This window comes from Neisseria subflava (genome assembly GCF_003044645.1).
Classification (GTDB): Bacteria; Pseudomonadota; Gammaproteobacteria; order Burkholderiales; family Neisseriaceae; genus Neisseria; species Neisseria subflava_B.
Genome location: NZ_POXL01000009.1, coordinates 56,580 through 114,250 on the forward strand (window position 1 = coordinate 56,580; position 57,671 = coordinate 114,250).

Here is a 57,671-nt window from a genome sequence, read left to right on the forward strand (position 1 = left end):
CCTGCCGATTGTACGGTAACGAAAGTGGTCTATAACAAAGGTAAATTCGTGAATGCGGATTTGGACAAAGCCAGCACGGAAAATGAACGTAATGCGGTTTTGGCGACTACGGCTTCAGGTCGTGAAATTACTTTTGTTCAAGTGGCCGGTTTGGTGGCGCGCCGTATTTTGTGCTACACCCAAGCAGGTGCGAAACTGTCTCGTGGCGAACGCTATGGCTTTATCCGCTTTGGTTCGCGCGTGGATATGTATCTGCCTGTCGATGCGCAGGCGCAAGTGGCGATTGGCGATAAAGTTACCGGCGTCAGCACTGTATTGGCGCGTTTACCACTGACTGCGCCGCAAACTGAATCTGAGCCTAAAGCCGCAGCTCCACAAGCCGCGCCAGTTTCACAAGCAACTCCGGCTTCTCAAGCTGCTCCGGCTAAAACAGTGGCAAGCCAATCTACCGAACAGCAGCAAATCGAAGCAGCGGCGGCTAAAATTCAAGCGGCTGTGCAAGATGTATTGAAAGATTAATAGTCAGTTTTAAATGATTGGTTAAAACAAAAAAAAAGGTTTTCAGACGGCCGTCTGAAAACCTTTTTTGTTTGCCTATCCGATTTTAAAACTTCACATTTACGCCACCGGTAAAGCTGCGGCCCATTTGCGGCGTATCAGAGAGGAAGCTGCTGTGGGCGTAAACGGATTGGTTGAGCAGGTTGTCGGCTTTGACGTACCAATTCCACTCGCCATAGCGCGTATTGCGGCGGTAGTTTGCGCCGAGGTTGAGCATATGGTGTCCAGGTGTGCGTGTTTCGTAGCGGGCGAGTTTGTTTTGGGCGAACACGCGGTAGTAGTCCAAATTGGCATCGATGCGGTCGGTCAGCGAGGCTTTCAGGTGAACGCCAAGGCGTGCAGCCGGAACGCGAGGTGCGTTTTGGTCGTCTTGTGCGATGAAAGGACGGTTGCCGTAGGCATCTTCCCTGCCGGGTAGGGACGGCAGGTTTTTTAGACGGCCTCGAACATAGTCGCCGGAAACGCCGATGCGGTAGCGCGGTGTCGGTTTGAAGTAGATTTCGCCTTCTGCGCCGTAGAAGTCCGCGCCGGATTGGTTGTAGCGCACGAGCTTCATTTCGCTGTCGTCTTCGATGGATTTGGGGCCGCGTCCGTCGTTTAAGGTTTGGGCGTAAATGTAGTTGCCGAAGCGGTTGCGATAGAGTGCCAGATTGTATTGCCAGCGGTCGCCTTCATAGCCCAGCGCGAGTTCGATATTGTTGGAACGCTCTTTGTTGAGGTGTTTGTTGCCGACTTCAAAGGTGTTGGTGGCGACGTGTTTGCCGTGTGCGTATAGCTCTTGCGTTGACGGCAGGCGTTCCTGATGGGATGCGGTCAGGCTGAGTTTGTGGTGTGGCGTGAAATACCAGTTGCCCGAAAGTGCGAACGAGCGGGCGGTTTGGCGGTGCGCACCGAGGTCGGGTAGAGGTTGGTTGTAGTAGTTTTCTCGATCAATCAATGCTTTGTCGTACTGGATGGAGGCTTTTTGTTTTTCCACGCGTACGCCGCCTTCAAGCGTGAAGTTGTCCCAGTTTGCCTGTTCTACACCGAAAAAGCTGTAATGGCGGACATTATTGTCAATCAGCATCGGTTGTTGGACGGTTTCGGGAATGGCGGAAAGCGCGCTGGATTTTTGTCCCAAATATTGCACGCCCCAGCTGCCTTTCAGACGGCCTATGGGTTGGTGGCGCAACTCGATGCGGGCGTTGTGTGTTTTGTTGTTAAAGAAGTTTTCTACTGCATCGCCTGCTTTTTCGTCGTGGTGGTAGTCATTGCGGTTCAGGTGTACGCGCAGGGCTTCAAAACCGGGTAATGGCTGCTTCCATTCGGCGCGGAGTTCGTAGCGTTTGTTGCGCAGGTCTATCCAAGGTTTGCCGTTGTGGGCATGGGCGTGTGCATTATCGTCGTCGTGGAAGCCGCAGCTCAAGCCCGGATTGTCGTAATCGACGTCTTCTTCGGTCAGAAGGTGCGGATAAAGCTGCAAATAGCGTTTGTTAATCAAACTTTTCTGCCAGATGATGTCGGCGTGGCAGTCGTCGTAGAGATGGCTGTGGGCAGGCAGGCCGTAGCGGTCGCGACGGTCGCTGTACGCCACGCCGAGGAACCCTTTATCCCCAACCCAAGACAGGCCGATGCTGCCTGTTTTTGAATCGGCATGGCTGTCGGGCAGTCGTTTCAGACGGCCTTCTTCTTTTTGATAGCGCGGTACGGCGTAATCGCCCGATTTGCGGTACAAGCCTTCGGTATGCAGCACGAAGTTGTTGCCCAAACCGATATTGATGCCTGCGGATGTCAGTTTTTCCAAATTGCCGCTGCTCAAACGCAATCCGGCTTCGCTCGATACGCCGTTTTCAGGCATCTTTTCGGGAATTTTGCCATCGGCAACATCGACCAAACCGGCTACATTGCCCGAGCTGTACAAGAGCGTAACCGGGCCGCGCAGGATTTCGACCTGTTGCGACAAGGCACTGTCCACCATCAAGGCATGGTCGGGCGAGAAATCCGCCATGTCGCCGGTTTCGCCGTGATGGTTCAACACTTTAATCCGTCTGCCTGTTTGGCCGCGAATGACGGGGGCGGACGCGCCGCCGCCGTATTGCGAGGCATGAATGCCCGGTACGCCGTCTAAAGCATCGCCCAAGTTGACGGCTTTTTGGCGCAAGGTATCGCCGGAGATGATTTTGTCGGAGGCAGTCGAAGTGTGCAACAGCCCCGATGTGGCGCGCGGACGGCTTTTACCGACGACTGTAACCTCTTCCAAGTCAACAGACTGCTCGGTTTCATGCGCTTGGGAGAGGATGGGGGTGCTGATTAAAAGAATAGATAAAACAATGGGTTTGAGTGTGGTTTGTGTCATTTTAGTTTCTCATCATATTTCGAAAGGCTGTTATTATATAACATTTCATTGTTTATATGATAAGATTTTTGAGAAAAAAGGCCGTCTGAAAACGAAGCGTGGTTTTCAGACGGCCTTTAGCTTGTATGCAGGTTTAAATGAAAACGGAACAATCTCTCTGCTGCCTGGTTTGGGTAAGGCAGAAAGTCATGGCAGATTGTTTGCTTTCATTGAAAGTATTACTTGGTTTCGGCAGTTTTAGCACCAGCGGTCTCTGCAATCAGATCAAGGAATACCAAAGGCTTTTTGCCGATATTTTTGAGAGCATGGGACTAGCCGGGGCGGGCGATGGTAATGTCGCCGGCGCCGACTTCGGTTTGTTTGCCTTCGCTATCGGTAAACAGGCCTTTGCCGGATACGATGATGTAAATGTCTTCATTGCCGGTATGTTTGTGCTGACCGATGGAAGCACCCGGCGGTAATGTGAGCCAGCCGATTTCTTTGAATGCGTCTTGGTCGGCGGTTTGATGGCGCGTGAAGGCAAAGCTGCCGAGCAGCGGGCCTTGGCCTCCGGCTGCGTTTTCGCGGTTCCATTCAGCTAAGTCGGCTTTTTTGTACACTTGGATGCTGCGGTTGGTGGGGGTGGTTTGTTCGGCAGCTTGAGCGCTTATGGATGTGCCGAGCAGAAGGGCGACAGATAATGCGGCAAATAGTGGTTTCATGGTGGTTCTCCGTTTGTCAGGTTGAGTCAGATAATGCGGATTCCGTTTTCAGACGGCCTGCGGGGTTGAAATGTGTAACCCCGCAGGCTTCCCCCCAAGATTTATTTCACATTGCGCAAATAGTTCAACAATAAAGGAACAGGACGGCCGGTCGCGCCTTTTTCACCGCCGGATTTCCATGCAGTACCTGCGATATCAAGGTGTGCCCATGGATAGTCTTCGGTAAAGTAAGACAGGAATGTTGCGGCGGTAATCGTGCCTGCACCCGGCGTGCCGATGTTTGGAATGTCGGCAAAGTTGGATTTGAGTTGGTCTTTGTAGGTCTCAAAGAGCGGCAGTTGCCATGCTTTGTCGTCCACGTTGCGGGAAGCGGCCAGCAGGCTGTCGACCAAATCTTGATTGTTGCCCATCACGCCGCTGACGTCATGACCCAAGGCGATGATGCACGCGCCGGTCAGAGTGGCAACGTCGATAACGGCTTTGGGTTTGAATTGTTCGGCGTAAGTGAGCGCGTCACACAAAATCAGACGGCCTTCGGCATCGGTGTTCAACACTTCGATGGTCAAGCCTTTCATGCTTTTCACGACGTCGCCCGGTTTGTTGGCCGCGCCGGAAGGCATGTTTTCACAAGTGGCGACGACGGCGATGAGGTTGATCGGCAGTTGCAGTTTGACGGCGGCGCAGAAGGTACTGATGACGGTTGCCGCGCCGCACATGTCGAACTTCATTTCGTCCATGTTCAGGCCGGGTTTGAGGGAAATGCCGCCGGTGTCGAAGGTAATGCCTTTGCCGACCAATACCACAGGCGCGGCTTCTTTGTCGGCCGCACCAAAATAGCTCAGTTCGACCAAATATGGATCTTCGACGCTGCCTTTGGCGACAGACCAGAACGAACCCATGTTTTCTTTGATGTAGTCTTTTTCGATGATTTTAGCGTGTGCGCCCAATTTTTCGGCTTCGGCTTTGGCGGTACGCGCGAGGAATTCAGGCGTGCATTCGTTTGGTGCGGCATTGCCCAAGTCGCGGCAGAGGCTTTGTCCGTAAACTTGCGCTTCGGCAACGCGCAGGGCTTCTTTGACGGCGGCTTCGTGTGCGCTGTGGAACACGGCTTCTACAAATTTGGCCGGTTTGGCTTCTTTTTTGTAGCGGTCAAAACGGTAGGCGGCATTGCCGAACGCAATCGCAAACGCTTCGGCAACAGCTGCTGCTTGCGCTTCTTCAAAGGCATGAACGTCCACATTGACCGTTTCTTGATTTTGCGCCCATTTGGCGGCTTCGGCTGCGGCTTTGTTTAGCGCAGTGCGGTCGGTTTTTTCGAGGCGGGCAACGGCAATGGCTTGCAAACCGTTGTCCGTCGGGATTTTGGTGTCGGCGAAATTTTGACCTTCTTCAAGGGAGGCGAAGAGGGCGAGAGCAGTCGGGTTGCTCAGTTGCGATGCTTCGGCGCAGACAAATAATTGCGCACCTGTCTGTTGAGCCTGCAAAGTTTCGGCTTTTGTGCTAAATTTCACGTTTATTCTCCTGATTGGAACGGTTGTCGGTTGTTCAGACGGCTTGTGACCAACCGTCCGAACAGATGAAAATCATTGTACTCCATTTGTGTCATGCCGTCTGAAGCCTTATTAATAAATATAGGTTTCCCATAAACCGTATACCACGCTCAATCTTATGATTTACCAAAGAAACTTTATTAAAGAACTTTCCTTTACCGCCGTCGGCATCTTTGTCGTCCTCTTGGCGGTATTGGTGTCCACGCAGGCCATCAACCTGCTTGGCCGCGCAGCCGACGGGCGTGTCGCCATCGATGCCGTGTTGGCCTTAGTCGGCTTCTGGGTAATCGGCATGACACCGCTTTTGCTGGTGTTGACCGCATTTATCAGTACGTTGACCGTATTGACCCGCTACTGGCGCGACAGCGAGATGTCGGTTTGGCTTTCCTGCGGATTGGCATTGAAACAATGGATACGCCCGGTCATGCAGTTTGCCGTGCCGTTTGCCATCCTGATTGCCGTCATGCAGCTTTGGGTAATGCCGTGGGCAGAGTTGCGCAGCCGCGAATATGCCGAAATTTTGAAGCAGAAGCAGGAATTATCTTTGGTGGAAGCCGGAGAGTTCAATAATTTGGGCAAGCGCAACGGCAGGGTTTATTTTGTCGAAACCTTCGATACCGAATCAGGCATCATGAAAAACCTGTTCCTGCGCGAGCAGGACAAAAACGGCAACGACAATATCGTTTTTGCCAAAGAGGGCAATTTTTCGCTGACCGACAACAAACGTACGCTTGAATTGCGTGACGGCTACCGTTACAGCGGTACGCCCGGCAAAGCCGATTACAACCGCGTTTCTTTCCAACACCTCAGCCTGATTATCAGCACCACGCCCAAACTCATCGACCCTGTTTCACACCGCCGAACCATTCCGACCGCACAACTGATTGGCAGCAGCAATCCCCAACACCAAGCGGAATTGATGTGGCGTATTTCCTTGACCGTCAGCGTTTTGTTGCTGTGCCTGCTTGCCGTGCCGCTTTCCTATTTCAATCCGCGCAGCGGCCACACCTACAATATCTTGATTGCCATCGGTTTGTTTTTGGTTTACCAAAACGGGCTGACCTTCCTGCGCAATGCTGTAGAAGACGGCAAAATCCATTTTTGGCTCGGACTGCTGCCTATGCACATCATCATGTTTGTGATTGCCGTCGTCCTGCTGCGCGTACGCAGTATGCCTAGCCAACCCTTTTGGCAGGCGGTTGCCAAAAGTCTGACATTGAAAGGCGGAAAATGAACCTGATTTCACGTTACATCATCCGTCAAATGGCGGTTATGGCGGTTTACGCCCTCCTTGCCTTCCTCGCTTTGTACAGCTTTTTTGAAATCATCAACGAAGTCGGCGATCTTGGAAAAGGCAGCTATAACGGCGCAAAATTGGGGCAGTATGTTTTAATGCAGATGCCTGCGCGCGCCTATGAACTGATGCCGCTCGCCGTTTTGATCGGCGGCCTGATTTCTCTCAGCCAACTGGCTTCCGGCAGCGAGCTGACCGTTATCAAAGCCAGCGGCATGAGCACCAAAAAGCTGCTGTTGATTCTGTCGCAGTTCGGTTTGATTTTCGCCATTGCCACCGTCGCTCTTGGCGAATGGGTTGCCCCCACGCTGAGCCAAAAAGCCGAAAACATTAAAGCCGCTGCGATCAACGGCAAAATCAGTACCGGCAATACCGGCCTTTGGCTGAAAGAAAAAAACAGCATTATCAACGTGCGCGAAATGTTGCCCGACCATACGCTTTTGGGCATCAAAATTTGGCAGCGCAACGATAAAAACGAATTGACCCAAGCGGCGGAAGCCGAATCTGCCGTTTTGAATCCAGACGGCAGCTGGCAGCTGAAAAATATCCGCCGCAGCATATTGGGCGAAGATAAAGTCGAGGTTTCTACTGCCGCCGAAGAAAACTGGCCGATTTCCGTCAAGCGCAACCTGATGGATGTATTGCTCGTCAAGCCCGACCAAATGTCTGTCGGTGAATTGACTACCTATATCGACCATCTGGAAAAAAACAACCAAAATACCCAAGTCTATGCCATCGCATGGTGGCGCAAGCTGGTGTATCCCGTTGCCGCATGGGTGATGGCGCTTGTTGCCTTCGCCTTTACCCCGCAAACCACGCGCCACGGCAATATGGGCTTGAAACTTTTCGGCGGTATCTGTCTCGGTTTGCTGTTTCACTTTGCCGGACGGCTCTTCGGCTTTACCAGCCAGTTGTACGGCGTGCCGCCGTTTTTGGCAGGCGCATTGCCGACGGTTTTGTTTGCACTGTTGGCGGTGTATCTGATACGCCGTCAGGAAAAAAGATAAGGCAAAATAAACTTCAGGCCGTCTGAAAGGCAATCTTCAGACGGCCTGAGTATTTTGTGTGCAAAAAACAAAATGCTAAAGTAAAATAATACCTTTCCAAACCAATGCGGCTATTGAAAATGTCCCAAACCATCTGCTTGAATATGATTGTCAAAAACGAAGCGGCAATCATCGAAGAAACACTGGCCAACATCACCGACCACATCAAACTTGACTACTATGTCATCAGCGACACCGGCTCGACCGATGATACCGTCGGCGTGATCCGCCGCTTTTTCGATGCAAAGGGCATCGCGGGCGAGATTCATCATGATGGTTGGCAAAATTTTGCATACAACCGCAATCAAGCGTTGAAACACGCAAAAGACAAAACCGATTACGTGTTGATTTTTGATGCGGACGACCGCTTTGAAGGCAAATTGGAATTGCCCGAGCTGACAGCCGACCGTTACCGCCTCCGCATGAGAAATGCCATGGGCAGCGTGGTTTATTACCGTCCGCTGTTGTTGCGCAATGACGGTACATTCTACTGGCGCGGCGTGTTGCACGAGTTTATTGAAACCGACAAACAAGATACCAGCGAAGCCACGCTTCATGGCGACTATACGGTTCTCAGCGGCCGTTTCGGCGCACGCAGCAATATGGCGAACAAATACCTGCTTGACGCGGTTTCTTTGGAAAAAGCGTTTTACAGCCCTGAAGATGAAGACCTGAAACCGCGTTACGCCTTTTACGCGGCGCGCTCTTATTGGGATTCTGATATGCCCGAGCGTGCGAGCGAATGGTTTAAAAAACGCATCGAGTTGGGCGGTTGGATAGAGGAAGTGACGGTTTCTTACCAACAGCTGGGCGAGTGCTACAAATTAATGGGCAAACGCGATGAAGCCTTGGCAACTTGGTTGGCAGGCTACGATTACAACCCGCGCCGTGCCGAGTGTCTCTACCTTGCGCAAACCATGCTGCGTCAGGAAGGGAAATACCGCATTTCCCATGCAATCGGCCTGATGGCGAAACGTATCCCGTTCCCAAAAGACGATATTCTTTTTGTCCAAAGCAATGTTTATCAGTTGGACATCGATTATGAATTGTCGGTTACCGCCTATGCGGCCGGCGATTTGCGCCAAGGCTATGAGTCTTGCCGCCACTTGCTCTTGCTTAATGTACGCGAGGTATTGACCACAGTGACCATGCAAAATATGTGGCTCTACCGCGAACATGCGCAAACCGAAACGCGCGAAGTATTAGAGCAGCTGGTAGCCGTCATGCAGCCTTATGCCGAGCAGGGTGGACGTTTGGCAGAAGTGACCGAATATTTTGCCGATATTTTGAAAAACCGTTAATCAGGACTTTGCCCCGACCATAAGGCCGTCTGAAAGGAAATTTTTTGAGCAAGCGCAATCTGTTTTCCGTCGATAAATCTTTGGAAAAGCCCGAACGCGTCCTCTTGGTCGGCGTGATGTTGACGGCGGACTATTCCGGCGCAAACGAAACGCGCGAGCGCGGCTTTCAGACGGCCTTGACCGAAGCGGCAGAATTGGTGGGCGCGGCCGGCGGCGATTTGGTTTCTATCGAAACTTCACGCCGCGATAAACCGCATCCGGCTTTGTTTGTCGGTACGGGCAAGGCGGAAGAGTTGGCGGCAGTGGTCAAGCAGCATGATGTCGGGCTGGTCGTGTTCAATCACGAACTCACGCCGACACAAGAGCGTAATCTGGAAAAAGAGCTTCAATGCCGCGTACTCGACAGAGTGGGTTTGATTTTGGCGATTTTTGCTAAACGCGCCCAATCGCAGGAAGGTAAGTTGCAGGTGGAGCTGGCTCAGTTGAACCATTTGAGCGGACGGTTGGTACGCGGTTATGGACACCTGCAAAGTCAGAAGGGCGGCATCGGCTTGAAAGGGCCGGGCGAAACCCAGCTGGAAACCGACCGCCGTTTAATCGGACAAAAAATCACGGCATTGAAAAAACAGCTTGCCGATGTCCGCAAACAACGCGCCACGCGCCGCAAATCGCGCATGAGCGGCCGTCTGAAAACCTTTGCCATTGTCGGCTATACCAATGCCGGAAAATCCAGCCTGTTCAACCGCTTGACTAAAGCAGACGTATTGGCGAAAGACCAATTGTTCGCTACTTTAGATACCACTGCGCGCCGGCTTTTCCTGTCGCATGAGGCGAGCGTGATTTTGACCGATACCGTCGGCTTCGTCCGCGATTTGCCGCACAAGCTGGTGTCGGCGTTTTCCGCCACCTTGGAAGAGACGGCGATGGCGGATGTGCTACTGCACGTCGTTGATGCGTCCAATCCCGATTTTGAACGGCAGATGGACGATGTCAACGAAGTCTTGGAAGAAATCGGCGCGCATGAAATTCCGCAATTGGTGGTGTACAACAAAATTGATTTGCTGCCGTCGGGTGTGCGTGAAGCAGGCATTTTGCGCGACAATTCCGGGCATGCCGTCGGTGTGAATGTTTCCGTTGCAGAAAGTTTGGGCTTGGACGGTTTGCGCGAAGCAATGATTGAATTGGCCGTACAGCCGAATGCTTGATGTTTAAATGAAACAAGGCCGTCTGAATATTCAGACGGCCTTACCGTAAAATTCTAAATCTGAGGATTATGCCGACAGAGGGCTTTTCTTTTTGAACACGCTTTCGTAAAGCATCCAAGCGGCGAGGCTCAGGTATACGGTGCTGGACAAAATGCCGATAACGGCAAAGATAGGCATAAGGCGATCAATCATGGTGAGGTTTCCCAATAAGTTAGTTTTATAAGTAAATGTGTGTTTTTTTATTTCCGTCTTCGCGGAATGCCTAAAGTATGCTGCTTAAATGGATTAAGGTCAATAAAAAATGTATTGGAGTTTTTAAAAAAGTTCCATTTTTACATTAAAATAATTGGAGGTTTTTAAGGATAAACGGTATTTATATGTTACCGTTCATCATTTGATAAACGGTCAATACTTTGTTTTCCATATTTTTTATAAAATTCGACAGTCTATTAATTCAAAAGTAAATGAAATGAGGCGGAAAAACGCTTTTTGCTAAAATGTAACACCCTGAAACGATTGTTTCAGGCCGTCTGAAAAATAAATCGTACACATTATGACATCTTCCACACATCCCCAAAAAAACTGTTTCCATTGCGGACTTGAAGTCCCGGAGCATCTGCATCTGACGGTTCGTTTTGAAGACGAAGAACACGAAACCTGCTGCGCCGGTTGCCAAGCGGTGGCGCAGAGTATCATCGATGCAGGTTTGGGCAATTATTACAAACAGCGTACCGCAGACGCGGAAAAATCCGAATTGCCGCCACCGGAAGTGTTGTCGCAATTAAAACTTTATGATTTGCCCGAAGTGCAGGCAGATTTTGTCGAGGTCGGCGCAGGGGATGAGCGCGAGACGGTGTTGATGCTGGGCGGCATTACCTGCGCCGCATGTGTGTGGCTGATTGAGCAGCAGTTGTTGCGCATGAAGGGCGTAGTGCGCGTGGATTTGAATTACAGCACCCACCGCTGCCGCGTGGTGTGGGACAGCGCCCACATCGAATTGTCGGACATTTTGCTTAAAATCTGCCAAACCGGTTATACCGCCGCGCCTTATGATGCGCAAAAAATCGAAGTGCAGGCGCAGAAGGAGCGTAAGCAGTTTATCGTCAGATTGGCCGTGGCCGGACTGGGTATGATGCAGACGATGATGTTTGCCCTGCCGACTTATTTTTACGGCGGCGACATCGAGCCGCTTTATTTGGAAATCCTGCATTGGGGCGGCTTTTTGATGGTGTTGCCCGTTGTGTTTTACAGCGCGTTGCCGTTTTACCGCGGCGCGTGGCGCGACTGGAAAAACCGCCGTGTCGGCATGGATACGCCGATTGCCATTGCCATTGTGATGACCTTTATCGCCGGTATTTACAGCCTGGCTACCAACGCAGGGCAGGGCATGTATTTTGAATCCATCGCCATGCTGCTGTTTTTCCTGTTGGGCGGGCGTTTTATGGAACAGATTGCCCGACGCAAAGCAGGCGATGCGGCGGAGCGGTTGGTCAAACTGGTTCCGGCATTCTGCCACCGTTTGCCGTCTTATCCAGAAAGCGAAGCCATCGAGGAAGCCGCAGTCGTCCGCCTCAATATCGGCGATACGATTGTTGTGAAACCCGGCGAAGTCATTCCGGTGGACGGTACGGTTTTGTCCGGCGAGAGCGAAGTTAACGAAGCCATGTTGACCGGCGAAAGCCTTCCCATCGTGAAAAGGCAGTCTGAAAAAGTAACCGCCGGCACGCTCAACACCAGCAGCCCTTTAATCATCCGCACCGACCATACCGGCGGCAACACGCGCCTGTCCCATATCGTCAAACTACTCGACCGTGCGCTGGCGCAAAAACCGCGTGCCGCCGAGTTGGCCGAAAAATACGCGTCCAGTTTTGTGTTTGGCGAACTCTTGCTTGCCATTCCTGTTTTTATCGGCTGGGCTTGGTATGCCGACGCGCACACAGCCTTATGGATTACCGTTGCCCTGCTGGTCATTACCTGTCCGTGTGCCTTGTCGCTTGCCACGCCGACCGCGCTGGCTGCTTCTACCGGTGCGCTGGCCAAAGACGGCATTCTCATCAGCGGAAAACAAAGCCTGGAAACGCTTGCCCAAATTGACGATGTCGTATTCGATAAAACCGGTACGCTGACCAAAGGGCAGCTTTCCGTCAGCCGTATATTATCTGCAGGCCGTCTGAACGAGGCCCAGGCCCTTGCCATTGCCCAAACATTGGAACAGCAATCCGAACACCCCATCGCCCGTGCCATTTTGAATCATACGCTTTCAGACGGCCCTGTATCCGCGCTTGATGTGAAAGTGCAACAACGGGTTAACCGTATCGGACACGGCGTCAGCGCGCAAATCGAATTTGATGGCGAAACCCAAGTTTGGGCTTTGGGCAAAGCAGCGTTTGTCTCGGAAATTGCCGGTAATCTTCCCGAAGCATTTGCCCATATCGACCACACAGGCGGCATTATTTTCTTGGGCAATCAAAGCGGTTTTCAGACGGCCTTTTTACTGGAAGACCAAATCAAAGACGGCGCCGCTGAAATGTTGCAAAACCTGAAACAGCACGGTATCCGTCTGCACCTTTTAAGCGGCGACCGTCAAGCTGCCGTAGCCCAAGTTGCGCAAGAGCTGGGTTTGGATGCCTATCGTGCCGAAGCCACGCCGGAAGACAAGCTGGCTTATGTAGAAAATCTGCAAAAACAAGGATGTAAAGTCATGATGATCGGCGACGGGATCAACGATGCCCCCGTCCTTGCCCAAGCCGATGTGTCGGCTGCCGTGGCCACGAGTGCTGATGTGGTGCGAGATGGTGCGGATGTGGTTTTGCTCAATGATGATTTGAACGTTTTGCCCGTGATGATGAAACAGGCACGCCGCACCCATCAAATCATCCGCCAAAACCTGACTTGGGCGAGCGCATACAATCTGGTTGCCGTTCCGCTGGCCGTGTTTGGTTACGTTACCCCGTGGATCGCCGCGCTCGGCATGAGTTTCAGCTCGCTGCTGGTGTTGGGCAATGCCTTGAGATTGTTGAAAACCAAAAAGGCCGTCTGAAAACAGCAAATCCATTGCTCAAACGAAAGAATACGCCATGCCTAAAGCCACTTTTTATACACACGTCGCCCAGCCGGCCGCCTTTTCCTGCCGCTTGATTGCGCGCGCCATACGCGATGGTGGGCAGATTTTGGTGTGGTCGGATTCTGCTGCGGCCATGCAGCAACTAGACGTTGATTTATGGCAGCAGATTCCCGAAAGCTTTATTCCGCATGAAGTTTGGCTGCCTACCGACCCCATGCCGTCTGAAACGCCGGTATTGCTTGCGTTTGGAAATGTATTGCCGAATATTCCGCAGGATTGCACGGTTTTAAACCTGTCTGCCGATTTCTGGAGCCAAGCTCCGGCCATTCCAAACCGTATCCTTGAAATTGTGGGCAACAGCTTAGAAGATTTGGCCGAAGCCCGAGACCGTTTCCGAGCGTATCGTCAGAGTGGATTCGAGATTGAGCATTTTTCGAGAGAAGGGAAGGATTGAGTGTTGAAGATATTCAAGGCCGTCTGAATATAAACAAAGGGACATTTTGTTGATGTCCCTTTATTTTTTAGATTGATTATCGGAAGGCTTCGCGCCATATGCCATAAAATATGAGACAACAGCAGAAAGAGTAGAAATAGCGGAAAAAGCGTTCGAAAAGGGAAGTATTGGCAAGATACCATTGAACAGACTGATGGTGGTGTTGGGGATTTTTGAGGATTAAGTTGGGGAAACGGACAATCGAAGGTACGGCAAGCAAGTTAAACAGATTGAGGAAGACTGTAACCAATAATGAAAAACCGATTGTCTCATGAAATACGTCGAATGGCTGCAATAACAGGGTGTGTGCAAATAGGGAGGTCAGGGCAGATTTGTTGGACATCCATAAATAAAACAGCCCTCCGATAGACAGGTAAAGCGCAAACCGGGCCCATATGGATAGTTTGCGTGGCAAATAAAGGATGAAGAATAAGTTGAGCAGGATAAAGAAAATAGGAAAAACTGATTTCATGGGTTTGTTTGCTTACAGTTTGGTATTTAAAGCTGCTAAAGGAAACGCATTATTGCTTGTATGAAGGGCTGCCTTAGGAAAAGACAGTCTGAAAAGGCCATTCTATTTTAGGCCGTCTGAAAAAGATTTGCGTAAGGGCAAGGGTTTCAGACGGCCTTAAGTTTTTTGAAGTCAAAATCCGATGGTTCAGGATTCGGTTTTTGAGGCCGCATTGGCGAAATAGCGGTTGGATACCGGATTGAAGATGAGGAGCAGCAAAACAGGGTGGAGAATGGATTGAATAATGATTTGTTGAGAACTATAGCTCGCCATATCGCTATACGCCATGATTAGCGAAGCGGCCGCCAGCACAATAGCCAGCCAACGGGCAGAACGGTTGCCTGAAAGCAGACCGACGGCAATAAATACCGGTAAGGAAAGGAGGATGAAGTATAGGGGCATAGACAGCCACCAAGGCAGGAAAGGGAATGCCAAGGCTGCAACTTCTATCAGTAAATCGCCCGAATAAATCGCAAGAGCAACAGTGGTAAAGCAGACAAGGGCAGTTAGGATGAAATAGAGAGCTGCGGCGATGGTAACAGGGACTGGACGTTTCATGTAATAAAAGCCTTGGACAGAATATCGAGGATCAGGATTAAAATCTGTATCGGCCAAACCTTGTTATTGAAGGCGATGGCCGTCTGAAAGCAGGCTATTCGTCTTTCTCAAATGAAGAAAGCTTGATAATGGCAGGCTGGAAGACTGCAATCAAATAGAGCATGATAGGGAGGATGAGATACGCAAAAGGAATATCTGCGCGAAATAGTGCAATCAGAAAGGCAAGGTATAAGGTCAGCAGGGCAAGGAAAATAACGCTCTTTTTCCATGTCGCTTGGCGGATTTCTTTTGCAGTCGGCTGCTTATAGCGGACTTTTTTGTGGCAGGTCGGGCACTCTTTAATGCTTTTCAGTCCTTTGAATGCACTACCCCGAATCGGATTGGAACAATGAGGACAAGAAAATGGGGACGATTTCATTATTTTTTATTGGGCCGTATAAAGTATTGCCCATCCGGAAAAGCGGGTTGGATGGGCAAAGTATATGTTTATTCGTCTTTTTCAAAAGATGAAAGTTTGTTTTGAATCGGGATAATGTAGTAGACGAGAAAGCCTATAACTAATGCCGTACTGATATATGGGGGAAATGTACCAAACAGGCTGATCAGTATTGCCGCTACGATGCAGACAACTACTACAAAAATAGCAAAAGGCTTCAGTAAAGCTTTGAAATATTCGCCAACAGGCGGTTTTTTGAATTTGACTTTTTTATGGCAGGAAGGGCATTCTTTGACTGCGGCCAAACCTTTAACCAATCCGCCTTGGATCGGGGCATGGCAGTGTGGGCAGGGGAGTGAAGGATTAAGATTGTTCATTGTGTTCAACCTGACTTAGGGTTTGGAAAGGTGGTATCGATGTTGCCGATACCACCGCTATTTATCGGAAACAATAGGCTTATTGGGAGTATTTTTTGCCTAAAGCTTCGGCAGCTTTTTGTATTTCTTGATTGGCTGCACGCAGGGTTTCTTGCAATTTTTGAGATTTTTCTTGGAAATCATTGGCAAATTTGAGCGAATCTTTATCTTTGCCGTTGATAGTCAGCTCAGAAGCATGTTTGCCAGCATAAATCATCATGTTGTTGGCAGCACTGCTGACTTGTAATGCACGATCCAGAACTGCTTTGATTTCAGGATCTTTGATGTCGAGGGCAGCTGCGCTCTGATGGAATTGTTCCAGTGCGGCAGTCAGTTTGTTCATCTGCTCCAAAGCTTCTTTTTCTTTATTTTGGTTAGCCAAGTTTTGCAATTCTAGGCCTAGCTGAGTAATTTTTTGAGCTTCTTCACCGGTTGTGAAGTGAATGAATTTTTGCAATTCGGCAAGACCGTCTGGAGATTTTTTATCGGAAATGACGATAGGTTCGGCCAGTTTAGGATCTGCTTCCGGGAATTCACTCAGGGCTTTTTCGTATTTGTTGGCCGGGCTAGATTCGCTTTGGGCAACTTGTTCTGCCGGTTTGTCGCTGCTGCCTTTATTGCCGGAGTCGCCGCAGGCTGCCAGTAGGGAAGCGGACAAGATCAGCATACCGAATTTGTTTAATACGTTCATATTAGGATTCCTTCTTAAGTTAGGGGAAACGGGAAAATTTGTTTTTATTGATGAGTGTAGATAATTATTTGTACTTTTGTTCTATTTTATTACAAATTTGTTTATTTTTCATAAATTAGGTTAAGTGGTATGTTTTTGGAATTAAACGGCAAAGATGGATGGTTATAAATTTTTGAATGCATAATGAAATTAACAAGGGTAATAAGGTTGGCTATGCTGTTTTGAACTAAAGTAGATTTTTTTATTAAGATATTGTTGGTTGATGCGATAGGAATAAAAAGGCCATCTGAAACAATAAAGTTTCAGACGGCCTTTTGATTGGCTGGAATTAGTTGCCCAAGTCGAATGCTTTATGCAGAACGCGGGTGGCCAGTTCCATGTATTTTTCGTCAATCAGGACGGATACTTTGATTTCGGAAGTTGAAATCATTTGGATGTTGATGCCTTCTTCTGCGAGGGTGCGGAAGATTTTGGCGGCTACGCCGACGTGTGAACGCATGCCCAAGCCGACTGCGGAGACTTTGCATACGGTGTCGTCGCCGTCGATGTAAGCGGCGCCGATGCTGTCTTGGCGTTGTTGCAGGAGTTCGATGGTTTGTTTGTAGTCGCCGCGTGGAACGGTGAAGGAGAAGTCGGTTGTGCCTTCACTGCCGACATTTTGGATGATCATGTCGACTTCGATGTTGGCATCGGCAACTGCGCCGAGGATTTGGTAGGCAACGCCGGGTTTGTCAGGTACGCCGCGTACGTTGATGCGTGCTTGGTTTTTGTCGAATGCGATACCAGTTACGGCTGCTCTTTCCATGTTGTCGTCCTCTTCAAAGGTAATCAGGGTGCCGTTGCCGCCATCTTGCAGGCTGCTGAGTACGCGCAGGCGCACTTTGTATTTTCCGGCGAATTCTACGGAGCGGATTTGTAAAACTTTTGAGCCGAGACTGGCCAATTCGATCATTTCTTCAAAAGTGATCGTATCCATGCGGCGCGCTTCGGGTACGACGCGCGGGTCGGTGGTGTAAACGCCGTCCACGTCGGTGTAAATTTGGCATTCGTCGGCTTTGAGGGCTGCGGCGATGGCAACGGCGGAAGTGTCCGAACCGCCACGGCCGAGGGTTGAGATATTGCCTTCGCTGCTGATGCCTTGGAAACCGGCTACGATAACGACTTTACCGGCGGCCAAATCGGCACGCATTCTTTCGTCGTCGATATTTTCGATGCGGGCTTTGGTGTGGGAAGTGTCGGTTTGGAGGGCGACTTGCCAGCCGGTGTAGCTTTTGGCGTCAATGCCAATGTCTTTCAGGGCCATGGCCAGTAGGCCGATGGTTACTTGTTCGCCGGTGGCAAGGACGACGTCCAGCTCGCGCGGATCGGGATGCTCTTGCATTTCGTGCGCCAGTGCGACCAGTCGGTTGGTTTCGCCGCTCATGGCGGATACGACGACTACGATGTCGTGTCCTTCGGCGCGGGCTTTGGCGACACGTTTGGCTACGTTTTTGATGCGTTCGGGCGAGCCTACTGATGTGCCGCCGTATTTATGTACGATTAACGCCATGTTTCGTGCTTTCTTGTGGGGGTTGTCGGGCAGCTTGGTTTGCTGGAAAAAGGGTTATTATTACTATTTTTTACATGAAATTCAAGGATGGGACGCGCTTTTTTGAGTAAATACGCATAAAGGGGTTTGGTTAAAAAAGGCCGTCTGAAAGTTTTCAGACGGCCTTGCTGATTATCGGGCCAAAAGGGCGGCCTGCTGGTGTTGAACCAATTCGGCAATGCCTTTATGCGCCAAGGCAATCAGCTTGCCCAATTCTTCGATGCTAAACGGTGCGCCTTCGGCTGTGCCTTGGATTTCGATGATTTTGCCGTATGCGGTCATGATGATGTTAACGTCGCTGTCACATCCTGAATCTTCGGGATAGTCCAAGTCTAAAAGCGGTACACCACCCACCACACCGGCAGAAACGGCGGCAACGGCTTCACGGATCGGATTTTCGCTGATAAGGCCGTCTGAAAGGAGTTTGTCCACGGCGATTTGCAGGGCAACGTAGGCACCGGTAATGGAGGCGGTACGCGTGCCGCCGTCGGCTTGGATGACGTCGCAGTCAATCAGGATTTGGCGTTCGCCGAGTTTTTCCATATCGACGACGGCACGCAGCGAGCGGCCGATCAGGCGTTGGATTTCTTGTGTGCGACCGGACTGTTTGCCCGCGGCGGCCTCGCGGCGCATACGGGAGGCGGTGGAAGCCGGCAACATGCCGTATTCGGCAGTCACCCAGCCTTGTTCTTTACCGCGTAGGAAAGGGGGAACGTTTTCATCGATGGAGGCAGTGCAAATCACTTTGGTGTTGCCACACTCGATAAGGCAGGAGCCGTCGGCGTGTGGCAGGAAATTGGGGGTAATTTTGATGTTGCGCAGGCTGTCGGCGGCGCGGCCGGTGCGGGTGTAGTCGCTCATGATGGTCCTTTGGGGGAATAAAAAATAGGCTGCCTTGAATTATAGAGGAATTTGGCACCAAAGGCCGTCTGAAAATCGTCGGTCGGGTGTGTTATAGTATCCGTACTTTCACTCGTATTTGGAAACGGAGTAAAACCATGGCTACAAGACGAATTATTCAAATCCACAGCATGACCGGCTTTGCCAATGCCGCAGGCGAATGCGGCGGCAAGCGGATTAATTTGGAAATCCGCGCGGTCAACCATCGTTATTTGGATGTCCAATTCCGTATGCCGGAAGAGTTGCGTTATTTGGAAGGCGCATTGCGCGAACAGATTGCCGCGGCTGTGGCACGCGGTAAATTGGAGTGCCGCGTCCAGCTGCAAGATGCGGCTTCGGGCGGGCAGACTTTGGAAGTCAATCAGGATTTGGTCTCACAGCTGGCGCATTTGAACAAAGAATGGCGCAAGGAACACAATTTCGGCAAGCTGAGCGTGGCCGACGTTTTGCGTTTCCCCGGCGTTTTGGCAGGCCAGAGCGAAGACTCCGAGGCTTTGGCGAAAGGTGTCAAAGATTTATTGACCGGCGCTTTGAAAGAGTTCACAGCCGCCCGCAAACGCGAAGGCAAAAAACTGGGCGAACACCTGCTGCAACGTCTGGACGGCATGGAAGAGATTGTGGACGCTTTGAACGAATTGTTCCCAAGCCTTCTGCAAGCGCATATGGACAAAGTCAAAACCCGTTTGGCCGAAGCCGTCGGCAATATCGACAACGACCGCTTGCAACAAGAATTTGCTTTGTTTATCCAGAAATCCGATGTAGATGAGGAATTCAGCCGTTTGCGCACCCATATCGCCGAAGTGCGCCGCATTGTTACCGAAGGCAAGGGCAGCGTAGGCAAACGTTTGGATTTCCTGATGCAGGAGCTCAACCGCGAAGCCAATACTTTGGGCAGTAAGGCCATCGCCGCCGAATGCACGCAAGCGTCGGTTGAACTGAAAGTCTTAATCGAACAAATGCGCGAACAGGTTCAAAATATCGAATAAATCGATAACGAACAGATAAAACAAGGCCGTCTGAAAAGTTTCAGACGGCCTTTTATCAATCAATTTCAAGTAAACAAAGAGATTCAGGCATGATCATTAAAGGCAAGCTGGTTATTACGATGGATTATAAAGCGGAGGAATGAAATCTGCTTACTGGTAAAAAAGCGAAATTCTTAACCAATATGGTTAATACCGGTGCTGTTGTTGGTGACCAAAACTAGATAATTAGTTTGAATACGATTGAACTGTTATGGAAAAAGCCGTAAAGCATTTTGCCTGATTCGAACAGGATCACACGGGGGCTTGTGCCACCGCTCCCTTTCCATTTGGTAACCCATGCTTTACGGCTTTGTTAAAGACAATATACTGATGGTCAAGATAAAAATCAACACAGATGCTCTGCAAAAAGCTTAAATGCTATTGCACAGCGTACAAGTAATACCCAGCCATTGATGACGCAACTTGCCCGTATCATGCGCAATGCGGTACTGGACAACTTCGAGACGAGTGGCCACTATGCTATCAAGGTAAAGAAGTTTTTTCTGCTACTGTTGAGCGTGACGATGGGCATGTCATAGATTTCACCATTATCGCCTGTTCGGGAAACATGACCGATGAGGAAAAAAATGAGTCCTGAAGAATGGTATCGTTGGCGGAATGAAAGATTGAAAAAGGAGCGAGAAAAATAGTTTATTCACCCTTCAGTTTTATGACTATAAAGGGCGGGGTAGGTCATTCATGTTTGAAATATCAAACGCGGTTATTGCCAGAGCTGTATATAAAAGTTAATATCCGTTAAATTATGGCAATTATTGTCATGATAAAAACATACACAGGAGAAAAATAATGAACTTTCTGACCGCTATCAGTCGGCAAATGACCCGCTTCACCGCTCTGATCATCGTCCTTGCTTCCATCATCGCCTTTATCGAACCTGCCACTTTTTCGTGGGTAAAAGGCGATACGCAAGTCGTCGTACTCGGCATCATCATGCTGGGTATGGGCATGACTTTGGGCAAAGAAGATTATCAAATTTTGGCGCAACGTCCGCTCGATATTTTCATCGGTGCCATCGCCCAATATACGATTATGCCCTTGCTTGCCATCGGTATTGCCAGAGCCTTCGACTTGTCGCCAGGATTGACGCTGGGTTTGGTTTTGGTCGGTACTTGTCCGGGCGGCGTTTCATCCAATATCATGAGTTTTTTGGCTAAAGGCGATGTCGCCTTTTCAGTCGGTATGACCACCGTCTCCACCGTCCTCGCGCCTGTGATGACGCCGCTGTGGATGACTTATTTGGTCGGACAAACCGTCGAAATGGACGGCTGGGGTATGTTCAAATTTATGCTGCTCGTTACCCTGTTGCCTGTCGTTATCGGTTCTGTCGCCAATATCTTGCTGCATAAAAAACATTGGTTTGAAGACGTGCGCGCGATTATGCCTGCCGTTGCCGTTGTTGCGTTTGCCTGCATCGTCGGCGGCGTTGCTGCCGTTCATGGGCACCGATTTGCCGAATCCGCCTTCGTGATGGTACTTGCCATCGCTGCCCACAACATCGGCGGCTACATCCTCGGCTATTACAGCGGCGCGCTGACCGGTATGAACACCGCCAAAAAACGCACCCTTGCCATCGAAGTTGGCGTACAAAATGCCGGACTTGCCACCGGTTTGAGCGCTAAATTCTTCCCCGGTAATGCCGAGTCTGCCGTTGCCGCCGCCGTTGCCTGCGTTTGGCACTCTGTGTCAGGAACGGTTTTGGGTAACTTGTTTGCCTGGTGGGACAAGCGTAAGCAATAAGCTGTAAACATTGCCAGATAATAAAAGGCCGTCTGAAACACTTCAGACGGCCTTTTGATTGTTTTTTATCAATGCGCTTTATGTGTCGTGCTGTACACGATTTTGTCCGTTAAAGCCATGGCGAGGGCGGAAATCAGGAAGCAGATGTGGGTAATACATTGCCACATGATTTGTTTTTCCGACAGATTGGCGGCGTTGAGAAAGGCTTGCAGCAGATGGATGGAGGAAATGCTGATGATGGACATCGACAGCTTAACCTTTAAAACCGAAGCATTGACATGGCTGAGCCATTCGGGCTGGTCGGGATGTTCGTCAACGTGGAGGCGGGAAACGAAGGTTTCGTAGCCGCCGACAATGACCATGGTCAACAGGTTGGCAATCATCACGACATCAATCAGGTTCAATACGGCGATCATAATGGTGTTTTCATCCATGATGCTGAAATTGGATACCAAGTGCCACAGGGATTTGAGGAACTTACAGGCATAAATGACTTGGGCGATAATCAAGCCTATATAAATCGGCAGTTGCAGCCAGCGGCTGGCGAAAATGAAATGCGCGAAGATACCCATTCGTTCGTGGGCTGTGCGTTTGGTCGGGGTGGAATGTTCCATAAAATGTGTTGTGTGTAGGAAAGATAAGGGGCGGCATTTTAATGGAAAAGTTTTTAAGCTGCAATTTGAGTGGCTGAATTTAAAAAGAAAGGCCGTCTGAAAACAGGATATGGCTCCTTGTTTTTCAGACGGCCTTGTAGGTTGTCAGGACAGGCAAATACGCGCAAAATCGCTTTGCTTTTTAGAGATGGACATTATGCTTGCAGATTCGTTTTTTTATTATCTGGTGTTGGTCGGCTTTGCCGCAGGGCTGATGGATGCGGCGGTTGGCGGCGGAGGGCTGTTGCAGATTCCCGGATTGTTCAACCTATTGCCAAACGCTACGCCTGTGGCCTCGGTGATGGGTGTCAATAAATTTGCTTCCTGCTGCGGCACGTTGACCGCGACGGGGCAATATCTGCGCCGAATTCCCGTGCCGTGGAAAATGCTGTTGCCTGCCGCGGCGTTGGCGTTTGCCGCTTCATATTTGGGCGCGAAAACGGTGGTGTATTTCCCCGTGCAATACATGAAACCGGCAATGCTGGTCATCATGATTGCCATGTGTTTGTACACTTTTTTGAAAAAAGACTTGGGGCAGACGGTGCGCACTGAAAAGCTGACGCGCCGTGAAACCTTATGGGGCTTATTTTTCGGTGCATTAATCGGGTTTTATGACGGCGTGTTCGGGCCGGGAACGGGCAGCTTGTTGGCTTTTGTATTCGTCCGCTTTTACGGCTATGATTTTTTAGCGGCGAACGCTTCGGCAAAGGTCATCAATTCGACCACCAATCTTGCCGCGCTGACGTTTTTTATCCCGCAAGGCCATGTCGCGTGGGCATGGGCGATACCGTTGGCGGTAGCGAATTTATGCGGCGGCGTGGTCGGCGCGCGCTTGGCAATGCGCGGCGGAACCAAGCTGCTACGTTACGGATTTATGTTGCTGCTGTGCCTGACCATTGGGAAGTTTGCTTGGGATTTATTGGGTTGATATTGAATGAAAAAAAGGCCGTCTGAAAGTTTCAGACGGCCTTTGCATTTTACAGTTTAACCGAATGCTCGCGTGTTTCGTGGAATACGATATCCGGCCAGCGTTCTTGTGTCAGATTTAAGTTTACGCGGTTAGGCGCGAGGTAGGCGAGGTTGCCGCCTGCGTCTATCGACAGATTGCCTGCATTGGCTTTTTCAAATTCCGCCAGCTTTTTCTTATCTTCGCAAGATACCCAGCGTGCCGACCAGATGGATGCGCTGTCGAACACGGCTTCTACGCCGTATTCGTTGGCCAGTCGCGAGGTAACGACTTCAAACTGCAACACACCGACCGCGCCCAAAATCAAATCTGCGCCGCTCATCGGTTTGAAAACCTGTACCGCGCCTTCTTCGCCAAGCTGTTGCAAGCCTTTTTGCAGTTGCTTGATTTTCAGCGGGTTTTTGATGCGGACGCTGCGGAACAGTTCGGGCGCGAAGAATGGGATGCCGGTAAACGCCAGTTGTTCGCCTTCAGAAAAGCTGTCGCCGATTTGGATGTTGCCGTGGTTCGGGATGCCGATGATGTCGCCGGCGTAGGCTTCTTCCACCAGCTCGCGGTCGTGTGACATGAACGTAACCACGCTGGAGGCGGCGATTTCGCGGTTGATGCGCAGGTGTTTCATCTTCATGCCGCGCTCGAATTTGCCGGAGCAGACGCGCAAGAAGGCAATGCGGTCGCGGTGTTTTGGGTCCATATTGGCTTGGATTTTGAAGATAAATCCGGAGAATTTCGGCTCGTCCGGCTCGACCATGCGTACGGTCGCATCGCGCGGTTTCGGCGCAGGCGCCCATTCAATCAATGAATTGAGGATTTCCTGAATACCGAAGTTGTTAATCGCAGAGCCGAAGAACACGGGTGTGAGTTCGCCGGCGAGGAATTCGTCAAGATTAAATTCATTGGAAGCCGCCTGTACCAATTCGATTTCGTCGCGCAACTGTTGGATTTCCAATGGAAAGCGTTGTTCCAATTCAGGATTGTCGATACCTTTGATGATGTCGAACTCGTGTGGCAGACGCTCGCCACCTGCGTCGAAGAGATAGATTTCATCGTTCAGGATGTGGTACACGCCTTTGAAGTTTTTGCCCATGCCGATTGGCCAGGTTACGGGCGCGCAGCGGATTTGCAGGATGTTTTCCACTTCGTCCAGCAACTCCAACGAATCGCGTACTTCGCGGTCGTATTTGTTCATGAACGTGACAATCGGCGTATTGCGCAGGCGGCAGACGTTCAAGAGTTTGATGGTTTGCGCTTCCACACCTTTTGCCGCGTCGATGACCATCAAGGCGCTGTCCACGGCGGTCAATACGCGGTAGGTATCTTCGGAGAAGTCTTGGTGTCCCGGCGTGTCCAAGAGGTTGACGGTATGGTCTTTATAGTCGAACTGCATTACGGACGAGGCCACGGAAATGCCGCGCTGCTTCTCGATGTCCATCCAGTCGGAGGTGGCGAATTTGCCGGTTTTCTTACCTTTTACCGTACCCGCGCTTTGAATCGCACCTGAAAACAGCAGCAGTTTTTCGGTCAGCGTGGTTTTACCCGCGTCAGGATGGGAGATGATGGCAAACGTGCGGCGGCGGCGCACTTGGTCGAGGATTTCTTGGGACATGGTTTTCTTTGTAAAAGGTTTCAGGCCGCTTTTTCAGACGGCCTGAAGGATATGGGTGTTGGAAAACAGGCTAAAATAAGGGCGTGTGCAACACGCCCTGCAATAGATTGAAAGATGCGGAATTGTACAAAAAAATGCTTGATAATTCAATGTTTGCACCAAAACAAAGGCCGTCTGAAAAGTTTCAGACGGCCTTTTGCTATGAATCGATGATTAAATATCCATCGGTTTCTATTCCGCACCTTTTACCGGCGGCAGCCATGATTGCGTACCGCTGGAGGCAAATCCCCACAAGGTGTCTGGGAGGCCGTAATGGTCGGCGCGTGTCGGATCGAGTTGTGTTTCGATTTCATCTTCGCAGCCTTCACGGATTTGCGTGGCGATGTGCGGATTGAGCATAACGGTTTTGCCCAATGCGATAAATTCCGCCCAGCCGGTTTCATAAGCGGCCAGAATTTGATCGGCAGTAAACAGGTTGCCTACGCCGATAAGCGGCAGTTTGCCGTTGATGCGTTCGTGGATGAACTGCATACGGGTTTGCGCGGTATCGCCGCCGCGACGGATTTTTTTATTAAATTCCCACAAGGAAACGTGCAGATATTGCAGCGGTTTTTGCACCAATGCGTCAATCAGTGCGCCGGTTTCGATCATGGTTAAGCCGTCATCGCCCGGTTCTTCAGGGGAGAAGCGGTAGCCGATAATGAAGTCGTCGCGCTGGTGTTTTTCACGGACGGCAACCACGGCATCGACAACGGCCAGTGGGAAGCGCATTCTGTTTTCCAAGCTGCCGCCCCATTGGTCGTTGCGGCGGTTGCTTTGGGCGGAGTAAAACTGTTGGATTAAATAGCCGTTCGCGCCGTGGATTTCCACGCCGTCAAAACCGGCACGAAGCGCCAAATCGGCGGCTTGCGCATAAGAGGCGATGAGTGCCTCGACTTCTTCTGCGGTCGCTTCGCGTGCGTGTTCGGCTTCGCTGGCGGAAGCGCTGATTTTGTCGAGACCGTCCAAAAGGTCATCAATGGCTTTGGAACCGCCGTGATGGATTTGCAAAATCGCTTTTGCGCCTTGCTGTTGCAGGATTTGTGCAGTTTCTTTCAGGCTGTCGAGGCAGTGTTCGCCTGTGGCTTCAGGTTGGCCGTGAAAGGCTTTGCCGTCTTTTTGAACCAAAGTGGCGGCAGTGATAAACAGGCCCATATCGCCTGCGCGGTTGCTGAGGAAGGTACGCTCTTGGTCGCTGATCAAACCGTCGGCGTGTGAGCCGAAATGGGTCATAGGGGCGACGACAAGGCGGTTTTTGATGGTTACGCCGTTATTGAGGGTGTATGTTTGGAAGAGTGGGGCGTATTTTGGATTCATGAGATTTTGCTCTTGATAAGTGAATGGTTGGCAGAGGATTGGGCCATTCGGGAATTTATCAAGTACACAGGCCGTCTGAAAAGTTTCAGACGGCCTGTTTATTCTTTAAACCTTAGGATTAAAGATTGGGATTAACAATGATTTTTACTGCGGATTCATTGTTGTGGATCAAGCGCTCGAAGCCTTCGGAAATCAATTCGTCCAGTTTGATGCGTTGGGTGATGAAAGGCTCAAGGTTGATTTTGCCTTCTTCAACCAATTTGATGGTTTCGGCGTGGTCGTTGCAGTAGGCGATGGTGCCGCGCACGTCCAGCTCTTTCATCACAACGCTGTGGACGTTGATGGTGGCGGGGTGGCTCCAAATAGATACGATAACGACTTTTGCAGTCGGACGGCATGCTTCGACCATGGTGTCCAGCACTTTGTTAACGCTGGTGCATTCGAATGCGACGTCCACGCCTTCGCCGTTGGTCAGTTTTTTCACTTCTTCGACGACATCGACTTCGGATGGGTCGAGGATGTAGTCGGCAACGCCGGCTTCGCGTGCTTTGTCTTTACGCGCTTTACTTAATTCGGTGATGATGACTTTGATGCCTTTGGCTTTCAATACGGCAGCCAACAGCAAACCGATTGGGCCTGCGCCGCCAACTAAGGCAACATCGCCTTCTTTCGCGCCACTGCGTACATAAGCATGGTGGCCGACAGACAGAGGCTCAATCAAAGCAGCTTGGTCCAATGGAATTTTGTTGGAAATAGGGTGTACCCAACGGCGTTTAACGGCGATTTTTTCAGACAAGCCGCCACCGCAGCCGCCCAAGCCGATGAAGTTCATGTCTTTGGAGAGGTGGTAGTTGCTGCCTTCGCCGGTCGGTACGTCGTCGCGGATGATGTAGGGTTCAACGACAACGTGTTGGCCGACTTTGATGTCGTCCACGCCTTCGCCTACGGCATAAACCACGCCGGAGAACTCGTGACCCATGGTTACAGGGGCTGACTCGCCGGAGATTGGGTGCGGATGGCCGCAAGGCGGAATGAAAATCGGACCTTCCATGAATTCATGCAGGTCGGTACCGCAGATACCGCACCACGCAACATTAATGCCGACCGTACCCGGAGCTACGGTTGGCTCGGGAATGTCTTCGATGCGGATGTCGCCTTTGTTGTAAAAACGTGCTGCTTTCATTGTAACGCTCCTTTTTTAAAGTGGAGGCCGTCTGAAAAAGACGGTCAATTGGGGAAAGGGAAGCAGTGTGGCGTGTGAAATGTTTTTATTGATATGTTTTATGTTTGTTATTTTACTACTGATAATATGGAAATGGTTTGTCTTTGCTCAAATTAAAGTTTGTAAATGAAAAAAAAGGCCGTCTGAAATGGATAATCTGTTTTCAGACGGCCTGGGGCAATAGTTTGAATGCGTTATGGTGTAGGATTGTTACTTTTGCCGCGCTTCAGATGCTTTTGGTAGGCGATGACGTAGTCGGCCTTGCTTAAGCCCGCCAATACGCGGATGTGGGCGGCGGCGGATTTAGACATGGATTCCAAGGTATATCCGCCCTCCAGTACGGAAACGACACGTCCTTGACAGCTTGCCGTTGCTTGGACGATTTTGTGCGTCAGCCAGGCAAAGTCGGCTTCATGCAGGTTCAGACGGCCTGTTTCGTCTTGTTTATGCCCGTCAAAACCTGCCGAAAGCAACACCAACTCGGGGCGGAAGGCCGTGAGCTTGGGCAGCCATTGTTCGCGGATGGTCGTGCGGAAGATACGGCTGCCTGTGCCCGGTTTGAGGGGCGTATGCAGCATATTCTTATTGCCGGCGTATTGTTCCGCCTGAGGGAAGGGAAAGATGTCGGTTTCAAACAGGTTGAAAAACATCACGCGCGGATCGTCTTGGAGAATCTCCGCCGTACCGTCGCCGAAGTGGACGTCGAAATCGATGACGGCGATGCGTTGCAAGCGGTATTGGGCAATGGCGTACATCACGCCGGCGGCGGTGTTGTTAACGAGGCAGAATCCGCCGGCGCTGTTGCTGTGGGCATGGTGGCCTGGCGGGCGGATGGCGCAAAAAGCATGCCAGGCCTTTTTGTTCATCACCATATCGACTGCCTTGACGACGGCGCCGGCCGCAAAACGGGCGGCTTGAAGGGAGTCGTGGCAGATGACCGTATCGTCATCGATGCGGTGGATTTTGCCGGGGAGCGGCTGGGCGGCCTCCAATTCGTGCAGATAGTTGCGCGAGTGGACCAATGCCAGTTGCGCATCTTTGATTTCGGGTGCTTCAGCGGTTTGCAGATGGCGCCAAATGCCTTCCTTTTTTAAGGCGGCTTGAATGGCGCTGATGCGTTCGGGCTTGTCGGGGTGGTTGGTGCCCGGCTGGTGCTGCAGAAATATCGGATGGGAAATCCATACGGTGCGGGCATTTTTGCCGAGTAGTCGACGCAGCAGGGTACGCACGCGCCAAATGATTTTTTTAAGCATGGAAAGTGTGTATCGAACGAGTCGCACGGACTGCTAAATATGGTTAATAAATACGGAAATGCTTGGAAATTTTTCAGACGGCCTTTAGAATAGCTCAATTTTGCAGTCCAACCAATGTGTTTGATTGCAGTGTGCAGTTTTTTACTTAATCTAAAACTTGAAAGAACGGATATATTATGAATCAAGCAGTGGCTCAATTTGCCCCTTTAGTGCTGATCATGGTGGTGTTCTACTTCCTGATTATGCGTCCTCAACAAAAGAAATTCAAAGCGCACCAAGCGATGTTGGCCGCTTTGAAAGTCGGCGATAAAGTCGTTTTGGCGGCAGGTTTCAAAGGCCGTGTGACCAAAGTCGGCGAGCAATTCTACACTGTCGACATCGGTCAAGGTGCGAAAATCGAAGTGGAAGTTGAGCGCAACGCGATTGCCGCGAAAGCCGAATAATCCGTTTTTTTGCAAAAAGCCGCCTCATTTTCCGAGCGCGGCTGTTTGCCTTTATAAATAAAGCAAAGGTTTACCATGAACCGTTATCCTTTATGGAAATACCTGCTGATTGCGTTCACGATTGTAGTTGCGGCTGTTTACTCGCTGCCCAACCTTTTCGGTGAAACTCCTGCCGTACAGGTATCGACCAACCGACAAGCCATCGTGATCAACGATCAAACCCAGTCTAAAGTGGATGCCGCGCTGAAACAGGCAGGTATTCAGACTGATGGTATGTTCATCGTCGACAACTCGCTGAAAGTGCGTTTCAAAGATACCGAAACGCAATTGAAAGCGCGCGACGTCATCGAAAATACTTTGGGCGAGGGTTATATTACCGCGCTCAACCTGTTGGCAGACAGCCCTGAGTGGATGGCGAAAATTAAAGCCAATCCGATGTTCCTGGGTCTGGACTTGCGCGGCGGCGTGCATTTCACCATGCAGGTGGACATGAAAGCCGCGATGCAGAAAACGTTTGAACGTTATTCCGGCGATATCCGCCGCGAATTGCGCCGCGAAAAAATCCGTACCGGCACGGTGCATCAGACTGAAAACGGTCTGACCGTGCCTTTGCAAGATGCTGCCGATGTACAAAAAGCCTTGCCTCAGTTGCAAAAATTGTTCCCTGAAGCCACGCTGCTGCCGGACGGCAACAATATCGTGCTGACTTTGTCTGAAGAGGCAATCAATAAAGTACGTTCTGATGCAGTTAAACAAAACATCAATACGTTGCACAACCGTGTGAACGAATTGGGCGTAGCTGAACCGGTTATCCAACAATCCGGCCTTGACCGCATTGTCGTACAGCTGCCGGGCGTGCAAGATACTGCCAAAGCCAAAGACATTATCGGCCGTACCGCGACTTTGGAAGTACGCATGGTGGAAGACGATCCGATTAAACTTCAAGAAGCCTTAAACGGTAATGTACCGACTGGTTATGAGTTACTGTCAAGCGGTGGCGATCATCCGGAAACTATTTTGGTCAACAAACAAGTTGAACTGACCGGCGACAACATCAACGACGCGCAACCTAGCTTTGACCAAATGGGTGCGCCTGCCGTGAGCCTGAGCTTGGACAGCGCAGGTGGCAGCATTTTTGGCGAATTGACTTCGGCCAATGTGGGTAAACGTATGGCTATGGTTTTGATCGACCAAGGTAAATCCGAAGTCGTGACCGCGCCTGTCATCCGCGCCGCCATTACCGGTGGCCGTGTGGAGATTTCCGGCAGCATGACAACTGCCGAAGCCAACGATACTTCATTGTTGCTGCGCGCCGGCTCTCTGGCTGCGCCTATGCAGATTGTCGAAGAACGTACCATCGGCCCGTCTTTGGGTAAAGAAAACATTGAAAAAGGCTTCAATTCCACCTTGTGGGGCTTTGCCGCCGTTGCTGCGTTTATGGTGGTTTACTACCGCCTGATGGGTTTCTTCTCTACCATCGCTTTGAGTACCAATATCTTGTTCTTGGTAGGTATTTTGTCTGCCATGCAGGCAACGCTGACCCTGCCGGGTATTGCCGCGTTGGCATTGACATTGGGTATGGCGATTGACTCTAACGTATTGATTAACGAGCGTATCCGTGAAGAATTACGCGGAGGCATACCACCTCAACAGGCCATCAACCTCGGTTTCCAACATGCTTGGGCAACCATTGTCGACTCTAACTTGACCTCTCTGATTGCCGGTATTGCTTTGTTGGTATTCGGTTCCGGTCCTGTACGCGGTTTCGCCGTTGTACACTGTATCGGTATTCTGACCTCGATGTACTCGTCTGTGGTCGTGTTCCGTGCTTTGGTTAACCTGTGGTACGGTCGCCGTCGCAAATTGCGGAATATTTCCATTGGTGCGGTATGGAAGCCGAAAGCTGAAATGGCAGAAGGCAAGGAGTAAAACATGGAATTATTTAAAATCAAACGCGATATTCCGTTTATGAGCTACGGCAAACTGACGACCTTTATTTCGTTGGTTACGTTTATCGCCGCCGTGTTCTTTTTGGTAACCAAAGGCCTGAATTTCTCCGTCGAATTTACCGGCGGTACGGTGATGGAAGTCCAATATCAGCAGGGCGTGGATGTGAATAAAACGCGCGAACGCCTCGATACGCTGAAAATGGGTGATGTACAGGTTCAGGCATTGGGTACGAACAAACACATCATGATTCGCCTGCCGAACAAAGAAGGCGTAACGTCTGCCCAGCTGTCCAACCAAGTAATGGATTTGCTGAAAAAAGACAATCCTGACGTTACCTTGCGCCAAGTTGAATTCATCGGCCCTCAGGTTGGTGAAGAATTGGTTACCAATGGGTTGATGGCATTAGGCTTCGTAGTGGCAGGTATCATTATTTACTTGTCCATGCGTTTTGAGTGGCGTTTTGCAGTATCCGCGATTATTGCGAATATGCACGATATCGTGATTATTCTCGGCTGTTTCGCCTTCTTTCAATGGGAATTCTCTCTGACTGTCTTGGCAGGTATTTTGGCTGTTTTGGGTTATTCCGTAAACGAATCTGTGGTTGTGTTTGACCGTATTCGTGAAAACTTCCGTAAGCCGCATATGCGCGGCCACACTGTGCCGGAGGTCATCGACAACGCGATTACCGCGACCATGAGCCGTACCATCATTACCCACGGTTCGACCGAGGCAATGGTTGTTTCTATGCTGGTGTTCGGCGGTGCAGCCTTGCACGGTTTCTCTATGGCGCTGACCATCGGTATCGTGTTCGGTATTTACTCTTCCGTATTGGTTGCCAGCCCGCTCTTACTGATGTTTGGTTTGAGCCGCGAGAACATTGCTAAAGAAGTGAAGAAAAAAGAAGAAGTTGTAGTTTAATCGCTGCAATACTTCAATAAAGGCCGTCTGAAAATTGATTGGATCAGTTTTCAGACGGCCTTTTGTATTTAAATTTCAGAATGTTTTGTTTTAATGAAATAGGAGGGGATAAATGTGAAAGAAAAAGAAAAAATAGGAACGATATAATTTTGTGATGAATCAAGTTTATTGTCTGATATGCCCTTAATTGCTTGTCAGTCCCAACATTTTAAAACATAATACTTTTGCTCCCGATGCTGGAGTTTTACTACAAGTACATGATTTGCAAAAAATCTGTCGGGAGTGCAGACCCTGCCAATCAACCTCAAAAAAGGAAGGTTAAGAATGAAAGTAACCAGTTTCGGCGAAGTACTGTGGGACGATTTTCCAAATGGAAAAGTATTGGGTGGCGCGCCCTTGAATGTTGCTGTCCGTTTGCAGTCTCTGGATATCGATACTGCCATCATTAGCCGTCGCGGTGATGATGCCGATGGCGAGGAATTGCTGCGCCAGGTCCAAAGCAAAAACGTCAATACTGATTATTTGCAGGTTTGCCACGAATGCGCGACCAGCTTGGTGAAAGTACACTTGGACAAGTCTGGCAGTGCGTCTTATGAGATCGTCTACCCTTGCGCGTGGGACAGGATTGCGGTTGATGATGCGGCAATCAAACGTGTGGCAGAATCAGATGCTTTCGTTTTTGGCAGCTTGGCAACCCGCGATGAAGTTTCGCGTAAAAGCTTGGCGGTTTTGCTGAAAGAAGCCAAATTCAAAATTTTTGACGTTAATCTGCGTAAGCCTCATTACGATATTGACCGCTTGCTTGAGACCATGAAACAGTCCGATATGGTCAAACTCAATGATGATGAGCTGTATGAGTTGGCTGCGGCTTACGGTTCTCCTTATCACAGTATCGAACAAAATATCGGCTACCTCGTTGAGCTGACCGGCGTCAAAATCTTGTGTGTGACTTTGGGTAGTCATGGCGCGGTTTTGTATAAGGACGGCGAGTTGTACCGTCATTGCGGTTTCCGCGTCAAAGTGGTGGATACTGTCGGCTCTGGCGACAGCTTTCTTGGTGGTTTGACTTACAAGCTGCTCAATAATGCGCCTCCTCAAGAAGCCATTGCTTTTGCTTGTGCGCTGGGTGCATTGGTGGCTTCACGTCATGGCGCGACGGCGGATATTTCTTTGGAAGAAGTTGAAGCGTTTATGAATCCTGCTTGATATTTTGACAAGAGACATAAAAAGGCCGTCTGAAAACCATTAAATCAGGTTTTTCAGACGGCCCTAGTGTTTTCAGGCTTTACCAATAAGTTGTAAAACATTCTAAGTTGGTATTTTTCGGGCCGCTTCCTTCTTCGGTCGGCGAACCAATCATCATCAGGCCGATGATTTTGTCTTTGTCGGCACACTCAAATGCTTCGCGCAACAATGGGCTGTTGACCCACATGCCCGTAATCCAAACATTGTCGAAGCCTTGAGCAGAAGCAGCCAGTTGTAAAGCATAGGCGGCGCAGCCGGCAGTCAACATTTGCTCCCATTCGGGTTTGGGTTTTGCCACTTCACGGTTTGGCGTAAATGTAACGCCGATAATCATAGGCGCCATGTTGCCGACGCGTTCGGCTTTTTTCATGGCATCATCGCCGAAGTTGAGTTCGGTAACGGTCTTGCCCAAAAGCTTGCGGAAACGTTGCAAACCGGCTTCGTTTTGAATCACAGTAAAGCGGAAAGGGCGCATATTGCCGTGATCAGGTACTTGTGTTGCCGCTTGCAGCATTTGTTCCAGTTGCTCGGTATTGGGTGCAGGAGCAGTCAGTTTTTTGGAAGAGCGACGCGTGGTGAGGAGATTTAAGGCATTCATTTTTATTCTTTCTTGTGAATTTGAATGAGAATAATTATATAGCAGAACGATAAATAAATCAGCAAAGGGCTAAGGCCGTCTGAATTAAGGTTTCAGACGGCCTTTGAGTTTTACAGGATACCGTTGTTTTGTGTATTTTCAGTCATCAGTGCTTTGCTGATTTCGTCAGCGGTATAGCTCTTGCCGTTTCCGAATACAAAGCTGTCGACATTATTGTTGGCAATGTCATGGATGGTCAGGGTGTCGCCTGTATCTTTGATGGTTAAGACCCAATCATCGCCGGTTTTCAACTGTAAATCTTTCAGCGTCAGCCCTTCTTTGAAGCGGACTTGGGTATCGCTGCCACCATACGGATTGAAGGTGTCGTTGCCGCTGTTTCTGCCAAACATGATAACGGTGTTGTCGGCACCCGGGTCGGTAATGTTGTCGTTGCCGCCGGCTGTATCGACGATGTTGATGCCTCGGCCCAAAGTAATGGTTTCATCACTGCGGTTGCCCCTGTATTCGACAACAGAAGTGTAACGCGACAAATCTAAATCGCTGTTGTCGCTATCGGCGTGGATGGTGTGGTTGAAGTTGTTGTACACATCACGGTTGAGTTCTTCAACGGGTTGGCCGGTGTATTGGGCGATGTTTGTGTTACCGATCATGTGCGGGATAGACAGTTTGAAGTGGTTGATTACCTCTCCCGTGCTGTATGAGGTATTGCCGTCAAACTGAAACTCGGAAATCGCACCATAAATACCGCTTTGGTTTTTGATGGTTAAAACATCGTCTGTGCCTTTAATGCGGATATGCCATGTGTCGCCATCCAACAGGGGATTGGATACAAATTGGTTGCTGTCGGGCATGTCGGCAATCCCGGTTTTGTCGTAACCTTTTTCAATGGTAATTTCAAGGTCGTCAAGAGTAATGCCGCCGGTAAATTTCACGACGTTGGCGTTGAGCGTGTGCAGGCCGGCCTCGCTGTCGAAACCAAAGTTGTAGTCGAAAATGGTGTCGTGACCGTAACCTTTGCCGAAGATATAGGTATCGTTGTGTTCGCCGCCTTCCAGATAATCATTGCCTGCGCCGCCGTCAAGCAGGTCGGCACCTACATGGGCATAGAGTTTGTCATTGCCATTGCCACCATAAAGTTTATCGTCGGAATCCGGCTCAGTGCTGTAATAGGTTGCACTGTGTTCGCGCAAGATGTCATCGCCATCGTGGCCATAAAGGGTGTCATGGCCGTCGTTGCCGCCGTCGATTTCATTGTTGCCTGCATTGCCATGCAAGGTATCGTCGCCGTTTGTGCCGGCAAATTTAATGGCTTCGGCCTTCAGCGCTTGGAAGACTTGTTGGAATTGTGCGGCAGTGTAAGTTTTGTCGCTGAACTGGAAACGGTCGATGGAAATACTGCCATCCGCGCCGATTTGGTTTTGAATCAAGGCTGAACTTTGCTCCGAAGTAATTTCCCAGCTTTGGCTGCCATCGTCGTTATGAATGGTCTTCAGGTTGAGCTTGGCATTGTTCAGGCCGTCTGAAAACTTGAGGGTATTGATGCCTTGGTTATCGATAATGGTATCGTTGTCACCGTAGATATAGGTATCGTTTCCGGCACCGCCTTTCAGAATGTCTTTGCCGTTTCCGCCCAGCAAAATGTCGTCGCCAGCATCACCGTTGATGACATCGTTACCGTCGCCGCCATCCAGATAATCGTTGCCGTCGCCGCCGTTGAGGTTGTCGTTGCCACCCATGCCGTAAACGGTATCATCGCCGCGTCCGCTGTTGAGGCGGTTGCGGCCTTCGTTACCGGTCAGAATGTTATTGCTGTTGTTGCCGGCGGCAAAAATATTGGCCGATCCGGTCAAGGTAACATTTTCGACGTGGGTAGCGGCAGTATATGAAATGCTGCTGAATACGGTGTCTTCGCCGCCGCCAGCCTGTTCGATAACCACGTCTTTTACATCATCAACGTAGTAAGTGTCATTGCCATCCCCACCTTCCATAATGTCGGCACCGGCTTTGCCGTCGATAATATCATCGCCGGATGTGCCGATCAGGTGGTCATTGTCGTCGCTGCCATCGATGGTCTGGCCGTTTTCGGTATGTTCAGTCAGGGAAATATTGAAATATTTGGCAAAGCTGTTTACATCCAGTTTTTGTGTGCCGATGATGAATTGGGAGACTGCCGGTGTTGTATCGTTTTGAGTGTATTGGTTTTTGATGGTTAAAACAGCGTTGCTATTTTTCACGGCAATCAGCCAGTCATGACCGCCGGTTTCATTGTTTCGGACTTCAACGGTTAAATCGTTAAGGCTCAGATCAGTATGAAAGCGGATGTTGTTGTGGCCTTGATTGTCGATGATGGTGTCTTGCTCGCTTTTGGCAGAGAAAAGGTAGGTATCATCGCCTTCGCCACCTTCAAGCACATCATTGCCTGCTTCGCCGTTGAGGGTATCATTGCCTGTTTCGCCGAAAAGACGGTCGTTGCCTTCGCCGCCGTTGATGAAATCGTTGCCGCCGCCGCCGTAAACGATGTCGTCACCGCGACCGCTGTTGAGGCGGTTGCGGCCTTCATTGCCGATGAGGATGTTGTTGCTGTTGTTGCCTGCGCCGAAGATGTTGGCTGTACCGGTCAAAACAAGGTTTTCAACGTGGTTTGGAAGGGTATAGCTGACGTTGCTGTAAACCGTATCATCGCCTCCATTTGGGTTTTCAATGATTTTATCGTCGCTGCGGGTTACATAATAAACGTCATCTCTCGAAGTACCTGTTGTTGCTTGTGCAAGGGCGGAAGGTTGTAATTGCTCTAAATGTCGTAATTCAAATTGCGCATTGCGAATGCGCATTGCTTTTTCGATTGTCATGATATTTTCTTTAGATGTTGATGAGAGTAACAAGGAAGTAAACGTATCCGGCATATGGCCGGTATTGCTTAATTTGTATTGTGTTTAGGCTGTATATACTAGTGCCGAAATTTGATAAAAACAACAGAAACGTTAAGATATGACAATATGTAGAGAGCTTTATCAGGCTTAATTTGCCGTCTAATCTTTTGCCAAATGGCTTTGCCTTGTGCGGCTGTTTTGTTTCTTATATACCACATATCAAATTTAATAGTTTCAAACTATGAATGGTTGTAAAAAGGCCGTCTGAAAAAAGAAGCAGGTTTCGCATTGCAAAACCTGCTTCTGATTTTTCAGACGGCCTATCTGATTACAGAGTACGGGCAACTTCGACGATGTCGAAACATTCGAGTTGGTCGCCTTCCATAATCTCGTTGTAGCCTTTGAGCATCAGACCACACTCGAAGCCCATGCGGACTTCTTTGACGTCGTCTTTGTAGCGTTTCAAAGAAGACAGCTCACCGGTATGGATAACCACGTTGTTGCGGATGAGGCGGACATGGGAATCGCGTTTGACCACACCGTCGGTAACCATACAGCCTGCAATATTGCCGACTTTGGAAACGGAGATGACCTGACGGATTTCGACCGTACCGGTTACTTGCTCTTTCTCTTCCGGAGAGAGCATACCGCTCATGGCAGCTTTCACGTCGTCGATGGCATCGTAAATGATGTTGTAGTAACGGATTTCCACGTTTTCATTCTCAGCCAGTTTGCGTGCGGAAGCATCTGCACGGACGTTAAAGCCGATGATGAATGCGCCGGAAGCGATGGCCAAGTTGACATCAGACTCAGTAATGCCGCCAACACCGCTGTGCAACACGTTCACTTTCACTTCGTCGGTGGACAGTTTTTTCAGGCTGCCCGCCAACGCTTCGTAAGAACCTTGTACGTCTGCTTTGATGATGACGGACAAGGATTGGGCTTGGTTTTCGCCCATGTTGTTGAACATGTTTTCCAGTTTCGCGGCCTGTTGTTTGGCCAAGCGAACGTCGCGGTATTTGCCTTGACGGAAGAGGGCGATTTCGCGCGCTTTTTTCTCGTCGGCCAATACCATTGCATCTTCGCCTGCGTTCGGTACGTCGGACAAGCCGAGGATTTCGACAGGGATAGACGGGCCGGCTTCATTGATGGCTTTGCCGTTTTCGTCAACCATTGCACGGATTTTACCGAATGCAGTACCGGCCAGCAGCATATCGCCTTTTTTCAGCGTACCGCTTTGTACCAAGAGGGTGGCAACCGCGCCGCGGCCTTTGTCCAAACGTGCCTCTACGATGATACCTTTGGCAGGTGCATCGACTGGGGCAGTCAGTTCCAAAACTTCGGCTTCGAGCAATACCGCTTCGAGCAATGCATCGATGTTCAGGCCTTTTTTAGCGGAAACGTCGATGAACTGTACATCGCCGCCCCATTCGTCAGGCACGACTTCGTGGGCAGTCAGCTCTTGGCGGATACGCTCAGGGTTGGCGGCTTCTTTATCGATTTTGTTGACGGCAACCACTATCGGTACGCCGGCGGCTTTAGCGTGGGCAATTGCCTCGATGGTTTGCGGCATCACGCCGTCGTCGGCGGCAACCACAAGAATCACGATATCGGTTGCTTTCGCACCGCGCGCGCGCATGGCGGTAAACGCTTCGTGACCCGGAGTATCCAAGAAGGTAATCACGCCGCGTGGGGTTTCAACGTGGTATGCGCCGATGTGTTGGGTAATGCCGCCCGCTTCGCCTTGTACCACTTTGGCACGGCGGATGTAGTCCAGCAGGGAAGTTTTACCGTGGTCAACGTGACCCATTACGGTCACAACCGGAGGACGCGGCAATGCTTCGGCTTCAACTGCTTCAACGCCTTCATCCAAGAATGCTTCAGGATCGTCGGCAGCGGCAGGTTTGCCGATGTGGCCGAGTTCTTCCACTACAATCAGGGCAGTATCTTGGTCGATAGATTGGTTGATGGTTACCATCATGCCCATTTTCATCAGGGCTTTAACCACTTCGACGCCTTTAACGGCCATTTTGTGTGCCAAGTCGGCAACGGTAATGGTTTCAGGTACCAAAACTTCGTGTACGACAGGTTCGGTCGGCGCTTGGAAGGCGTGTTGGTTTGGCTCAAGTTTGAGTTTTTTGCCTTTTTTGCCGCCGCGTACGCGTTCGTCGTCGCCATTGCGTGCATTGTTGCGGTCACGGCCGCCTTTGCCGCCTTTACCTTTGGCATTACGGCCTTGGTTTTCTTCATCACGCTCACGACGGTCTTCTTTTTTACCGCGCGCGTTATGTTCGGATTTTCCTTCTCCGGATGCCGTTTTGGCTTTCTCGGCAGGTTTGTTGCGTTCGCCTGATTTGGCTTCTTTAGTAGGTTTTGAGTCTTGATCGGCCTGTTGTTTCATGGCTTCGCGGCGTGCTTGACGCTCTTGTTTTTCTTTCAACAAGGCTTCTTGATGCGCACGCAGGGCGGCGGCACGACGGGCCTCTTCATCGCGTTGAGCCTGTTCTTCCACGCTGACGACAGGTTGCGGTACGGCAGGAGCGGCAGGTTTGGCTGCCTTTTTCGCTTCTTTGCCTTTGCCGCCTTTGTCTTGTTTGGCTTTGGCAGGTTTCTTGGCTTCGGCTGGTTTTTCAGCTTCAACGGATTTTTCAGACGGCTTGTTGTCTGCTTTAGCTTCAACTTTTGCTTCGGCCTTGGCTTCTACGGCTTCAACCGGTTTGGCTTCTTCTTTTTGGGCTTCGGCAGGTTTGCCTTCCGCTTTTGGTGCGGCTTTGGCTGCTTTCAGTCTGGCTGCTTCAGCCTCTGCTTTGGCACGGGCTTCGGCTTTGGCGGCAGCTTCTGCTTCAGCTTTGGCTTTTTCTTCGGCAGCTTGGGCGGCTGCTTTTTTTGCTTCGGCTTTTTGGTTTTCCGCTGCTACTTTGGCTTTGGCTTCCGCTGCTAATTCTTCGGAAGAAGGAATGGTAACGGCACGGCTGCGGCGGCGTGTTTCCACTTTTACACCGTCAACGGTGCTGACTTCGGTTTTTTTGCGGCGGATGCTGATGGTGCCGCTGTTGCTGCCGTTTTTCTTTTGCAGGTAAGCGGTCAACAGTTGTTTGTCGTCAGTGGTTATGCTGTCATTACCGCTGTTTTTATTGACCCCGGCTTCTTTCAATTGTTTAAGCAAATCATCGACGGGGCGGTTTAGTTCGGCGGCAAATTGCGCTACGGTTGTATTACTCATTCAGTACCCCCTTAGTTATTTTCTTCAGTAAACCAGTGTTCGCGTGCAGCCAAAATCACTTTTTTGGCTTCTTCTTCATCAACACCGGTAATTTCGACCAATTCGTCAACAGACAATTCGGCCAGATCATCGCGTTGGGTTACGCCGGCTTCGGCCAGTTTGCGCAACATATCGGAATCTACGCCGTCCAAATTGCGCATGTCTTCAGACACTTCACCCAGTTTTTCTTCTGCGGCGATGGTAATGGTCAGGATCGCGTCGCGTGCGCGGTTGCGCAGGGTTTCAACGATTTCTTCGTCAAAGCCGTCAATGGCAAGCAATTCTGCCGCTGGAACGTAAGCAACTTCTTCCAAAGTGGCAAAGCCTTCTTCCACCAAAATATCGGCAGTTTCGTCGTCGATGTTCAAGTGGGTGGTGAAGAGGTTGCGGATAACCGCGTCTTCGGCAGCATTGCGCTCGTCGGCTTCTTCAACGGTCATGATGTTCAGCTGCCAGCCGGTCAGGATGGAAGCCAGACGGACGTTTTGACCGCCGCGGCCGATGGCCAGCGCCAGTTGGTTTTCGTCAACGATTACGTCAACGGCGTGTTTGTCTTCGTCAATTACGATGCGGCTCACTTCTGCAGGAGACAGCGCGTTCATCACAAATTGGGCAGGCTCAGGAGACCACAATACAATGTCGATGCGTTCGCCAGACAATTCGTTGCTCACGGCATTAACACGGGAACCGCGCACGCCGATACAAGTACCTTGCGGGTCGATGCGTTGGTCGTTGGCTTTAACGGCAACTTTGGCGCGTTGGCCTGGGTCGCGTGCTACTTCGCGGATTTCCAACAGGCCGTCTGCAATTTCAGGCACTTCGTTGGCATAGAGTTTGGCCAAGAAGTCGCCGCTGGTGCGGCTCAAAATGACTTGTTTGCGGCCGGTATTGCCGATTTCGTCCACACGCAGGAAGAGGGCGCGGATGCGGTCGCCGCTGCGGAAGTTTTCGCGCGGAATCATTTCTTCGCGCGGAATCAGGGCGTCAAGTTTGCCCGCGACGACTTCAACGATGATGCCGTGGCGCTCGACGCGTTTTACCGTACCGGAAACGATGTCTTCTTTAGAAGCGAGGAACTCGTTCAGGTTTTGCTCGCGCTCCGCATCACGGATGCGTTGCAGGATGATTTGTTTGGCAGTTTGTGCGGCTTGGCGGCCGAAGCCTTCGTTTGGCAGCTGCTCTTCGTAGTATTCGCCGATTTGGATGGTTGTGCCGGGAATTTCTTCTTGGATTTCCTCGATGGTTTTTTCTACATCGGGGTAGGTGTAGTCTTCATCGGCAACAATCAGCCAGCGGCGGAAGGTTTGGTATTCGCCGGTATCGCGGTCGATTTCGACGCGCACGTCCATGTGCTCGCGGTCGGCTTTTTTCTTGGCAGCAGTAGAGAGGGCGAATTCAAGGGCTTTGAATACGACTTCCGTTTCAACGTTTTTTTCACTTGCCAGCGCTTCGGCCAGCTGTAACATTTCGCGACTCATTTTCTAGAATCTCCAAGTAATCGGTTTTTAAAATTTAAATTCGGGGCGCAAACGGGCTTTGTCGATATTGCTCAATTCGATTTGGGCAGTTTTGCCGTCGAAAGAGACGGTAACGATGTCGTTTTCGCAAGATTCGATGCGGCCGATGAAGTTTTTCTGACCATCAATCGGCAGGCGTGTTTTGATTTTGGCGTTCTGGCCGGCAAAGCGCACGAAGTCGGCGGCTTTTTTCAACGGACGGTCAAGGCCCGGGCTGGAGATTTCCAAACGTTTGTAGTCGATGTCTTCAACCATAAACACGCGGCTCAGATGGTTGCTGACAGTGGCGCAGTCTTCGACGGTGATGCCGCCTTCTTTATCGATGAAAACGCGTAAATCGCCTTGTGCGGTCAGTTCGAAATCGACCAGCTCGTAGCCCAAGCCGGGCAGGGTTTTATCAAGAATGCTTTGAATATCCATGCTTCTCCAGAAGTACATAAACAAAAAAATGGCCGCGCGGCCATTTTTCGTGTGATTTGAAAAATTGGCCTATTATAACTGTTTTCAAGATAAAAGAAAAGCGTTGATTTGGCGTGGATTTTTTGAAGTGATTGCTTAAATGTAAAGGATAGGGTTGAGGCCGTCTGAAAAGGAAATTGTTGACAAGTTTTGATGTGGTTGTTCTGAAATTGTTTTAAAAAACAAATAATTGGTATTGCTTTCTTTCCAGGCGGCCTTGTATTTTCGGATTTTTCGTGCTTGCACAATGTGCAAGGCAGTTCTACAATTTCTTTATACCCACCGAATAAGAAAGAAGGCCGCCATGTCCGCACACCCGATTTACAATTTTTCCGCAGGTCCTGCCGTATTGCCGGAAGCGGTATTGCGTACCGCGCAACAGGAGATGCTCGACTACAACGGTACGGGTTTCCCCGTGATGGCGATGAGCCACCGTTCGGATATGTTTTTGAGTATTCTGCATCATGCCGAACAAGACTTGCGCCAACTTTTGAATATTCCGTCCAACTATAAAATCCTGTTTTTACAGGGCGGTGCGACCACGCAATTTAATATGGTAGCCATGAATTTGGCACACGGTTTTGCGACTGCCGATGCGGTGGTAACGGGTAACTGGAGCCGTATTGCTTATGAACAGATGAGCCGTTTGAGCAATGCCGAAATCCGTTTGGCTGCGCATGGCGGCGAGCAATATGCCTATAAAAATCTTCCTGTGGTTGAGGATTGGGATGTCAACCCGAATTCTGCGTTTGTTCATTTTGCGATTAATGAAACCGTAAACGGCTTGCAGTATCAAAACGTCCCCAAACTTTCAGACGGCCTGCCGCCGCTGGTGTGCGATATGTCGAGCGAGATTTTGTCGCGTGAGTTTGATGTGTCCGATTACGGCTTGATTTATGCCGGCGCGCAAAAAAATATCGGCCCTGCCGGTGCGACAGTGGTCATTATCCGCGAGGATTTGCTGGAGCGTTGTCCGAACGATATCCCCGATGTGTTCAACTACCGCTCCCACATCAACCGCGACGGTATGTACAACACGCCGTCTACCTATGCGATTTATATGTCGGGTTTGGTGTTCCGCTGGCTGCAAACGCAGGGCGGTGTGAAAAAAATTGAAGCGGTCAATCGAATAAAGGCGCAAACCTTGTATGAGACGATAGATGGCAGCGGCGGTTTTTACATCAACGATATCCATCCTGATGCGCGCTCCAAAATGAACGTGGTCTTCAAAACAGCAAGCGAAGACTTGGACCGCCGCTTTGTGTTGGAAGCCGAGTTGCAGGGCTTGTGCCTGCTCAAGGGTTATAAAACCGTCGGCGGTATGCGTGCCAGCATTTATAACGCGATGCCGCTTGAAGGTGTGAACGCGTTGGCCGACTTTATGAAAGATTTCCAACGATGTTACGGTTAAGATGAAGATATAAAAAGGCCGTCTGAAACTGGGTTTCAGACGGCCTTTTGATTTGAACAAGCCTTATTCGGTGACTTCTTCAGTGATGCTGTCGCGGTAGATGGTGCTGTCGTAAGTCGGAACAGGAGGCGGCAGCAGGCTGTCGAGTGTCAGCGCTGACGGGTTCAGCGTAGGGTAGCCACTGAAGGTAACGGAATAACCGCCGTTGCCGGTACTGCGGACTTTGGCATGCGCGCCCAAAGGGAAAGTGGTTTTGTTGGTAATGTGGCCGAATGGGAAGCCGGTCAACACAGGAATCTTGGCGGTACGAGAAATGTGGTTGACGACGGCGGAGAAATCGTAGCTGGAGTCGTACACGTCGCGGATGGTGCCCATGCGGAAATCGCCGAAGATGATGGCGCGTTGTTTTTGCAAAACACCTGACAGATAAAGCGTATTGAGCATGCGCTCGATGCGGTAGGGTTGCTCGCTGACGTCTTCGATGAAAAGGATGCCGCCTTGAATATCGGGCATGTAAGGCGTACCGGCGAGGGAGGCGAGAACGCTGAGGTTGCCGCCCCATAATGTGCCTTCGACGTTGACATCGGCGCGTTGGATGGTTGGGACATCAACGATGTTGACGTTGTTGGTTGTGCCGCGGATAAAGGAATCCATGGTAAAGACGCTGGGGTCAGCTTTGCCGAATTCGCTGTACACCATCGGGCCTGCAAAGCTCATCATATTGCCTTTGGCCAACAGGGCGAGTTGGACGGCGCATACGTCGCTGAAACCGAAGAACAATGTGCCGCGTTCGCGCATTCTAGCGCCGAGTGAGGCAAAATCGATTTGCGGCAGGATGCGTGCCGCGCCGTAGCCGCCGCGCAGGCCCATCAAGACTTTAGGCGTTTCGACGCGGCCGCTGGCAACTTCTTGGAAGTCGGAGGCACGTTGGGCGTCGCTGCCGGCAAAGCGTTGGTAACGGCGGCTGCCTGCCTGTTGGTTGGTCACGGTAAAGCCTGCGTTGTAGAGGCGGGTCAGGCCGGTGGTCACTCGGTTGGGGTCTTCGGCGAAGCCTGACGGCGCAACAACACGCAGGAGGTTGTCGCCGGAACGTGGCGGATGGGGTTGCTTAGGTTGCACGGTTTTGGCTTTCGCGGTGGTAGATGTGGTTTTGGTTTGCGGCGTGGTGGTCGTGCCTGTGCCGCAGGCTTGCAACAACCCTGCGCCTGCCGCGGCAGAGCAGGTACGCAAGAAATGGCGGCGCGTGGTGGAGTTCATTGAGGTTTTCCTTTCGTTATATGTTCAGACGGCCTGAACTTGGCGTGTCGGACCTTACAGGCCGTCTGAAAGTTTAAGCGATTAAGTTTTTGATTTGTTCCGGCCAGTTTTCGGGCAAGGTCATACCGTGTTCGCGGACGGGCGCAGCCCAAATCGGCGCGGGGAAATTGGCGTCGTTTTCAAAACGGGCGATGACGTGCCAATGCAGATGGGGCACAACATTGCCGAGGCTGGCCAGATTGATTTTGGCCGGGCGGAAGACTTGGCGCATTGCGGCTTCAACTTGATACACCATTTCCATGATTTCATTGCGTTCGGCAGGGGAAAGGTCGGTCATCTCGGAAACATGGTCATTCCAAATAACGCGGCAGAATGCCGGTGCGCCGGCTTCGTTGTGAACGGCGATAACACGCAGGTTTGGCGTTTGCAGCAAAATATCTTCGTTATCGGCAGTGCAGATAGGGCAGGTCATGGGTTCTTCTTTCTCAGTCTGAATAGGAATCGGATGATTTCAATCAGGATTTTTAGAATGAGGTAAATAGCAGTCAGTGTGATGAATGTGAAAAACCACGGTTTAGGTATAAACCACCAAAATAAATAGGCGGGCGTGATTAAGTCGTCACATTCTTCGGCACTCTCAATGTGATCGCACAATCCAAAGTTAAAATAATCATAGACATCATGAAAGGGCGAATAGGCGAACATAAGTGCTCTTGGCGTCACACAAATCAATGCAATGATAGCAATCCAAAAGAATGGTTTGAGATATTTGAGTACAGTCATGGGTGAAGTGTTATGCAAATTTTGCCGCCCCTTGATTAGCGAGCTCGTCGGCTTTTTCGTTTTCAGGGTGTCCGGCATGGCCTTTTACCCACGTCCAGCGGACATCGTGCTGTTGAACCAAACTATCCAGCTCTTTCCATAAATCGTCGTTTTTGACCGGTTTTTTGGCGGCGGTTTTCCAGCCGTTTTTTTTCCAGCCGTGTATCCAGCTTTCCATGCCGTTTTTGACGTATTGCGAGTCGGTGCAGATGATGACTTGGCAGCGGCGTTTTAAGGATTTCAGGCCTTCGATGACGGCGGTCAGCTCCATGCGGTTGTTGGTGGTTTCGGCTTCTCCGCCGAACAGTTCTTTTTCGTGTGTGCCGTAGCGCATAAATACCCCCCAGCCGCCTGCGCCGGGGTTGCCTTTGCATGCGCCGTCTGTGTAGAGGTAAACGGGTTTATCCATGGGCATGTCTTTGTCGAATAAGGCGGTATCATAACATAAGGCCGTCTGAAATATCGGCAAATACGGTTTGCGCGTGTAAAATACCCTGCACTTATCACTCGTATAGAAAGCAGGCAGATATGGGATTGTTCAGCGGCCTTTTGGGCAATGCTTCGCAAAAAGACGCCGATGCGGTGGAACGCGATTTGGCGAATATCCTGATTGATGGCGAACAGGTAAAAATGGCATTCAGCCTGGTGCGCGATTTGATTGTGTTTACCGAATATCGGCTGGTGTTGGTGGACAAGCAGGGGTTGACCGGCAAGAAAGTGTCTTACCGTTCGATTCCGTACCGTTCCGTGTCGCGCTTTTCGGTAGAAACCTCGGGTCATTTCGATTTGGATGCAGAGCTGAAGATTTGGGTTTCTTCCGGCGAAGTGCCGACCGAAACCTTGCAATTTAAAAGCGACAAGAGCGTGATTGCCATTCAAAAAGCCTTGGCAGAAGCCGTGTTGAAACCGTCAAAATAGAAAGGAAACATGATGAGCGAACAGCAAGAATTGTTTTGTTACAAACAGATGCCAGTGTGGACGGCGGACGAGATTCCCGAAGCTTTGTTGTCCAAACACAATACCGCCGCCGGTACTTGGGGCTGCCTCAATGTCCTCCAAGGCCGTCTGAACTTCAACGAAGTGGACGAAGCGGGCAATATTACGGCTACGCACGAGCTGACGCCTGAAAGCGATGATTGGATTATCCATCCGCAAGCATGGCACTTTATCGCGCCGCAAACGCAAGATACGGAAATTCAACTGTCGTTTTACTGTGAAGCGGCGGACTATTTCAATAAGAAATACGGCATGAGCGCAACACATTCGGCCGTCCGTGCCGCCGAGGGCATCGTACCTGTCGGCAAGGTTTTGGATATGGGCTGCGGTCAGGGGCGCAATGCGCTGTATTTAGGTTTGAAAGGTTTTGACGTTACCGCTGTCGATAATAATCCCCATGCGGTTCAAAACGTGGAAGAGCTGGCGCGTATCGAAGAACTGAATGTCCGCGCGTTTGAATACGACCTCAACGCCGCCAATATTCAGGAAAACTTCGATTATATGGTGGCGACCGTGGTATTTATGTTCCTGATGCCGCGTTACGTTCCTGACGTGATTGCCAATATGAAGGAACACACCAACCCCGGCGGTTACAACCTGATCGTGTCTGCGATGGATACGGAAGATTTCCCTTGCCCGATGCCGTTCCCGTTCAAGTTCGGCGAGGGCGAGTTGCGCGAATACTATAAAGACTGGGAATTGGTGGAATACAAGGAAGAGCTGGGTTCGATGCACGCGAAAGACGAATTCGGCAATCCGATTCAGTTTAAATTTGTTACCATGCTGGCGAAGAAACCGGAATAAAGGTTTTACCGTCAAAAGGCCGTCTGAATTCAGTTTTCAGACGGCCTTTGTCGTAATCAATCCACAATCCTTTTGCCCAAAATCACCACGTCTGCCAACATGGTTTCCAAATCGCAGACTTGTGGCAGTCGCCCCCATTCTTCAAAACCAAAACGGTGAAACAGGTTCAGGCTCGGATAGTTGTGGCCGAACACAAGCGCGATGACGTTGCGGATGCCTAAGGACGGCGCGCGTTCGAGCATGTGTCGCAACAGGATTTTGCCCACGCCTGCGCCGCGCATATCGTGGCGGACATAAATGCTGACTTCCGCGCTGATGTGGTAGGCGTAGCGCGGATGGTAGTCGCTGAAACTGCCCCAGGCCAATACGGTGCCGTCGGTATCGTAAAGGGCGTAGATCGGGCGTTTGTCCGTGTGCGCGGCAAACCATATTTCACGCTCGGCAACCGTGGTCGGCGACAAATCGGCCGTGGATTGGCGCGTGGCCACAGTGCTGTTGTAAATATCGACGATGGCGGGCAAGTCTTGGCGCAGGGCAGGACGGATGGTGTATTGCATTTCGGACGGCCTGTTATTGAATCAGTTTGGAGATAGTCTTAAAGGCCGGATGTTTGGCATCGCCGAGCAGTTGGAACAAAATACTTTCGACATTGGAAACGGTAATGCCCTGACGGCTCAGTTGCGCCAAACCATTGTCGCGGTTGGCCGTTGTGCGCGAGGCGGTACATTCAAAAGGCAGGGATACGGCGTAACCTTTCGCCTTCAAATCCAAGGCCGTCTGAAGCATACAGATATGCGCTTCCGCTCCAACTAAAATAACGTTTTTGATGTCGTTTTTGCGTAAGATTTCCTGAATTTCGGACAAAAACGCCGAAAATTGGGTTTTCTCGACAACAGGCGTGCCTTCGGGCAACAGCAGCGATACGGCGGATACGGTGTTGCCCAAACCTTTCGGATATTGTTCGGTTACGGCAAAGGGTACGCCCAAAGCCGTCAAGCCTTGAATCAGCAGGCGGCAGCGTTCCAACATTTCGTCCGCGCCGGAAAGGGCGGGCAGCAGGCGTTCTTGAATATCGACAATCAGACAAAGCGTATTTTTGGGGTTCATGGCTTTTCCTTTCAGACGGCCTTTACAGCAAAATCGTTGAATCAGAATGCAATCATATAACAAGCCGCTGGAAAAGTATTGCAGCTTGCCCTGTTTTAAAGCCCGAAATTCTTTTAAAATACCGCCTGATTTGAATTGATAGAGACCGACAACATGAATTTATACCAAACCGTCGAACGTGAAGCCCAAGCAGCCTTTGCCGCTGCCGGTTTGTCCGACAGCCCCGTCGTATTGCAGGCGGCGAAAAATCCCGACTTCGGCGATTTCCAAATCAACGGCGTAATGGGTGCGGCGAAAAAAGCCAAACAAAATCCGCGCGAGTTGGCGCAAAAAGTGGCCGAAGCATTGGCTGACAATGCCGTGATTGAAAGCGCGGAAGTCGCCGGCCCGGGCTTTATCAACCTGCGCCTGCGTCCTGAATTTCTCGCTCAAAACATTCAGACGGCCTTGAACAACGCGCGTTTCGGCGTAGCGAAAACCGACAAACCGCAAACCGTCGTTATCGACTATTCTTCTCCTAATTTGGCCAAAGAAATGCACGTCGGCCACCTGCGTTCCAGCATCATCGGCGACAGCATTTCGCGTGTGTTGGAATTTATGGGCAACACCGTTATCCGTCAAAACCACGTCGGCGACTGGGGTACGCAGTTCGGCATGTTGGTCGCTTATTTGGTTGAGCAGCAAAAAGACAATGCCGCATTTGAACTGGCGGACTTGGAGCAGTTTTACCGCGCCGCCAAAGTACGTTTTGACGAAGATCCTGCTTTTGCCGACACCGCACGCGAATACGTTGTGAAGCTGCAAGGCGGCGATGAAACCGTGTTGGCATTGTGGAAACAGTTTGTCGATATTTCACTCTCGCACGCCCAAGCCGTTTACGACACGCTGGGCTTGAAGTTGCGCCCCGAAGACGTGGCGGGCGAATCGAAATACAACGACGATTTGCAACCCGTAGTCGATGATTTGGTCGAAAAAGGTTTGGCAGTCGAAGACGACGGCGCGAAAGTCGTGTTCTTGGACGAATTTAAAAACAAAGAAGGCGAACCCGCCGCATTTATCGTGCAGAAACAAGGCGGCGGCTTCCTTTATGCTTCCACCGACTTGGCGTGTTTGCGCTACCGCGTCGGCACGCTTCATGCCGACCGCCTGCTGTACGTCGTCGACCACCGCCAAGCCCTGCACTTTGAGCAACTCTTTACCACTTCCCGCAAAGCAGGCTATCTGCCGGAAGATGTAAAAGCCGAGTTTATCGGCTTCGGCACCATGATGGGAAAAGACGGTAAACCGTTCAAAACGCGTAGCGGCGACACTGTAAAACTGGTTGACCTGCTGACCGAAGCTGTTGAGCGCGCCACCGCTTTGGTGAAAGAAAAAAATCCCGAATTGGGCGCGGACGAAGCCGCCAAAATCGGCAAAACCGTCGGCATCGGCGCGGTCAAATACGCCGATTTGAGCAAAAACCGCACCAGCGATTATGTGTTCGACTGGGACGCCATGCTCTCGTTTGAAGGCAACACCGCCCCCTACCTGCAATACGCCTACACCCGCGTGCAAAGCGTGTTCCGCAAAGCAGGCGAATGGGACACAAATGAGCCAACCGTTTTGACCGAACCTTTGGAAAAACAACTGGCTGCCGAGCTGCTGAAATTTGAAGACGTACTGCAAAGCGTGGCGGACACGGCATATCCGCACTACCTCGCCGCCTACCTCTATCAAATCGCTACCTTGTTCAGCCGCTTCTACGAAGCCTGCCCGATTTTGAAATCAGAAGGCGCAACCCGCAACAGCCGTCTGCAACTGGCAAAGCTGACCGGCGACACGCTGAAACAAGGCTTGGAATTGTTGGGTATTGATGTATTGAGTGTTATGTAAGTTTTTGAATAAAAACGATGAAAGGCCGTCTGAAACTTTGCAGGTTGCAAGGTTTCAGACGGCCTTTTTTATGCTTTGACAGATGTCGTGATGCCGTTGTTTGAGTCTAAGCGGTTTTATATTTGCTCAGATAATGCGTTCAGACGGCTTTATCTTTATTTCAAATTGCTTGCCAACAACCAAGCCTGTGCTTCGGTGGCGTCGCTGAAATATTTGGGATGTTGGTTGGTCAAGAGGCTGGAAAGGCGCGCGCCGAGTTTGATCCAAATGTCGTCGGTAATGACGGCAACGCGGCCGAAGTCGGTTTCATGTTGGTTGAGGAATTTGATTTGCTCGACAGCCATATCGATGGTGAAGTCTTTCAGCATGGACAAATCCAGCAGGATGTCGGGCAGATGGATTTTTTGCTTCGCGGCCAACAAGGCTTCTTCCAATTGGCGGAAATCATCCAAAGTGAACTCGTTGTACAGCGCTACGTTTAAGCCGTAAGATTGTTCGCGGATGGAAATCATGGTGTTCTCCTTGTTAAATTATTGCTTCATCAGAAATTTTTTGATTGAGGCCGGAGTAAAACTGCTGAACACGCCGCCTGCAACAATGATAACCATGCCGACAGCTTCCTGCCAAGTGATTTTATCGCCGAAAAGCAGTACGCCGGATAGGGCGGAGAAAACGACGGTCAGGTAGGAAAGCGAGGCAACGGTAAATTTCTTGCCGACCTTGTAGGCGCGGGTCATGGCCAATTGTGCAATCATGGCAGAGATGCCGATGCCGGCCAGATAGGGCAGGGAAGACACGGTCAGCGGATGCCAGCCTGTGATGGTGCTCCAGACTGCGCCCATAATCAGGCCGGTAAGCGACAAATAAAACACCACGCGCCAGCCCGGTTCGCCCAAAAGCGAGAGTTCGCGCACCTGCAAATACGCCCAGCCTGACATGGCGCCGCCTGCCAAACTGACCAGCGCGGCAAATTCCTGTCCGCCTTGAAAAGATGGGTTGAGCAACAGGATAACGCCGATAAAGCCCATGACCAAGATGGCTTGAGTATAAAGCGTAATTCTTTCTTTTAAAATGAAAAATGAAAAAATGGCAAGCCAGATGGAGGACGTGTAGTTGAGCGTGACACCTGTTGCTAGCGGCAGGTGCATGACGGAATAAAACGTGCACATCATGGCAAGCGTGCCGATGACGCTACGGTTGAGATGGGTTTTCCAATGCGGCGTGGAAAACGTGTTGCCTTGCGCTTTGGCCATGATGCCTAAGAACAGGGTGGAGACCAGCATGCGCCAAAAGACCAGCTCGCCGCTGGAAAAGCCGAATTGCGTTGAGGCGGCTTTGATGGAGAGGTTCATGACGGTAAAGCCGAGCGCGGCAATAACCATCCATGCCGAGCCGAGCGGATCTTTTCTGACGGTTTCCATTTGATGGGTGTGTAAAGCGATTTTATTAATAAGAAAATATTATACAGGTCAATCAGGCCGTCTGAAAAATATCGTTGGGTTTCAGACGGCCTTTTTATTAGAAATAAGAATTATTATTGAATAATAAAGTGGTTTTTTATAGAATGGAAGCCCTATTTTCAAGAAAGGCTTGTCATGAAAGTTTCCAATATTTCTGCCGTATTGCTGTCCGCTTTGTTTTCCGTTGCCGTTTCTGCCGCACCTTTGGGAGAAGTTTCTTCCGAAAACGGTAAGATTTTCAGCGGCGAAAATTACATGGTCGTTAAGAAGGACATGAAGAAAGGGGAGCAGATTAAGCCGCACGATCATCCGGGTTTTAAAACGCTGATTTTTGCCGTTGGAAAAGGAAGCTTTGACGTGACGTTGAATCAGACTGAAAAACATACTGTCGGCGCAGGCTCGGTTTTGCGGTTTGGCGGCGATGCAGTGATTGAGGCAGTTGCAACCGAAGATGCCGATGTAGCAATTACTTTGATTAAGTAAACCGATAGAGGATAAAAGGCCGTCTGAAGATGATGTTTCAGACGGCCTTGTTTATTCAGTCAACCGTTGGCATTAAGCGCAAATCAAATAGATGAAGCCGGAGCCGAATATATCTGCCAAGGCGTGAATCAGGAAAAACGGCAGCAGGTTTTTAACTTTGTATTTGTAGAAGAAGTAGTACATCAAGCCGAAAACAACACCGATAACGGTCGCCCAAAGCATACCTTGATAAGTATGGAAGGAGATGCGCACCAAGGTCGAATAGGCCAATGCCTGCCATTTGTATTTGTCTTCCACGCAGGTTAAAAGACCGAGGAAACAGAATTCCTCATAAAAGCCGTTTAAAAGGCCGTAGAGGATGGCCATCGGCGCAAGGGCGGCGAATTTATCGAAGATGGATAATGGTTTGATGTATTGGAAGATTTCAGTGGTGAAGTAATTGTAGCCGCCGCTTAACGAAGTTACCGCATCGGCGGTTAGACCCATCAGGATAAAAATCACAGGCGTCCAAAACAATACGCCTAAATTAAAGCGAATTGGCAACTGCTTAAAGTCGAAACGGCGGATAATGAGGTAGATCAGAGCAATAGCAAGCAGCGTCAACTGCAGGCTCATGTTTTCAGAATAAGCCACGCCGGTTACCGCAGTATCGCGCACTTCTTCGGCAACAGCGGCTGTTTCTACTTTCGGCATCAGGCTGGCAATATAAAGTTGGGTAGAACGGTAGGCAAATTGACCGAACAGGATAGCGGTCACAATCAGCATGTCAAACCAGCGCAGATGGCGCAAAGGCTCTTTAGGGCGGATGACGGCGAGTATGCTCATAATTCTCCTCTTTGCTCTAATAAATAGCGGTGCGCAATAGTTACATAAACATACAAAAATCGTCAACAATTATCACAATAAAACATGAATTAAAAAACAGACCGTTTCAGACGGCCTGAAGCGCTTCTAAAAATGCCATATTTCCCGAAGGGTTTATCTTCAAAAATATGGCATAATCACTTTATTGCAAACCAAGGAATCTTATCGTGAGTATTTCTCTGTCCCAATATCTGCTCTACCTGCAATACATGTTGGCAGGTATCGCCATGACCGTTGTTTTTGCTGCCGTATATCTGCGGATTACACCCGTTGAAGAATTGCGCCTGATTAAAAACGGCAACCTTGCCTGCGCCTTGTCGTTTGGCGGCGCTTTGGTCGGTTTTTGTCTGACACTGGCTTCAAGTATTGCCCACAGCGTCAGCTTCATCGATTTTATCTTGTGGGCCCTTGCCGCAGCCGTAATTCAGATTTTTGTCTATTTCGCCGCCACCATGATGATTAAAGGCGCTACCGCAGAACTTATCGGCAACAATGTCGCCGTCGGCGCGTTGTTTGGCGCAGTGTCCATCTCGATCGGTATTTTGAATGCGGCTTGCTTGACTTGATTTTGATGGTCGGTTGGATAGCAAAAGATGTGCGGATCCTAACTCCTGCCTGGAGAAATTATCGGTAGATTTTTTGACTGATAATGTCTTATGTCTGATGGTATTGGCGTTATAGTGAAATTTTGAAAGTATCAAAAAATTCAGACGGCCTGTTATATACAAGGCCGTCTGAAACGTTTTAACTACTTAAATTCGTCAAATTAGAAAGAGTATTGCAATCTTACGCCCGTTTCGTGGGTGTGGTTTTTAGGTTCTATAGATCCCAATCCATATGAGTCATACTCTTCCGTAACGGTAAGGTTCGATTCTTTAACTTTCCAGCCTCGATAGAATGGGGTGAGGCTGATTTTGGAACCGTTCGCGAATTTTTTAGATATAGGCACTTCAACCTCAATACCTTGTCCGCCGCCTTGTTTCATTCGGGTTTCTACTTGGTCGGGTTCGTAAGAATATTGGCGGCCTTTCACGGCACGATTGTAGGCAATGCGGGGAGATATCTCAAAGTTTGCAGGAAGGGCGATATTTACTCCGGTAATGATTTGTGCATATGTGGTTCGGTTTTTGCGGTCATAATCATTAGGATCAATGCGGCTGCTTAAGTCTCTCAGAACACGGTGTCCCAAGCCGGCTCCGGCAGTAATGCTAAGGCGATCGTTAATCGGGAGTGTGTATTCGTATAAAGCACGGATATCGTATGCGCGGCGTGGTGCATTTTTGAGTGTGGCTGAGCCATAACTTGCTGAATCGTCGATATAATCCTCAGTTATATATTGTACGCTTCCTGTGTAATCTGTTTTGCCGCGCGAATAACGGCCTTCTAATTTTGCCGCATGGCGATCGTTGAAACGGTATTTTACGCCGGCATTAATAGACCATAAGTTGCCTTTTTGCTGCATTAAGCGACTACCATCTTTTTCGTATTCGCGATATGTCTCATTGTAATATTCGCTGCCAACGGTAAATTCAACAGGGCGGGCAGCCTGTGTACTTACGGCAGCAGAGAGTGCTAACACTGCAAAACAGAAATGAGCAGAATTTTTCATATAAATTCCTTTTACTTTATGAAAGCCAATGTGATAATTTGACAATACAGCATGATGAATTTCTAGGATTTGGTAAATATTAACAGGTGTAGTGAACGCTTGGTATGGTGTTTAATGATTTTCTACCTGTATTTGTCTTTTTTATGATATAGAGCAGGTAAAAGCAGAAAAATAGTGTAAAAGAGAGTCTGCATGAGGTTTAATGATATGTTAATGTTCCTGGGTCGGATAGTGGGTTGAACACTAAAAATAGATACAGTCACTCACTCTATTTCCAGGTATAAAGACATTTTGAATGTTTATATCATATGACATTTTATTTATATAAAATAAGCGATATAACCGACTAGGCAAATTGACCTGACAGCCCATAAGTTATCCCTTCTTCTTCAAATAAGGAATTGCGATGTTCAACTTTATCAAGAAACAGTTTATCGACGTTATTCAATGGCCGAATCCTGACGACAGTCTGCTGATGTGGCGTTTCCCGATTGCCGATGAGGAGATCCAAAACGGTGCGAGCCTGACTGTGCGTGAGGCGCAGATGGCGATGTTTGTCGATGAAGGTGTAACCGCCGACGTGTTTGGTCCGGGGCGTTACACGCTCAATACGCAAACGCTGCCAGTGCTGACTAACTTGAAAAACTGGGACAAGCTTTTTGAGTCTCCGTTTAAATCGGATGTTTACTTTTTCAATACCAAACAACAGCTCGCACGAAAATGGGGGACGTCCCAACCTGTTACCGTACGCGATGCCGAGTTTGGCGCGGTGCAACTGCGTTCGTTCGGTATGTATTCTTACCGCATCAGCGATCCGGCAAAATTCTTCAAAGAAGTCAGCGGTGTGGCGGCACAATACAGCGGCGTAGATTTGGAAAACCAGCTGCGCAATATTGCAGTCACCCAATTGGCGGCTGCGTTTGGCAGCTCCGGTATTCCGTTTTTGGATATGGCTGCGAACCAAGTTTTGTTGTCGCAAAAAATTGGCGAATTGCTCGGTGCGGAATTTGCCAAGCTGGGTTTGGCGCTGGAAAACTTTACGGTTGAAAGCATTTCCTTGCCTGCTTCTATCCAGGCTGCGCTGGATAAGAAAATTTCGATGGGAGTTATCGGCGATTTGGGACGCTACACCCAATATCAAACCGCCGAATCCATCCCGCTTGCGGCACAAAATGAAGGCGGACTTGCCGGAATCGGTGCAGGTTTGGGCGTGGGTGCCGGTATTGGTCAGGCGATGGCGGGTGCCATGTCTGGCATGATGCAGCCGAATGCGCAACAGGCTCAGCAAAATGTTCAGCCGGTTGCCGAAGATCCGCAGGCGAAATTGTTAAAACTCAAGTCTTTGCTCGATGGCCGTTTGATTTCGCAAGAAGATTTTGACAAAGCCAAGGCTGAAGTGTTGAAACAGCTGATTGGTTGATCAATTGAAGGCCGTCTGAAAAATATCATTCAAAAGAAGCGTTGAGCTGCTTCTGTGAAGTGAAAAAGTTTTCAGACGGCCTTTCGAATGATTTGATTAAGCCTGTCCGACTTCAAAAACGTTAAGGCCGTCTGAAACATCCCAACTCATCCTGAAAAAGCAAACCATGTCTCAAACTCCTTTCTTCAAAACCGACTGCCCAAGTTGCGGCGCACCTGTCGAAGCGCATTCTGCTTCCGCCGTGACGCTGGTGTGCGGCTATTGCAACAGCATGCTGGTGCGGCAAGATAACGGCGTTGTCGACTCCGGCCGCGATTCCGCGTTGCTGGAAGATTTTAGTCCGCTGCAAATCGGAACCAGCGGTACATTTGTCGCACAACGCTTTACCTTGGTCGGACGGCTTCAGGTGCAATACGACGATGGCGCGTGGAACGAATGGTATGCGCTGTTTGACGACGGCAGGGCCGGTTGGCTTTCTGAGGCGGGCGATTTGTATGTGATGACCATGCCGGTCGAAATCGATAATCCGCCGAGATTTGAAGACACGCGAGCCGGGTTTAGCGAGCTGATTTTTCAAGATAAACGCTATATTGCCTCCGATGTCCGCAACATCAGCTTGAAACATGCGGCCGCGCAGGGTGAGTTGCCGGTTGTTTTGAAAGAGGATGCAGAAAATCGGGTTTCCGACTGGCGTTGCGAAAACCTTTTCATCACGCTTGATTACAGCAGCGAAACACCTGAAGCCTTCTTCGGACGGATGGTAAACCTAGATGATTTGAAGCTGGAAAACACGCGCCACGAAGATGAAATTAAAGAAAGCGCAGGCCGTCTGAAAGGCAGTATTACTTCAGAAAACTGTCCTAACTGCGGCTCGTCCATTCATTGGGTAAACGGGCTGACTTCCCATCTGAACTGTCAAAGTTGTGGCAGCGAATTGGCAGTCGGCAAGGATAAAGCGGAACTTATTACCGCCAATAATCTGCGTTTGTCGCAAAATACGATGTTTACTTTGCCTGTCGGCTCGACAGGCCGTCTGAAAAATAAAGAATTTCATGTTATCGGCGCAATCCGATATTTAGAAACAGATGCGCAGGAAACATTTGATAACTTGTTCAAAGGAGCCAAACATACATTGGCACCGGAAGGGCAGTGGACAGAGTATCTGCTTTACAACCCAACTCAGGGTTTCTTATGGCTGGTTGAAGCTGATGAAGGTTGGAATATTTCCGAAACCTTGAACGATTGGCCGCGCCTCGACCGCAACCGCCAACCGCAAGGCTATGGCAAACTTTATGACTATGGCGGACGGGTCAGGATTGCCAGCGGAGCGTTTTATTGGCGTGTCCGAAGCGGTGATTTGAACTATTACAGCGATTACCGAGACGGACAAAGCCGTAAGATTGGCTCCGAACTAAACAGTCACGAAATGGCATGGACTAGAAGTGCCCCAATTGCTTATCGGGAGATTGCAGACGCGTTTAATCTGACCAATAAAATATCATCTTATACCGTGAAAATGAGTGCGGATGATATCGATGAAAAATTACGACTTCTGATGATTGCTATTTTGGTTATCGTCAATATTCCGTCATTGTTTATGAATGGCTTCGATATACTGTTCGATATATTTCTTATCGGTTGGGGTGTCTATGCTCTTTTTATAGTTGGACGGAAGAGAGATGAAAATGGCGAACAGAGTATCTCTCGAGTGGGATATGTTATTTGTGCAATGGCTTTGATTGTTTTTGTTACGATGATGAATTATGCAGATTTGTCTGATTTGGATGATGACAGCAGCCGAGTTCATTCAGGTGGAA

Annotated in this window: 51 protein-coding genes and 1 pseudogene (2 of these 52 cut by a window edge); 22 read left to right on the forward strand and 30 right to left on the reverse strand. The window is 50.0% G+C overall.

The features are described 5' to 3' along the window. A protein-coding gene (locus DBY97_RS10145; protein ID WP_107858242.1) for a phosphatidylserine decarboxylase crosses the window boundary here: on the forward strand, window positions 1-519 show its 3' portion. It extends 312 nt beyond the left edge of the window; 519 of the gene's 831 nt are visible here — the last part of the coding sequence; the start codon falls outside the window, past its left edge; the stop codon is at window positions 517-519. An 85-nt stretch (window positions 520-604) separates the two neighbouring features. On the opposite strand, the gene znuD is transcribed toward DBY97_RS10145, so the two are convergent. The 3 genes and pseudogenes from znuD to DBY97_RS10160 all read right to left on the reverse strand — a co-directional run bounded on the left by znuD (window position 605) and on the right by DBY97_RS10160 (window position 5,105). After that, a complete protein-coding gene (gene znuD, locus DBY97_RS10150; RefSeq protein ID WP_107858243.1) occupies window positions 605-2,893 on the reverse strand; it encodes a TonB-dependent zinc receptor ZnuD in 2,289 nt (762 codons plus the stop codon). Window positions 2,894-3,111: 218 nt separating this feature from the next. Beyond that, window positions 3,112-3,594 (reverse strand): annotated as a pseudogene (locus DBY97_RS10155) (cupin domain-containing protein). Between the two features lie 101 nt (window positions 3,595-3,695). Further along, entirely contained in the window at window positions 3,696-5,105 is a 1,410-nt protein-coding gene (locus tag DBY97_RS10160) for a leucyl aminopeptidase (RefSeq protein ID WP_107858244.1), read from the reverse strand. A gap of 157 nt (window positions 5,106-5,262) precedes the next feature. On the opposite strand from DBY97_RS10160, the gene lptF reads away from it, so the two are divergent. From lptF to hflX, 4 genes are all read left to right on the forward strand, one after another. Beyond that, window positions 5,263-6,378, forward strand: coding sequence for an LPS export ABC transporter permease LptF (gene lptF, locus DBY97_RS10165; protein ID WP_003686055.1), 1,116 nt, complete (start codon window positions 5,263-5,265; stop codon window positions 6,376-6,378). Next, window positions 6,375-7,445, forward strand: coding sequence for an LPS export ABC transporter permease LptG (gene lptG / locus DBY97_RS10170; protein ID WP_003745632.1), 1,071 nt, complete (start codon window positions 6,375-6,377; stop codon window positions 7,443-7,445). Before lptF ends, lptG begins: the two co-directional genes overlap by 4 nt. Window positions 7,446-7,564: 119 nt before the next feature. After that, window positions 7,565-8,785, forward strand: coding sequence for a glycosyltransferase (locus DBY97_RS10175; protein WP_234394554.1), 1,221 nt, complete (start codon window positions 7,565-7,567; stop codon window positions 8,783-8,785). Between the two features lie 44 nt (window positions 8,786-8,829). Continuing rightward, window positions 8,830-9,990, forward strand: a complete 1,161-nt coding sequence (gene hflX, locus DBY97_RS10180) for a GTPase HflX (protein ID WP_107858245.1) — start codon at window positions 8,830-8,832, stop codon at window positions 9,988-9,990. Between the two features lie 66 nt (window positions 9,991-10,056). On the opposite strand, the gene DBY97_RS11605 is transcribed toward hflX, so the two are convergent. Continuing rightward, window positions 10,057-10,182, reverse strand: a complete 126-nt coding sequence (locus tag DBY97_RS11605) for a hypothetical protein (RefSeq protein ID WP_003678791.1) — start codon at window positions 10,180-10,182, stop codon at window positions 10,057-10,059. A gap of 361 nt (window positions 10,183-10,543) precedes the next feature. Here DBY97_RS11605 and DBY97_RS10185 point away from each other — a divergent pair, with 361 nt between their 5' ends. Further along, window positions 10,544-13,030, forward strand: a complete 2,487-nt coding sequence (locus DBY97_RS10185; protein WP_107858246.1) for a heavy metal translocating P-type ATPase — start codon at window positions 10,544-10,546, stop codon at window positions 13,028-13,030. A 37-nt stretch (window positions 13,031-13,067) separates the two neighbouring features. After that, window positions 13,068-13,508, forward strand: a complete 441-nt coding sequence (locus DBY97_RS10190; RefSeq protein ID WP_107858247.1) for a DNA polymerase III subunit chi — start codon at window positions 13,068-13,070, stop codon at window positions 13,506-13,508. Window positions 13,509-13,584: 76 nt separating this feature from the next. Here DBY97_RS10190 and DBY97_RS10195 read toward each other — a convergent pair whose 3' ends face one another. From DBY97_RS10195 to rph, 7 genes are all read right to left on the reverse strand, one after another. Then, the gene (locus DBY97_RS10195) at window positions 13,585-14,019 is read right to left on the reverse strand and encodes a hypothetical protein (RefSeq protein ID WP_107858248.1); all 435 of its coding nucleotides are present in this window, start codon (window positions 14,017-14,019) and stop codon (window positions 13,585-13,587) included. A 186-nt stretch (window positions 14,020-14,205) separates the two neighbouring features. Beyond that, window positions 14,206-14,616 (reverse strand): hypothetical protein, encoded by a 411-nt coding sequence (locus tag DBY97_RS10200; protein WP_107858249.1) that lies wholly within the window; start codon window positions 14,614-14,616, stop codon window positions 14,206-14,208. A gap of 94 nt (window positions 14,617-14,710) precedes the next feature. Next, complete coding sequence (locus DBY97_RS10205) at window positions 14,711-15,034, reverse strand: dimethyl sulfoxide reductase (protein WP_107858250.1); 324 nt, start codon at window positions 15,032-15,034, stop codon at window positions 14,711-14,713. A gap of 68 nt (window positions 15,035-15,102) precedes the next feature. Further along, window positions 15,103-15,429: a purine permease gene (locus DBY97_RS10210; RefSeq protein ID WP_223168895.1), complete on the reverse strand. Its 327-nt coding sequence runs from the start codon at window positions 15,427-15,429 to the stop codon at window positions 15,103-15,105. A 79-nt stretch (window positions 15,430-15,508) separates the two neighbouring features. Beyond that, complete coding sequence (locus DBY97_RS10215; protein ID WP_107858251.1) at window positions 15,509-16,159, reverse strand: hypothetical protein; 651 nt, start codon at window positions 16,157-16,159, stop codon at window positions 15,509-15,511. 328 nt (window positions 16,160-16,487) lie between these two features. Then, window positions 16,488-17,708, reverse strand: a complete 1,221-nt coding sequence (locus DBY97_RS10220; protein ID WP_070583623.1) for an aspartate kinase — start codon at window positions 17,706-17,708, stop codon at window positions 16,488-16,490. A gap of 171 nt (window positions 17,709-17,879) precedes the next feature. Beyond that, on the reverse strand, window positions 17,880-18,608 hold the full coding sequence (rph, locus tag DBY97_RS10225) for a ribonuclease PH (RefSeq protein ID WP_107810222.1): 729 nt from the start codon (window positions 18,606-18,608) through the stop codon (window positions 17,880-17,882). Window positions 18,609-18,745: 137 nt separating this feature from the next. Here rph and DBY97_RS10230 point away from each other — a divergent pair, with 137 nt between their 5' ends. Together DBY97_RS10230 and DBY97_RS10240 are read left to right on the forward strand one after the other, a co-directional pair. Continuing rightward, the gene (locus DBY97_RS10230) at window positions 18,746-19,633 is read left to right on the forward strand and encodes a YicC/YloC family endoribonuclease (protein ID WP_432760706.1); all 888 of its coding nucleotides are present in this window, start codon (window positions 18,746-18,748) and stop codon (window positions 19,631-19,633) included. 846 nt (window positions 19,634-20,479) lie between these two features. After that, window positions 20,480-21,430 carry a bile acid:sodium symporter family protein gene (locus DBY97_RS10240; protein WP_107858252.1) on the forward strand — a complete coding sequence of 317 codons (951 nt, stop codon included), beginning with the start codon at window positions 20,480-20,482 and terminating at the stop codon, window positions 21,428-21,430. A gap of 68 nt (window positions 21,431-21,498) precedes the next feature. Here DBY97_RS10240 and DBY97_RS10245 read toward each other — a convergent pair whose 3' ends face one another. Then, window positions 21,499-22,044, reverse strand: a complete 546-nt coding sequence (locus tag DBY97_RS10245) for a TIGR00645 family protein (RefSeq protein WP_107858253.1) — start codon at window positions 22,042-22,044, stop codon at window positions 21,499-21,501. A 196-nt stretch (window positions 22,045-22,240) separates the two neighbouring features. Here DBY97_RS10245 and DBY97_RS10250 point away from each other — a divergent pair, with 196 nt between their 5' ends. Continuing rightward, window positions 22,241-23,011 (forward strand): sulfite exporter TauE/SafE family protein, encoded by a 771-nt coding sequence (locus tag DBY97_RS10250; RefSeq protein WP_101755424.1) that lies wholly within the window; start codon window positions 22,241-22,243, stop codon window positions 23,009-23,011. 49 nt (window positions 23,012-23,060) lie between these two features. On the opposite strand, the gene DBY97_RS10255 is transcribed toward DBY97_RS10250, so the two are convergent. From DBY97_RS10255 to DBY97_RS10270, 4 genes are all read right to left on the reverse strand, one after another. Then, a complete protein-coding gene (locus DBY97_RS10255) occupies window positions 23,061-24,656 on the reverse strand; it encodes a peptide chain release factor 3 (protein WP_070645472.1) in 1,596 nt (531 codons plus the stop codon). A gap of 231 nt (window positions 24,657-24,887) precedes the next feature. Continuing rightward, entirely contained in the window at window positions 24,888-26,012 is a 1,125-nt protein-coding gene (locus DBY97_RS10260; RefSeq protein ID WP_107858254.1) for an NADH-dependent flavin oxidoreductase, read from the reverse strand. A 118-nt stretch (window positions 26,013-26,130) separates the two neighbouring features. Next, window positions 26,131-27,195 (reverse strand): 2,3-butanediol dehydrogenase, encoded by a 1,065-nt coding sequence (locus DBY97_RS10265; protein ID WP_107858255.1) that lies wholly within the window; start codon window positions 27,193-27,195, stop codon window positions 26,131-26,133. 233 nt (window positions 27,196-27,428) lie between these two features. Continuing rightward, window positions 27,429-28,487 carry a histone deacetylase family protein gene (locus tag DBY97_RS10270; protein WP_107858256.1) on the reverse strand — a complete coding sequence of 353 codons (1,059 nt, stop codon included), beginning with the start codon at window positions 28,485-28,487 and terminating at the stop codon, window positions 27,429-27,431. 176 nt (window positions 28,488-28,663) lie between these two features. Between DBY97_RS10270 and yajC the strand changes: the two genes are divergently transcribed. The 4 genes from yajC to DBY97_RS10290 all read left to right on the forward strand — a co-directional run bounded on the left by yajC (window position 28,664) and on the right by DBY97_RS10290 (window position 33,004). Continuing rightward, window positions 28,664-28,930 carry a preprotein translocase subunit YajC gene (yajC, locus tag DBY97_RS10275; RefSeq protein ID WP_003675720.1) on the forward strand — a complete coding sequence of 89 codons (267 nt, stop codon included), beginning with the start codon at window positions 28,664-28,666 and terminating at the stop codon, window positions 28,928-28,930. A 75-nt stretch (window positions 28,931-29,005) separates the two neighbouring features. Further along, a complete protein-coding gene (gene secD, locus DBY97_RS10280; RefSeq protein WP_107858257.1) occupies window positions 29,006-30,859 on the forward strand; it encodes a protein translocase subunit SecD in 1,854 nt (617 codons plus the stop codon). Between the two features lie 3 nt (window positions 30,860-30,862). Beyond that, window positions 30,863-31,798, forward strand: coding sequence for a protein translocase subunit SecF (secF, locus tag DBY97_RS10285; RefSeq protein WP_003686183.1), 936 nt, complete (start codon window positions 30,863-30,865; stop codon window positions 31,796-31,798). A 324-nt stretch (window positions 31,799-32,122) separates the two neighbouring features. Continuing rightward, window positions 32,123-33,004, forward strand: coding sequence for a carbohydrate kinase family protein (locus tag DBY97_RS10290; protein WP_107858258.1), 882 nt, complete (start codon window positions 32,123-32,125; stop codon window positions 33,002-33,004). A gap of 79 nt (window positions 33,005-33,083) precedes the next feature. Here DBY97_RS10290 and DBY97_RS10295 read toward each other — a convergent pair whose 3' ends face one another. The 5 genes from DBY97_RS10295 to rimP all read right to left on the reverse strand — a co-directional run bounded on the left by DBY97_RS10295 (window position 33,084) and on the right by rimP (window position 41,710). Next, window positions 33,084-33,641: a nitroreductase family protein gene (locus DBY97_RS10295; RefSeq protein ID WP_107858259.1), complete on the reverse strand. Its 558-nt coding sequence runs from the start codon at window positions 33,639-33,641 to the stop codon at window positions 33,084-33,086. Window positions 33,642-33,751: 110 nt separating this feature from the next. Continuing rightward, window positions 33,752-36,490 carry a calcium-binding protein gene (locus DBY97_RS11610; RefSeq protein ID WP_107858260.1) on the reverse strand — a complete coding sequence of 913 codons (2,739 nt, stop codon included), beginning with the start codon at window positions 36,488-36,490 and terminating at the stop codon, window positions 33,752-33,754. Window positions 36,491-36,839: 349 nt separating this feature from the next. Beyond that, window positions 36,840-39,734, reverse strand: a complete 2,895-nt coding sequence (gene infB / locus DBY97_RS10305; protein WP_107858261.1) for a translation initiation factor IF-2 — start codon at window positions 39,732-39,734, stop codon at window positions 36,840-36,842. Between the two features lie 11 nt (window positions 39,735-39,745). After that, window positions 39,746-41,251 carry a transcription termination factor NusA gene (gene nusA, locus DBY97_RS10310; protein WP_049330906.1) on the reverse strand — a complete coding sequence of 502 codons (1,506 nt, stop codon included), beginning with the start codon at window positions 41,249-41,251 and terminating at the stop codon, window positions 39,746-39,748. Between the two features lie 27 nt (window positions 41,252-41,278). Then, window positions 41,279-41,710, reverse strand: coding sequence for a ribosome maturation factor RimP (rimP, locus tag DBY97_RS10315; RefSeq protein WP_003685973.1), 432 nt, complete (start codon window positions 41,708-41,710; stop codon window positions 41,279-41,281). Between the two features lie 343 nt (window positions 41,711-42,053). Here rimP and serC point away from each other — a divergent pair, with 343 nt between their 5' ends. Further along, entirely contained in the window at window positions 42,054-43,160 is a 1,107-nt protein-coding gene (gene serC / locus DBY97_RS10320) for a phosphoserine transaminase (protein WP_107858262.1), read from the forward strand. A 63-nt stretch (window positions 43,161-43,223) separates the two neighbouring features. On the opposite strand, the gene DBY97_RS10325 is transcribed toward serC, so the two are convergent. From DBY97_RS10325 to rnhA, 3 genes are all read right to left on the reverse strand, one after another. Beyond that, window positions 43,224-44,417 (reverse strand): LD-carboxypeptidase, encoded by a 1,194-nt coding sequence (locus tag DBY97_RS10325; protein ID WP_107858263.1) that lies wholly within the window; start codon window positions 44,415-44,417, stop codon window positions 43,224-43,226. 73 nt (window positions 44,418-44,490) lie between these two features. After that, window positions 44,491-44,889, reverse strand: a complete 399-nt coding sequence (locus DBY97_RS10330; protein WP_107810229.1) for an HIT family protein — start codon at window positions 44,887-44,889, stop codon at window positions 44,491-44,493. 321 nt (window positions 44,890-45,210) lie between these two features. Next, entirely contained in the window at window positions 45,211-45,648 is a 438-nt protein-coding gene (gene rnhA / locus DBY97_RS10340; protein WP_107858264.1) for a ribonuclease HI, read from the reverse strand. A 119-nt stretch (window positions 45,649-45,767) separates the two neighbouring features. On the opposite strand from rnhA, the gene DBY97_RS10345 reads away from it, so the two are divergent. After that, window positions 45,768-46,157, forward strand: coding sequence for a PH domain-containing protein (locus tag DBY97_RS10345; RefSeq protein ID WP_004519323.1), 390 nt, complete (start codon window positions 45,768-45,770; stop codon window positions 46,155-46,157). A 12-nt stretch (window positions 46,158-46,169) separates the two neighbouring features. Next, on the forward strand, window positions 46,170-47,039 hold the full coding sequence (gene tehB, locus DBY97_RS10350) for an SAM-dependent methyltransferase TehB (protein ID WP_188209221.1): 870 nt from the start codon (window positions 46,170-46,172) through the stop codon (window positions 47,037-47,039). 56 nt (window positions 47,040-47,095) lie between these two features. Here tehB and DBY97_RS10355 read toward each other — a convergent pair whose 3' ends face one another. Beyond that, the gene (locus tag DBY97_RS10355) at window positions 47,096-47,596 is read right to left on the reverse strand and encodes a GNAT family N-acetyltransferase (protein WP_107858266.1); all 501 of its coding nucleotides are present in this window, start codon (window positions 47,594-47,596) and stop codon (window positions 47,096-47,098) included. A 13-nt stretch (window positions 47,597-47,609) separates the two neighbouring features. Continuing rightward, window positions 47,610-48,146 carry an isochorismatase family protein gene (locus tag DBY97_RS10360; RefSeq protein ID WP_107858267.1) on the reverse strand — a complete coding sequence of 179 codons (537 nt, stop codon included), beginning with the start codon at window positions 48,144-48,146 and terminating at the stop codon, window positions 47,610-47,612. 153 nt (window positions 48,147-48,299) lie between these two features. Here DBY97_RS10360 and argS point away from each other — a divergent pair, with 153 nt between their 5' ends. Beyond that, complete coding sequence (argS, locus tag DBY97_RS10365) at window positions 48,300-50,018, forward strand: arginine--tRNA ligase (protein WP_107858268.1); 1,719 nt, start codon at window positions 48,300-48,302, stop codon at window positions 50,016-50,018. A 155-nt stretch (window positions 50,019-50,173) separates the two neighbouring features. Here argS and DBY97_RS10370 read toward each other — a convergent pair whose 3' ends face one another. Then, window positions 50,174-50,530, reverse strand: coding sequence for an STAS/SEC14 domain-containing protein (locus DBY97_RS10370; RefSeq protein ID WP_003745709.1), 357 nt, complete (start codon window positions 50,528-50,530; stop codon window positions 50,174-50,176). Window positions 50,531-50,548: 18 nt separating this feature from the next. Continuing rightward, window positions 50,549-51,439, reverse strand: a complete 891-nt coding sequence (locus tag DBY97_RS10375; RefSeq protein ID WP_107858269.1) for a DMT family transporter — start codon at window positions 51,437-51,439, stop codon at window positions 50,549-50,551. 174 nt (window positions 51,440-51,613) lie between these two features. Between DBY97_RS10375 and DBY97_RS10380 the strand changes: the two genes are divergently transcribed. Further along, entirely contained in the window at window positions 51,614-51,961 is a 348-nt protein-coding gene (locus tag DBY97_RS10380) for a hypothetical protein (protein WP_003686176.1), read from the forward strand. 72 nt (window positions 51,962-52,033) lie between these two features. Here DBY97_RS10380 and DBY97_RS10385 read toward each other — a convergent pair whose 3' ends face one another. Then, on the reverse strand, window positions 52,034-52,786 hold the full coding sequence (locus DBY97_RS10385; protein WP_107858270.1) for a CPBP family glutamic-type intramembrane protease: 753 nt from the start codon (window positions 52,784-52,786) through the stop codon (window positions 52,034-52,036). A gap of 206 nt (window positions 52,787-52,992) precedes the next feature. Between DBY97_RS10385 and DBY97_RS10390 the strand changes: the two genes are divergently transcribed. After that, window positions 52,993-53,391 (forward strand): DUF350 domain-containing protein, encoded by a 399-nt coding sequence (locus tag DBY97_RS10390; protein ID WP_039861961.1) that lies wholly within the window; start codon window positions 52,993-52,995, stop codon window positions 53,389-53,391. A 200-nt stretch (window positions 53,392-53,591) separates the two neighbouring features. Here the strand turns inward: DBY97_RS10390 and DBY97_RS10395 are convergent, their stop codons facing one another. Continuing rightward, window positions 53,592-54,434: an outer membrane beta-barrel protein gene (locus tag DBY97_RS10395; RefSeq protein WP_107858271.1), complete on the reverse strand. Its 843-nt coding sequence runs from the start codon at window positions 54,432-54,434 to the stop codon at window positions 53,592-53,594. A gap of 406 nt (window positions 54,435-54,840) precedes the next feature. On the opposite strand from DBY97_RS10395, the gene DBY97_RS10400 reads away from it, so the two are divergent. Together DBY97_RS10400 and DBY97_RS10405 are read left to right on the forward strand one after the other, a co-directional pair. Beyond that, entirely contained in the window at window positions 54,841-55,854 is a 1,014-nt protein-coding gene (locus DBY97_RS10400; protein ID WP_107858272.1) for an SPFH domain-containing protein, read from the forward strand. A 166-nt stretch (window positions 55,855-56,020) separates the two neighbouring features. Then, window positions 56,021-57,671: the 5' portion of a DUF4178 domain-containing protein gene (locus DBY97_RS10405; RefSeq protein ID WP_107858273.1), read on the forward strand. It continues 47 nt past the right edge of the window; 1,651 of the gene's 1,698 nt are visible here — the first part of the coding sequence; it begins with the start codon at window positions 56,021-56,023; its stop codon lies beyond the right edge, outside the window.

Excerpts from the sequence above, each read along its gene's own strand:
- znuD (WP_107858243.1), bottom strand. The coding sequence starts at position 2,893 with ATGACACAAACCACACTCAAACCCATTGTTTTATCTATTCTTTTAATC.
- lptF (WP_003686055.1), top strand. The coding sequence starts at position 5,263 with ATGATTTACCAAAGAAACTTTATTAAAGAACTTTCCTTTACCGCCGTC.
- lptG (WP_003745632.1), top strand. The coding sequence starts at position 6,375 with ATGAACCTGATTTCACGTTACATCATCCGTCAAATGGCGGTTATGGCG.
- DBY97_RS10175 (WP_234394554.1), top strand. The coding sequence starts at position 7,565 with ATGTCCCAAACCATCTGCTTGAATATGATTGTCAAAAACGAAGCGGCA.
- DBY97_RS11605 (WP_003678791.1), bottom strand. The coding sequence starts at position 10,182 with ATGATTGATCGCCTTATGCCTATCTTTGCCGTTATCGGCATTTTGTCC.
- DBY97_RS10185 (WP_107858246.1), top strand. The coding sequence starts at position 10,544 with ATGACATCTTCCACACATCCCCAAAAAAACTGTTTCCATTGCGGACTT.
- DBY97_RS10190 (WP_107858247.1), top strand. The coding sequence starts at position 13,068 with ATGCCTAAAGCCACTTTTTATACACACGTCGCCCAGCCGGCCGCCTTT.
- DBY97_RS10195 (WP_107858248.1), bottom strand. The coding sequence starts at position 14,019 with ATGAAATCAGTTTTTCCTATTTTCTTTATCCTGCTCAACTTATTCTTC.
- DBY97_RS10200 (WP_107858249.1), bottom strand. The coding sequence starts at position 14,616 with ATGAAACGTCCAGTCCCTGTTACCATCGCCGCAGCTCTCTATTTCATC.
- DBY97_RS10205 (WP_107858250.1), bottom strand. The coding sequence starts at position 15,034 with ATGAAATCGTCCCCATTTTCTTGTCCTCATTGTTCCAATCCGATTCGG.
- DBY97_RS10210 (WP_223168895.1), bottom strand. The coding sequence starts at position 15,429 with ATGAACAATCTTAATCCTTCACTCCCCTGCCCACACTGCCATGCCCCG.
- DBY97_RS10215 (WP_107858251.1), bottom strand. The coding sequence starts at position 16,159 with ATGAACGTATTAAACAAATTCGGTATGCTGATCTTGTCCGCTTCCCTA.
- DBY97_RS10220 (WP_070583623.1), bottom strand. The coding sequence starts at position 17,708 with ATGGCGTTAATCGTACATAAATACGGCGGCACATCAGTAGGCTCGCCC.
- rph (WP_107810222.1), bottom strand. The coding sequence starts at position 18,608 with ATGAGCGACTACACCCGCACCGGCCGCGCCGCCGACAGCCTGCGCAAC.
- DBY97_RS10230 (WP_432760706.1), top strand. The coding sequence starts at position 18,746 with ATGGCTACAAGACGAATTATTCAAATCCACAGCATGACCGGCTTTGCC.
- DBY97_RS10240 (WP_107858252.1), top strand. The coding sequence starts at position 20,480 with ATGAACTTTCTGACCGCTATCAGTCGGCAAATGACCCGCTTCACCGCT.
- DBY97_RS10245 (WP_107858253.1), bottom strand. The coding sequence starts at position 22,044 with ATGGAACATTCCACCCCGACCAAACGCACAGCCCACGAACGAATGGGT.
- DBY97_RS10250 (WP_101755424.1), top strand. The coding sequence starts at position 22,241 with ATGCTTGCAGATTCGTTTTTTTATTATCTGGTGTTGGTCGGCTTTGCC.
- DBY97_RS10255 (WP_070645472.1), bottom strand. The coding sequence starts at position 24,656 with ATGTCCCAAGAAATCCTCGACCAAGTGCGCCGCCGCCGCACGTTTGCC.
- DBY97_RS10260 (WP_107858254.1), bottom strand. The coding sequence starts at position 26,012 with ATGAATCCAAAATACGCCCCACTCTTCCAAACATACACCCTCAATAAC.
- DBY97_RS10265 (WP_107858255.1), bottom strand. The coding sequence starts at position 27,195 with ATGAAAGCAGCACGTTTTTACAACAAAGGCGACATCCGCATCGAAGAC.
- DBY97_RS10270 (WP_107858256.1), bottom strand. The coding sequence starts at position 28,487 with ATGCTTAAAAAAATCATTTGGCGCGTGCGTACCCTGCTGCGTCGACTA.
- yajC (WP_003675720.1), top strand. The coding sequence starts at position 28,664 with ATGAATCAAGCAGTGGCTCAATTTGCCCCTTTAGTGCTGATCATGGTG.
- secD (WP_107858257.1), top strand. The coding sequence starts at position 29,006 with ATGAACCGTTATCCTTTATGGAAATACCTGCTGATTGCGTTCACGATT.
- secF (WP_003686183.1), top strand. The coding sequence starts at position 30,863 with ATGGAATTATTTAAAATCAAACGCGATATTCCGTTTATGAGCTACGGC.
- DBY97_RS10290 (WP_107858258.1), top strand. The coding sequence starts at position 32,123 with ATGAAAGTAACCAGTTTCGGCGAAGTACTGTGGGACGATTTTCCAAAT.
- DBY97_RS10295 (WP_107858259.1), bottom strand. The coding sequence starts at position 33,641 with ATGAATGCCTTAAATCTCCTCACCACGCGTCGCTCTTCCAAAAAACTG.
- DBY97_RS11610 (WP_107858260.1), bottom strand. The coding sequence starts at position 36,490 with ATGACAATCGAAAAAGCAATGCGCATTCGCAATGCGCAATTTGAATTA.
- infB (WP_107858261.1), bottom strand. The coding sequence starts at position 39,734 with ATGAGTAATACAACCGTAGCGCAATTTGCCGCCGAACTAAACCGCCCC.
- nusA (WP_049330906.1), bottom strand. The coding sequence starts at position 41,251 with ATGAGTCGCGAAATGTTACAGCTGGCCGAAGCGCTGGCAAGTGAAAAA.
- rimP (WP_003685973.1), bottom strand. The coding sequence starts at position 41,710 with ATGGATATTCAAAGCATTCTTGATAAAACCCTGCCCGGCTTGGGCTAC.
- serC (WP_107858262.1), top strand. The coding sequence starts at position 42,054 with ATGTCCGCACACCCGATTTACAATTTTTCCGCAGGTCCTGCCGTATTG.
- DBY97_RS10325 (WP_107858263.1), bottom strand. The coding sequence starts at position 44,417 with ATGAACTCCACCACGCGCCGCCATTTCTTGCGTACCTGCTCTGCCGCG.
- DBY97_RS10330 (WP_107810229.1), bottom strand. The coding sequence starts at position 44,889 with ATGACCTGCCCTATCTGCACTGCCGATAACGAAGATATTTTGCTGCAA.
- rnhA (WP_107858264.1), bottom strand. The coding sequence starts at position 45,648 with ATGGATAAACCCGTTTACCTCTACACAGACGGCGCATGCAAAGGCAAC.
- DBY97_RS10345 (WP_004519323.1), top strand. The coding sequence starts at position 45,768 with ATGGGATTGTTCAGCGGCCTTTTGGGCAATGCTTCGCAAAAAGACGCC.
- tehB (WP_188209221.1), top strand. The coding sequence starts at position 46,170 with ATGAGCGAACAGCAAGAATTGTTTTGTTACAAACAGATGCCAGTGTGG.
- DBY97_RS10355 (WP_107858266.1), bottom strand. The coding sequence starts at position 47,596 with ATGCAATACACCATCCGTCCTGCCCTGCGCCAAGACTTGCCCGCCATC.
- DBY97_RS10360 (WP_107858267.1), bottom strand. The coding sequence starts at position 48,146 with ATGAACCCCAAAAATACGCTTTGTCTGATTGTCGATATTCAAGAACGC.
- argS (WP_107858268.1), top strand. The coding sequence starts at position 48,300 with ATGAATTTATACCAAACCGTCGAACGTGAAGCCCAAGCAGCCTTTGCC.
- DBY97_RS10370 (WP_003745709.1), bottom strand. The coding sequence starts at position 50,530 with ATGATTTCCATCCGCGAACAATCTTACGGCTTAAACGTAGCGCTGTAC.
- DBY97_RS10375 (WP_107858269.1), bottom strand. The coding sequence starts at position 51,439 with ATGGAAACCGTCAGAAAAGATCCGCTCGGCTCGGCATGGATGGTTATT.
- DBY97_RS10380 (WP_003686176.1), top strand. The coding sequence starts at position 51,614 with ATGAAAGTTTCCAATATTTCTGCCGTATTGCTGTCCGCTTTGTTTTCC.
- DBY97_RS10385 (WP_107858270.1), bottom strand. The coding sequence starts at position 52,786 with ATGAGCATACTCGCCGTCATCCGCCCTAAAGAGCCTTTGCGCCATCTG.
- DBY97_RS10395 (WP_107858271.1), bottom strand. The coding sequence starts at position 54,434 with ATGAAAAATTCTGCTCATTTCTGTTTTGCAGTGTTAGCACTCTCTGCT.
- DBY97_RS10400 (WP_107858272.1), top strand. The coding sequence starts at position 54,841 with ATGTTCAACTTTATCAAGAAACAGTTTATCGACGTTATTCAATGGCCG.